Consider the following 57671-nt stretch of genomic DNA (forward strand, 5'->3'; position numbering starts at 1 on the left):
TGCGGCAAATAATCAGTCCTGATTATGACACCCACAAAAAAGCAGCCCATGAGGCTGCTTTTTTTATGTCATTTAGTAGATAACTCAGCAATTTTAGAGATTTATCGCTGCGGTTATCCATTCAATCATGCGCCCTTCCGCACTCGTCTTCAAGCATTTCCGGCTACTTTCCCGGCCTTTCTCACAATTAAGCGGCATTGACAAAAAGTGACATTTCAATGTGATTTAGATCACACATTTTCTTAATATCCGCGGTATGCTGGTCCTACCCAGACGGAAATGACAGAGAGGTTTAACTATGATTCTGAACATTACCAGCAAACAAATGGAAATCACCGAGGCCATCCGTAACCACGTTGAAGAGCGTCTCGCCAAGCTGGAAAAATGGCAAACACATCTGATAAACCCTCACATTGTGTTATCGAAAGAGCCGAAGGAGTTTGTGGCTGATGCCACCATTAATACCCCTAACGGAACGCTGGTTGCCAGTGCGAAACATGATGATATGTACACGGCCATCAATGACTTGATTGCCAAGCTGGAGCGACAACTTAATAAAGCGCAACATAAACCCGAAGCACGTCGCGCCAATAGTAGTGTGAAAGATTTTCTTCCTACGGAATAAACAAACATCTTTAGTAACGCGCCTTCGGGCGCGTTTTTTATTGACAGCTTTAAATCACTGCGGTTACTCTCAAGCCACTTCATTTATGGAAACAACCATGAAACATCTGCCGTTCTTCTTCGCATTCTTTTTTACCTTCCCCTGATTGGGAGGCGATTCGTCATGTGAAAATGAATGCGAAGACGAACAACAAAGCCTCCCAAATGGGAGGCTTTTTTATTGGACATTTACAGGTGAGCCCTATGAATCCCGAAAATCCGCTGCTGGCCTTACGCGATAAAATCAGCGCCGTTGATGAAAAACTGTTAGCGCTTTTGTCGGAGCGTCGCACACTGGCTGTTGAAGTTGCCCAAGCTAAACTGGCAACGCATCGCCCTATCCGAGATGTAGAACGTGAACGCGCACTGCTGGAAAACCTGATTTCTCTGGGTAAAAAGCATCAGCTTGATGCGCATTACATTACCCGCCTGTTCCAGCTGGTGATTGAAGATTCGGTTCTTACTCAGCAAGCCCTGCTGCAAAAGAATCTCAACCATCCGCATGATCACGCACCACGCATTGCATTCCTTGGCCCGAAAGGTTCTTACTCACATCTAGCGGCGCGTAAATATGCCACCCGACATTTTGATTCGATGGTGGAGATCGGCTGCCTGAAATTCCATGACATTATTCATCAGGTAGAGAGTGGCCAGGCGGATTACGCGGTAATGCCGATTGAAAACACCAGCTCTGGCTCGATCAACGACGTTTACGATCTGCTTCAGCAAACCACGCTATCAATTGTGGGTGAACTGACCATTCCGATTGAGCACTGTGTGTTGGTCAACGGCAGCACTGATCTACAGCAGATCGAAACGGTGTACAGCCATCCACAGCCATTCCAGCAGTGCAGCCAATTCATCAATCGCTTCCCGCAATGGAAAATCGAATACACCGAAAGCACCGCTGCAGCGATGGAGAAAGTGGCCGCGATGAATTCCCCGAAGGTTGCCGCATTGGGTAGTGAAGCGGGCGGTGAGCTGTATGGATTGCAGGTACTGGAGCGCAACCTAGCCAATCAGCAGCAGAACCATACGCGCTTCATCGTGCTGGCACGTAAAGCGATTGAGGTTTCCGGTCAGGTTCCGGCAAAAACTACGTTGATCATGGCGACTGGCCAACAAGCGGGCGCATTGGTTGAAGCGCTGATGGTATTGCGTAACCACGGCCTGATCATGAGCAAACTGGAAAACCGTCCAATCAACGGCAATCCATGGGAAGAGATGTTTTATATTGATGTGCAAGGCAATCTGCAATCAGAGAATATGCAGTTGGCGTTAACGGAGTTAAGCGGCTTGACCCGTTCATTAAAAGTTCTCGGCTGCTATCCAGGCGAGAATGTGGTGCCGGTTGAGCCGCGCCTCTAAGCAAAAAGGCATCCTCGCGGATGCCTTTTGCTTTTACTGCCGGCTGTCGTTCGCCGATCGCAGCATGCTTCTGCTTTCGACCAGGAAGCGTTTCGCGTAATCACCAAACCAGTGTTCAACCCGCTCGAAGCTATCGATGAAGGCTTGCTTATCGCCCTGCTCGAGCAGTTTGATCGCATCACCAAATCGTTGGTAATAACGTTTGATCAGCGCCAGATTACTCTCTGAAGACATAATAATGTCCGCGTAAAGCTGTGGATCCTGCGCAAACAGACGTCCAACCATCGCCAGCTCAAGGCGGTAGATTGGCGAAGACAACGCCAACAGCTGATCCAGATTAACGTTCTCTTCCGCCAGATGCAGACCATAAGCGAAAGTCGCAAAGTGACGCAGTGCCTGAATAAACGCCATATTCTGGTCGTGCTCAACGGCACTGATACGATGCAGGCGCGCGCCCCAAACCTGAATCTGCTCAAGGAACCACTGATAAGCTTCCGGCTGACGGCCATCGCACCACACCACAACCTGCTTCGCCAGGCTGCCGCTGTCTGGGCCAAACATCGGATGCAAGCCCAGAACCGGTCCGGTGTGCGCGGCTAGCATCGCTTGCAGCGGGCGATTCTTCACCGAGGCCAGATCGACCAAAATGCAGTCTTCTGGCAATTTCGGCAGCTCACCGATAATTTGCTCTGTGAGATGGATTGGCACACTGATGATCACCATGCCCGCATCTTTCAGCAGCTCGTCTGAACGTTCCCAATCGCCTTTATCCAGAATGCGGACCTGATAGCCAGAAAGTGTCAGCATCTTTTCAAACAGACGCCCCATCTGGCCGCGGCCACCCACAATCACCACCGGGCGCAGCGTCGGGCACAGCGTTTTGAAGCCTTTGTCATTTTCATGCGCATAAGATTCACGCATCAAGCGACGCAATACATCTTCAATCAAATCCGGCGAGACACCGAGCGCTTCAGCTTCCTGACGGCGAGAAGCCAACATGCTGGCCTCACGCTCGGGAACATAGATCGGCAAACCGTAGCGGCTTTTAACTTCCCCTACTTCGGCTACCAGCTCCAGTCGTTTTGCCAGTAACCCAAGTAGTGCTTTATCTACTTCATCGATTTGATCGCGTAGCGCGGTCAGTTCAGCCACCATGACTCATTACACCTCGTGTGACAGACGCGCCGACAGCACTCCCTGCAAATCCTGATGGATTTCACGCAGCAACGTTTCAGTGGTTTCCCAGTCGATGCAAGCATCAGTGACGGATACACCGTATTTCATTTCGCTACGTGGCTGTTCAGAAGACTGGTTGCCTTCATGAATGTTGCTTTCCAACATCAGGCCAATGATGGAACGGTTTCCATCTTTAATCTGCGCGATAGCCGATTCGGCTACGCCAGGCTGGCGGCGATAGTCTTTGTTAGAATTACCATGGCTGCAATCTATCATTAAGGCCGGACGCAGTCCCGCTTTCAGCATCTCTTTTTCACACTGAGCGACATCTTCTGGACCGTAGTTTGGTGCTTTACCGCCGCGCAGAATCACATGTCCATCTGGGTTGCCCTGGGTTTGCAGCAAGCAAACCTGACCAGCCTGATTGATACCTACAAAACGGTGCGGCATCGCAGCGGCGCGCATGGCGTTAATCGCGGTACCAAGGCTGCCATCCGTACCATTTTTAAAACCAACCGGCATGGAAAGGCCTGAAGCCATTTCACGGTGGGTTTGTGATTCAGTGGTACGCGCACCGATCGCTGACCAGCTAAACAGATCGCCAAGGTATTGTGGGCTATTGGGGTCCAGCGCTTCGGTCGCCAGCGGTAATCCCATCTCGACGAGATTCACCAGCAGCTGACGTGCGATATGCAGCCCGGCTTCCATATCAAACGAGTTGTTCATGTAAGGATCGTTGATTAACCCTTTCCAGCCGACGGTGGTTCGAGGTTTTTCAAAATAAACGCGCATAACGATGTACAGCTGATCCTTCAACTGTGCAGAGAGAGATTGCAACTGACGGGCATAGGTAAGTGCGGCTTCGGTATCGTGAATTGAACAAGGACCACAAACCACCAACAGGCGCGGATCGCGGCCCGCAATAATGTCGGCAATGGTCTGGCGAGAAGACGCAATTTGCGCTTCCTGCGCCGCAGTGAGCGGGAATTTGGCTTTCAGCTCTTGCGGGGTAATCAAAATTTGTTCGTCGGCGATATGCACATTGTTCAGCGCGTCTTTTTGCATGATTGCGATCCTTTTTACTCGTTTATGCGGTTTGGGATCCTCACTGAGGATGGCGCTTACTTTATCACATCATGTACATCTTGCAATCCACAAATGTACACTTTTATTACCAGCAAAATAAAAAACCACTTAAAATCTAACATAAAATATAAAAATCAAAAACTTATATGAACACACCAAAATACCACATTGTAAATAAATAATTACACCCTAATAAACCCCGTTAGTGATTTTTGCCAGCAGCCGAGCTAACATTCTGTTATTCATTATTTTTCAGGGATCGTGCGATGTCCATTTCGCTTGTCACACTGCGTCCTTTCACGTTGCAGGATATCGACGCTTTTGCCCAGGCCATCAACGAATCGCTAAGTACGCTAAAACCCTGGATGGCTTGGGCCCACGACGATTATCATCCTGATGAAGCTGCCAGCTGGATCGATTTTACGCGCATTCAACGCAGTAAACGCGAAGCGGAAGAGTTCGCTATTGTGGATGGCAACGATCGGTTGCTGGGAAGCGCCGGTATTCGTTTCGCAAAGAATCCGGGCGAAAGCAGTGCATTAGGATATTGGGTGCGCAGCGATGCTCAGCGGCAAGGCGTTGCGACGCGTGCGGTGGCGCAGTTGGTCGAATTTGGCTTCCAGTATCCACATATCAATCAGCTAGAGATTCTGGCAGCAGAAGAGAATTACGCCAGTCGCGCGGTTGCCTTACGCAGCGGCTTCACATTGGTTGATTATTGCTTTGGGCTGATCATTCTGGAGAGCGGAGCGGTGAACGGCGCGATCTATCATTTACAGCGCCCATAAAAAAGGGGCTGACCAAATGGTCAACCCCTTGTTTGCTATTAACTTTGAGAAGTCGCTTACGCGCCAAGACGCTCTTTGATACGAGCTGACTTACCGGTACGCTCACGCAGGTAATACAGTTTGGCTTTACGCACAGCACCACGACGTTTAACAGCAATGCTGTCAATTACTGGAGAGTGAGTCTGGAAGACACGCTCAACACCTTCGCCGTTAGAAATCTTACGAACAGTGAATGCAGAATGCAGACCGCGGTTACGAATAGCGATAACCACGCCCTCGAATGCCTGCAGACGCTTCTTAGAACCTTCTACGACCCATACTTTCACTTCCACGGAATCACCCGGACGGAATGAAGGTACGTCCTGCTTCATCTGCTCTTGTTCAAGTTGCTTGATAATGTTGCTCATAATTAAATCTCTTATCCTGGGTAAACTGATAGTGAGGGAAGATTACTCTCCCGCCTCATCGTTTTGTTGCTGCTGATGTTCACGCTGGAACTCATTTAGCAACCGTGCTTGCTCTTCAGTCAGAGCCAGGTTTTCCAGAAGTTCAGGTCTTCTTAGCCAGGTACGGCCTAACGACTGTTTCAGGCGCCAGCGGCGAATATCGGCATGGTTGCCCGACAGTAAAACTGGCGGAACTTCCATTCCTTCTAACACTTCAGGTCGGGTGTAGTGCGGGCAATCCAGCAAACCATCCGAGAACGAATCCTCATCGGCTGACGCCTGTTTCCCCAGTACGCCGGGAATAAACCGGGCGACCGAGTCAATCAACGTCATGGCTGGCAGCTCACCGCCACTGAGAACGTAATCACCGATTGACCATTCTTCATCAATCTCAGTGTGAATCACGCGCTCATCTATCCCTTCATAGCGACCACATACCAGAATCAACTTCTGATTAGTCGCCAGTTCGCAAACGCCCTGTTGGTCCAGTTTGCGTCCCTGAGGTGAAAGATAAATCACCTTAGCGCCTTCTCCCGCCGCCGCTTTCGCTGCGGAGATGGCATCCCGTAAGGGTTGCACCATCATCAACATTCCCGGTCCGCCGCCGTAAGGACGATCGTCCACGGTACGGTGCCGGTCATGCGTGAAGTCACGAGGACTCCAGCTTTGAATGTCGAGCAGGCCATTTTTTACTGCCCGGCCAGTTACCCCGTACTCGGTAATAGCGCGAAACATCTCTGGAAACAGGCTAATAACACCAATCCACATCGCGTTCGCCGTTACGTTACCGGATTGTCCGGAGATCAAAAACCAGGATCCCAATCTACTTCAATAAGGCCAGTAGAGAGATCGACTTTCTTGATAACCTGTTCATCAAGAAACGGAATTAACCGCTCTTGCGCACCGAATGCATCCTTCAGGTTTGCCTTAACGACGAGAACGTCGTTCGATCCGGTTTCCATCAAATCAATGACTTTGCCCATCTCGTAGCCTTCGAGGTTCACTACTTTCATACCCATAAGGTCTTTCCAGTAGTAATCACCTGCTTCCAGCGCTGGCAGCTGCGTGGAGTCGACCGTAATTTCGCAATTGGTCAACTGTGCCGCAGCGTCCCGATCGTCAATGCCTTTGACTTTGATGATCAGGTCCTGATTGTGGTGCTTCCAGCCCTCGAGTTCGACCTGCTGCCATTTACCGGCGCGCTGGATGAACCAAGGTTGGTAGTCGAAGATGCTTTCAGCGTCTTCAGTGGAGGAAAACACTTTGAGCCAACCCCGAATTCCGTAAGCCGCGCCCATTTTTCCCAATACAATCGGGTTAACGGGAGGCTGCCCGGCAGGTTTAATGCTCATGCTCACCACCGTGACAGATTAAGCTGCTTTCTTTGCTTCTTTGATCAGCGCGTTAACGCGATCAGAAAGCGTTGCGCCCTGGCCAACCCAGTGCTCAATACGGTCCAGATCCAGACGCAGACCTTCAGCCTGACCAGAAGCGATCGGGTTGAAGAAACCTACGCGCTCGATGAAACGACCGTTACGAGCATTGCGGCTGTCAGTTACGACGACCTGATAGAACGGACGCTTTTTAGCGCCGTGACGTGCCAAACGAATTGTTACCATAACATCCTCATTAGTTAATAAAGCGCTCGGGCCCCATCGAGGAACGGGGCCCGAGCGCGATATAAAAAGCCCGAAAATTTTACTCATTTTGGCGCAAAAAGCAACCTGAGTGTGTCAAATAACCGGCTTTCTGTGCGGCCGCCTTAGCGACCAGGGAATCCAGGCGGCATCATACCTTTCATGCCACGCATCATTTTGGCCATGCCGCCTTTCTTCATTTTCTTCATCATGCGCTGCATATCATCGAACTGTTTCAGCAGTCGGTTGACGTCCTGCACCTGCATGCCTGAGCCCAGCGCAATACGACGTTTGCGCGAACCCTTGATAATTTCTGGCTTTTCACGCTCTTTACGCGTCATCGAATTAATGATGGCTTCCATGCGAACCAGCACTTTGTCATCCATCTGCGATTTCACGTTGTCAGGCAGTTGTCCCATGCCCGGCAGTTTACCCATCAGGCTCGCCATGCCGCCCATGTTGCGCATCTGCTTCAACTGCTCAAGGAAGTCATTGAGATCAAAACCGTCGCCGGTTTTCAGTTTCTTCGCCAGTTTCTCCGCCTGATCGCGGTCAACTTTGCTCTCGATATCTTCGATCAGCGACAGAACATCGCCCATGCCAAGAATGCGCGACGCGATACGCTCTGGATAGAAAGCTTCCAGCGCTTCGGTCTTCTCGCCCATCCCCATAAATTTGATTGGCTTGCCGGTAATGTGACGAATCGACAGCGCCGCACCACCGCGCGCATCACCATCGACTTTCGTCAGGATCACACCGGTCAGCGGCAGCGCTTCGTTGAAGGCTTTCGCAGTGTTGGCTGCATCCTGACCGGTCATGGCATCGACCACAAACAGGGTTTCTACCGGATTGATCGCGGCGTGTACCTGTTTGATTTCGTCCATCATCGCTTCATCGACGTGTAAACGACCGGCGGTATCCACCAGCAGCACATCGTAGAATTGCACTTTGGCTTGTTTCAGCGCGTTCTGAACAATGTCGACCGGCTTTTGGCTCAGATCGGACGGACAGAAATCCACGCCGACCTGCTCAGCCAGGGTTTCCAGCTGTTTGATCGCCGCAGGGCGATAAACGTCAGCAGAAACCACCAACACTTTCTTCTTGTGCTTCTCGCGCAAGAATTTACCCAGTTTTGCCACGCTGGTAGTTTTACCGGCACCTTGCAAACCTGCCATCAGCACTACGGCTGGCGGCTGAGCATTCAAATTGAGCGCATTATTTTCAGCGCCCATCGCCGCAACCAGTTCGTTGCGCACGATTTTGATGAACTCCTGGCCTGGCGTCAGGCTTTTGTTCACATCGTGGCCAACGGCGGCCTCTTTGACGCGATTAATAAATTCACGCACCACCGGCAGCGCAACGTCGGCTTCCAGCAGCGCCATGCGAACTTCACGCAGCGTGTCTTTGATGTTGTCTTCGGTCAGCCTTCCGCGGCCGCTGATATTGCGCAGGGTTTGCGACAAACGATCGGTTAAATTATCAAACATGCTCTCTCACTTAGAACCGTAGCGAGGCCGCCATAGGCGACACAATGCGGCGGATTATAACACGAAGACGAAGCGATCTCTGCAATTGACCGTCAGATCGTTTGGAGCCTGCTGCTGCTGGCGCTATACTGCTTTTTTCCTTATCTGACCGATACCTGAAAGGATCTATGTTCGTTTTCGCGATCGTGGCGCTGTTCGCCTACTCCCTCAGCCTTGCATTGATCATTCCCAGCCTGCTTAAACGCAACGGTGGCTGGCGTCGTTTTGCTGTGCTTTCTGCCTGCGTGGCGCTGATTGCGCACGCCGTTGCCCTGCAGCAGCGCATTTTTGCTGTTGATAACGGGCAAAACCTCAGCCTGCTCAATATCGGCTCGCTGGTTAGCCTGCTGATCTGCGCCATCATGACGATTGTCGCCTCGCGTAATCGTGGTTGGCTGCTGCTACCCATTGTTTACAGCTTTGCGTTGATAAATCTGGCCTTTGCCACCTTTGTGCCGAATGCATTTATTACGCATCTGGAAACCACACCAGGCATGATGGTGCACATCGGCCTGTCGCTGTTTGCCTATGCCACGCTGATCATTGCGGCACTGTATGCGCTGCAGCTGGCGTGGATCGATTACCAGTTGAAAAATAAGAAACTGGCTTTCACTCAGGATATGCCGCCGCTGCTCAGCATTGAGCGCAAAATGTTCCACATTACGCAGATTGGTGTCGTGCTGTTGACGCTGGTGCTGTGCACCGGTTTGCTCTTCATGCATAACCTGTTTAGCGCTGAGAATGTGGATAAAGCGGTTCTCTCCATCATTGCCTGGTTTGTCTACATCGTTCTGCTTTGGGGACACTATCGTGAAGGCTGGCGCGGACGCCGCGTCGTGTGGTTTAACTGTGGCGGCGCATTGCTGCTAACCATGGCCTATTTCGGCAGCCGCGTTCTTCAGCACCTGCTCACCTCTCACTAAGGATTTTGTGTTGGAACACGTTTCAACCACCACGCTGATCATTACGCTGGTCATCATGGTGCTGGTCTCTGCGTATTTCTCCGGTTCAGAGACCGGCATGATGACGCTCAATCGTTACAAACTGCGCCATAAAGCCAAAAGCGGTAATCGCGGCGCGCGTCGGGTGGAAAAACTTCTGCGTCGTCCCGATCGCCTGATCAGCCTGGTTTTAATCGGCAACAACCTCGTTAATATCCTCGCCTCCGCTCTTGGCACCATTGTCGGTATGCGCCTGTATGGCGATGCCGGCGTGGCGATTGCTACCGGTATTCTGACTTTTGTGGTGCTGGTATTTGCTGAAGTGCTGCCGAAAACGGTCGCAGCGCTCTATCCAGAAAAAGTCGCCTATCCCAGCAGCGTTTTACTGGCTCCGCTGCAGTATGTGATGTTGCCGCTGGTGTGGCTGCTGAATACCATCACCCGCATTTTGATGCGCATGGTGGGCATTAAAACCGACGGTTCCATCAACTCGGCGTTAAGCAAAGAAGAGTTGCGCACCATCGTGCATGAGTCACGTTCACTGATGTCGCGCCGTAATCAGGACATGCTGCTGTCAGTGCTCGATCTGGAGAAAGTCAGCGTGGATGACATCATGGTGCCGCGCAATGAAATCGTCGGCATCAACGTCAATGATGACTGGAAATCCATTGAGCGCCAGCTAAGTCATTCGCCGCATGGACGCATCGTCCTGTTCCGCGATTCGCTGGACGATTGCGTTGGTATGCTGCGCGTGCGGGAAGCCTGGCGCATGATGACCGAGAAGAAAGAGTTCAACAAAGATCGCCTGCTGCGTGCTGCTGATGAAATTTACTATGTACCGGAAGGCACCCCGCTTAACGTGCAGCTGGTTAAATTTCAGCGTAATAAAAAGAAAGTCGGCATGGTGGTTGATGAATATGGCGATGTTAAAGGCTTAGTGACGATCGAAGATATTCTGGAAGAGATCGTCGGCGATTTCACCACCTCAATGTCGCCATCGCTGGCCGAAGAAGTGATGCCGCAAAACGATGGTTCGGTATTGATTGAAGGCAGCGCCAATGTGCGTGAAATCAACAAAGCCTTCAACTGGACGCTGCCGGAAGAGGATGCGCGCACCATTAACGGCATGCTGCTGGAAGCACTGGAAGAGATTCCGCTGGTTGATACCCGCGTTACCCTTGGTGCCTACGATATCGATATCCTCGATGTGCAGGACAACATGGTGAAGCAGGTGCGCATCACGCCGCACCACGCACTGAAATCCTCCATCGGCTCCTGAAGCCTGCAAACAAAAACGCCGCGATAATCGCGGCGTTTTTCATTGTGTCTCAACTAGATGTGCAGCTCTTTCAGCTTTTCAGCTGGCAGCTTCAAATCTTCATTGCGGTTCACGCCGATGTCGTGAGCCAGCACATTGCGCGCGATCTGCTGCGCTTCATCCAGTGAGTGCAGTTTGTAGCTGCCGCACTGATATTCGTTCAGCTCTGGAATCTGGCCCTGCTCTTTAACTTTCAGAACATCTTCCATCGCGCCTTTCCAGGCTTTCGCTACACGCTGCTCGTCAGGCGTACCAATCAAACTCATGTAGAAGCCAGTACGGCAACCCATCGGAGAGATGTCGACGATTTCAACGCCGTCACCATTCAGGTGATTACGCATGAAGCCAGCAAACAGGTGCTCCAGCGTATGAATGCCACGCTCAGTCAGAATTTCAATATTCGGACGGCAAAAACGCAGGTCGAAAACGGTGATGGTATCGCCATGCGGAGTTTTCATGGTTTTTGCTACGCGTACAGCCGGTGCGCCCATGATGGTGTGATCAACAGTAAAACTATCCAGTAGTGGCATACGTCACCTCCTGTTTTGAGATTTTTTTTAAAACGATGAAACTTTTCTTTTCGTCCAGCGTCTGAATATATGAAAGACGCGCATTTGTTATCATCATCCCTGACAACAGAGATGTTTATTTTGGCCACATTGATGTGGCCATTTTCTTTTCTAGCCTTCGCGACCCGCGAGGTAACTTTCGAAATCCAGCGTATCGCTCTGTTCCAGCTTCTCTTGTGCCTGCACCGACTCCAACGCCTGACGACTAAAGTCCTCTTCAGTCAGAATCTCTAACGACTCTTCACACAGCAGATGACGATATTGCTCTGCCAATGCTACGCCAGCGCCGGTCAAACCGTTTTCTTTGATCGCATGCAGAATGCGCGCCGAATAGGTTAGCTCAGGATCGTCGAAAGATGCCACCAGTTGATCGCAAACCTGTTGATATTGCGTGTTGCCGTGATTGCTGTCGAGCACTTCCGCCACGCGACGCAGATCGGCAAACAGCGCTTTACCCACTTCAACCAGCGTATGTTCGGTTTCGCTACAACCCACAGCAATGACCTGGCCGGGTTTACGCCCTTCCATCACTACGCGGTTCCAGTTTTTACGCGTACACAGCAGCTCATCCGCGCTCATTTCCGGCGCGTCAGCCAGCGTACACCAAATCAGGAACAGATCGAGGAAACGCGCCTGATCGGCATCCACGCCAATCGCGGAGAATGGGTTGATGTCCAGCGAACGCACTTCAATGTATTCAATCCCGCCGCGCAGCAGCGCATCAGATGGCGCTTCACCTGAACGCGTAACGCGTTTCGGACGAATCGGTGCATACAGCTCATTTTCAATCTGCAGCACGTTGGTGTTCAGCTGCAACCAGTTGCCATCGGCATCTTTGGTGCCCATGGCGGCATACTCTTCCGAAGGCGTTTTGATCGCCGCTTTCAGTGCCGCAACGTAGCCTTCAAGCGAGTTAAAGGTGATGCCCAACCCGCTCTGCGATTTATTGGTGTAACCGAGATCGCTCAGACGCAGCGAGGTGGCGTGAGGCAGCCACAGCGTGCCTTTGCCGTCAGTTTCAAACGGCAGATTGCTCTCACGTCCTTGCAGGAATGAGGAGCAGATCGCTGGCGATGCACCGAACAGATAAGGAATGACCCAGCCAAAACGATAGTAGTTGCGAATCAAACGCAGATAGCCGGCAGAGATGGTCTCTTTGCCACTTTCGGCATCTTTCACATCCGCCCACTCCTGCCAAAACGACAGCGGCAGCGAGAAGTTGTAGTGCACGCCAGAGATAATTTGCATCAGCGCGCTATAGCGATTCTTCAGCCCCTGACGATACAGCGTTTTCATTTTGCCGATGTTGGAGCTGCCATACTGCGCAAGCTCGATGCTATTAACATCATCAATGAAGCCAGGCATGCTGAAAGGCCACAAGCGCTCATCGCCCAATTCACGCGCCACATGGCGGTGAATATCGCGCAGAAACGCCAGTGAACGATCGATGCTCTGATCAACCGGTGTGATGAACTCCATCAGCGTTTCAGCGAAATCGGTGGTAATCCAATCATGCTTGAGCGCCGAACCGAGTGACTCAGGATGTCCTGTGGTTGCCAGGTGACCATCGGGTTTTACGCGTAACGATTCGCGCTCAATACCACGGCCGATACCCTTTAACGCGTCAGGGTGCGCTTCCAGCCAGGAAAGTGCCTTAGATACGTCCGGGATCACATTAACCTCCCGCTGTGTGAATAATTTATTTTTGTTCAGCATAATGTTAACCGTAGCCTCGAATCTGTGCGAATCAATGCCACCATTGCATTGTTTGTAATGTGGCGGTCGCGATAACGATATAACGCAGCGTTTTACCGATGGCGAGGAACAGCACCGAAGGCAGCCAGGCAAAGCGCAACCAACCTGCGAGCACGCAGAGTAAGTCGCCCACTACCGGCAGCCAGCTGAAAATCAGTGCTGCAGGTCCCAATCGGTGTAACCACGTCATTGCTGTGTCGTGCCATCGCCCTTGCCCTTTTGGTGGCATCAGGCGACCAAGAAGAATGTTGGTCAGGCCGCCCAGAGTGTTTCCCACTGATGCAGCCAATAACAATCCATAAACCGAACCCTTTTGGGCGATCAGCAGTGCAACCAGCACCGCTTCCGAGCTTCCCGGTAACAGAGTCGCACTCAGGAAGCTGCTGCCGAATAACGATCCATAGGTCAGAAATTCATTCACAGTAAACGGACATCAACCACGTCCATGCCTGCTGCTTTGGCAGCTTGTACGCCGAAGTCAGCATCCTCAAACACCACACAGCGCTCGGGCGCGATGCCCATCAATTCAGCGCAGCGTAAAAAGGTATCCGGCTGCGGTTTATGACGCTGTACGTCATCCGCTCCGACAACCGCATCAAACAGGTGGTAAACGCCTAGCTCTTCGAGCAGGGCTTTTGCCAGGCTGTGTTCACTGCCGGTGCCCACCGCCATCGGACGGCGACCATGATAGGCTTTGACCACGTCCATCAACGGCAGCGGACGCACGTCATCCAGCAACATCGCTTTCAGCGCAGCGGTTTTTTCCGCCGCCAGCAGATGTGGATCGTGCGTTGCATTGTTCTGCTCAAGAATGAACTGCGCCAGTTGCCAGGTTGGAGCGCCGTTGAAGCCCACCATTTTTTCTTCATCCATGGTGAAACCATAGCGGCCAAGCACCTGTTGCCAGGCTTTTCGATGTGTCGGCTCAGTATCCAGAATTGTGCCGTCCATATCGAAAATCAGGGCGTCATATTGGTCGTACATTGTCACTCCATCGAGCACCACAAAATGAGCCATTACTTTAGCGTAATGCGCTCAGGTTGTCGCCAGGCGCGCTTAACCGCAAATGCTTTGAAAGCATTAGTTTTTTTCGTTTTCGGAAAAAGGTCAGAGTGCAATACCGGGCATAAACGCCGGTTAATTCAGCAATTTTTTTGCAAGTGGGTTTGATTGGCGCAGGATTCAGAAACTGAGAGTCAAAAACAGAAAGGTAATGAAGAAGAGATGGTGCATCCAGGAGGATTCGAACCTCCGACCGCTCGGTTCGTAGCCGAGTACTCTATCCAGCTGAGCTATGGATGCATCGAGTTACTGCTGAAGTCAATTTTGAGAAGTTTGAAGAGGAATGGTGCATCCAGGAGGATTCGAACCTCCGACCGCTCGGTTCGTAGCCGAGTACTCTATCCAGCTGAGCTATGGATGCATTGAGGTTTTCTTACGATGGACTAACTGAAACAACCTGAGGATGATACGAAGAATGGTGCATCCAGGAGGATTCGAACCTCCGACCGCTCGGTTCGTAGCCGAGTACTCTATCCAGCTGAGCTATGGATGCATCGAGTTAATTCTTGTACAACGCAGGGTGCTAACAACTCACCATGAAAGGAACTGCTCGTTCACTCTTACTTCACCATTCCGAATGGTGCATCCAGGAGGATTCGAACCTCCGACCGCTCGGTTCGTAGCCGAGTACTCTATCCAGCTGAGCTATGGATGCATCGGAAATGGCGGTGAGGCGGGGATTCGAACCCCGGATGCAGCTTTTGACCGCATACTCCCTTAGCAGGGGAGCGCCTTCAGCCTCTCGGCCACCTCACCTTACGCGTTCTTCCGAACCGTGCTTCTGAACTTGTTTCTGCTCATCGGCACTGCGTGGCGCACATATTACTTTCCCGGACTTATAAGTCAAACATTTATTTCCAGCCTTTTGTTTGATTGCACAAATGACGCTCAATTCGGATGCTTTAACGACAAAAAGAGTGATTTATCAACAAAGAAACGCTGCTGGAGAACACAAATGGGCGTTAAAACAATTGAGGAATTGAGAAAGAAAAACGGGAGATGTGCGGGACTGGAGGGAAAAACCGGTAGCGCCTCGCTCAAGAGCGAGGCGCTGAATCCGTTAGTAACTCGAGGCTTGAGTTTTTTCGGCTTGAATACGCTGATAGATCTCTTCGCGATGAACCGAAACTTCTTTAGGCGCGTTAACACCAATGCGGACCTGGTTACCTTTAACACCCAGCACCGTTACAGTCACCTCATCGCCAATCATGAGGGTTTCACCAACTCGACGAGTTAGAATAAGCATTCTTTGCTCCTTGAAAGATTAAAAGAGTCGGGCTTGTTCGGTCTCCCGGCCGTATCCATCATATAACGCTGAACAATGCCTATGACAAATACACCATTGTGCTTCGCCATGCCAATACATTCTGCTGATAGTTAGTTTAGCCGAAATACACTACATCAACCGGACTTTGTCATTACCTGGTGTGCACCGCGTTAAAAAAGCGCCAGAAAACGGGCTTCTGGCGCTTATCACAATGCGAAGTTTTATACGTTACAGTCGGTTACTGACCCATTCCTGCACGCCAGCTAGCGCGCCAGCCAGCGCCTGCGGATTTGTACCGCCGGCCTGAGCCATATCTGGGCGACCACCGCCTTTACCGCCAACCTGAGAGGCAAGTTCGCCAATCAGCTCGCCAGCTTTTACGCGGTCAGTAAGATCTTTGGTCACACCAGCAATCAGTGAAACTTTTCCATCATCAACCGTTGCCAGCACGATGATGGCAGACGTTAATTGATTTTTCAGATCGTCAACCATGGTACGCAACATTTTCGGCTCAACGTTGCTCAGTTCACTGACCAGCAACTTCGTGCCTTTAACGTCAACCGCTTTGCTACTCAATGAAGCGCTTTCCTGCGCAGCTTGCTGATCGCGCAGTTGTTGCAACTCTTTTTCCAGCGCACGCACGTGATCAACCAGTCCGCGCACCTTCTCATTCAAATTACTGCTATTGGCTTTCACCAATTGCGCCACATCCAGTAGCTGTTGGCTCTGCGCATTTACTTGTGCCAACGCACCTTCGCCGGTTACGGCTTCAATGCGGCGTACACCTGCAGCAGTACCCGATTCAGACTGAATGCGGAACAGGCCAATATCACCGGTACGCAGTGCGTGGATACCACCACACAGCTCAGTAGAGAAATCGCCCATGGTCAGCACACGTACGCGCTGATCGTACTTCTCACCAAACAGCGCCATTGCGCCCTTCTGTTTTGCATCATCGAGATCCATGATTTCGGTCTCAACGGCAAGGTTGCGGCGAATCTGTGCGTTAACAATATCCTCAACCTGACGGATTTCCTGCGGCTTCATGGCTTCAAAATGAGAGAAGTCGAAACGCAGATACTTATCGTTAACCAGCGAGCCTTTCTGTCCTACGTGATCACCCAATACTTGACGCAGTGCGGCATGCAGCAAGTGCGTGGCGGAGTGATTCAAGCGGATGCGCGCGCGGCGAGTTTCATCAACCTGGGCATGCAAACGGTCGCCAACGCGTAACTGGCCGCTGCTCAGCTTACCGATATGACCAATCGCTTTACCATACTTCTGAGTGTCCTGAACGCTAAATTCAGCATTCTGCCCAGCCAACACGCCAGTATCGCCAACCTGTCCACCTGACTCGCCGTAGAACGGCGTTTCGTCAAGCACGACCACCGCGTCCTGACCTGCACTGATCTGCTCAACTTGCTGACCGTCGACGAACAGTGCTTCGACTGTCGCATTCAGTTCCAGATGGTCATAGCCTTTGAAGTCGGTTGCGGCATCAATGCGAATGACATTGTTATAGTCGGCACCAAAACCACTGGCCTCACGCGCACGCTGACGTTGCTGCTCCATCGCGGCTTCAAAACCGGCTTCATCAATCTTCAGATTGCGCTCGCGGCATACATCAGCAGTCAAATCCGCCGGGAAACCAAAGGTATCGTACAGACGGAACACCGTTTCGCCATCAAGCGTATCGCCCTGCAGCTTCGCCAGTTCTTCATCCAGCAGCGCAAGTCCACGCTCCAGCGTTTTAGCAAACTGCTCTTCTTCGTTCTTCAGCGCGTTTTCAACATGCTTCTGCTGACGCTTCAGGTCTTCACCTGCGGCACCCATCACCTCGATCAGTGGCGCAACCAGCTTGTAGAAGAATGCCTCTTTCGCGCCCAGCATATTGCCGTGACGCACCGCGCGACGAATGATACGACGCAACACATAGCCGCGGTTTTCGTTCGATGGGATTACGCCATCGGCGATCAGGAAGGCACAAGAACGAATATGGTCAGCGATAACGCGCAGCGACTTGTTATCCAGATCGGTTGCGCCAGTTACCTGCGCAACAGACTTGATCAATTTGGCAAACAGATCGATTTCATAGTTGGAGTTAACGTGCTGCAGCACGGCAGCAATTCGCTCCAGACCCATGCCGGTATCCACTGACGGTTTCGGCAGCGGCTCCATGGTTCCGTCGGCCTGACGGTTGAACTGCATGAAGACGATGTTCCAGATCTCGATGTAACGATCGCCATCTTCTTCCGGGCTGCCCGGCGGGCCACCCCAGATATGATCGCCGTGATCGAAGAAAATTTCGGTGCATGGACCGCAAGGACCAGTGTCGCCCATCTGCCAGAAGTTATCTGAAGCATAAGCGCTGCCTTTGTTGTCACCGATACGGATAATGCGCTCGCGCGGCACACCAATATCGTTAGCCCAGATTTCGAAGGCTTCATCGTCTGTTTCATAGACGGTCACCCACAGGCGCTCTTTAGGCAGCTTAAACCACTGCTCACCCGTCAGCAGTTCCCATGCATAAGCGATCGCTTCTTTCTTGAAGTAATCACCAAAGCTGAAGTTGCCCAACATTTCAAAGAAGGTGTGGTGACGTGCCGTGTAGCCCACGTTTTCGAGGTCGTTATGCTTGCCGCCGGCACGCACACAACGCTGAGACGTCGTTGCACGCGCATAGTCGCGCTTATCCTGACCGAGGAAAACGTCTTTAAACTGGACCATCCCGGCATTGGTAAACAGCAAAGTCGGGTCGTTGTTCGGTACGAGGGAGCTGCTGGCTACAACCTGATGTCCCTTGCTATGAAAAAAGTCGAGAAACGCTTGACGGATCTCAGCAGTGCTCTTGCTCATAAAATTCCTGGAATCACGCTAACGAACGTTCCCTTTCGCTGGCAAACCCTATCCATCCGGCCTGCCGCTGACTGAGGAACAAAAAGTGGGAATAAGATAAATTTTCTTCAGTGGGAAGTAAAATCACATCGCCTTTCAGTCGTCACTATTTCTGAAAACAGCCTGAATATCTTCCATCATAAAGCCTTTCGACATCAAAAAACGCTGAACCTTGCTTTTCTCGGCCCAGGTTTGCGGTAAGGGTTCGCCAAATTTGCGTTTGGCAAGGTCGGCTGCGCACTGGCGCCAGTCCACTTCGGTATCGAACAGCGCCTGATTGATTTCATCGCGGCCAATGCCTTTTTGCTGCAACTCCATACGCACGCGCTGCGGACCATATCCCTTACGCGCACGGCTTTGAATAAAGCGTTCGGTAAAGCGCTCATCGTTGAGCCAACCGCTCTCCTGACACCAGTCGAGCACTTTTTCCAGTAACTCGTCGGGAATCGGCGTGTTTTCCTGCTGCTGCAGGTAGGCCGCGCGTTGGGAAGAGAGCTGCAACTTACGCTTCAGCTCTGCGCGGCTGTGATCGCGCTGCGAGAGGATACGCATAGCACGGTCCAGCAAACGGGAATATGTTGGCACAGGTGCCGCAGATGGTGACGATGACATAGGATTTACCTTGTTCTAACAGTCGTGCAGGGACGCAGGGTAAAGCAAGAAGGCAGAGAGGAAAAGCACTGGCGGGGAAAAGCAAAACGGGAGCATCTCTGCTCCCGTTAATATTTTAGAAATCTTCGTTAGTTTCGCTGGCCTCTTCGCGATCATCAGCGGAGATTTTCGCGGTGTCTGCGGCGGCGACTTCACCACTTAGCAGCAAGTCACGCAGCTTCTTGTCGATCTCATTCGCAATCGCCGGGTTCTCTTTGAGGAAGTTGGTGGAGTTAGCTTTACCCTGACCAATCTTCTCACCGTTGTAGCTGTACCACGCACCGGCTTTCTCAACCAGCTTATGCTTCACGCCAAGATCCACCAGCTCGCCAAAGGTGTTGATACCTTCACCGTACATGATTTGGAATTCAGCCTGCTTAAACGGTGCCGCAATTTTGTTCTTCACGACTTTCACGCGGGTTTCGCTACCGACCACTTCGTCGCCCTCTTTAATCGCACCGATACGGCGGATATCCAGACGAACAGAAGCGTAGAATTTCAGCGCGTTACCGCCGGTTGTGGTTTCCGGGTTACCGAACATCACACCAATCTTCATACGAATCTGGTTGATGAAGATCAGCAGCGTGTTGGACTGCTTCAGGTTACCAGCCAGCTTACGCATTGCCTGGCTCATCATACGAGCGGCCAGACCCATGTGTGAATCGCCGATCTCGCCTTCGATTTCCGCTTTCGGCGTCAGCGCCGCCACGGAGTCGACGATGATGACGTCAACCGCGCCTGAACGCGCCAGCGCATCACAAATTTCCAGTGCTTGCTCACCGGTATCCGGCTGTGAACACAGCAGGTTATCGATATCAACGCCCAGTTTTTTCGCGTATACCGGATCCAGTGCGTGCTCGGCATCGATAAAGGCACAGGTTTTGCCTTTGCGCTGTGCAGAAGCAATAACCTGCAGCGTCAGCGTGGTTTTACCCGAAGATTCCGGTCCGTAAATCTCAACGATACGTCCCATCGGCAAGCCACCCGCGCCCAGCGCGATATCCAGTGACAGTGAGCCGGTAGAGATGGTTTCGACATCCATTGAGCGGTCTTCACCCAAGCGCATGATGGAGCCTTTACCAAATTGCTTCTCAATCTGGCCCAGTGCGGCAGCTAAAGCCTTCTGTTTGTTCTCGTCGATCGCCATTTCCACTCCTAATCATGCTGGGTGAGTCGACATCAAGTATGTCGCTCGTTCTGTTGCCGCTAATTATACTGTATGGTCATACAGTATCAAGTTTAATTTATCAGAAATTCATCAAGCAGCGTTTGCAGCGCCCAGACCACTGATTGACGGCGCACCGCATCACGGTCGCCAGCAAAGATCTGGCGCTGCGCTAGTACGCGCCCCTCTGGCCCCGCAATCGCAAACCACACGGTGCCCACCGGTTTATCGGGCGTGCCACCATCTGGACCGGCAATACCGCTTACGGCGATGGCGTATTCCGCCGCCGCAGCTTTAGCTGCACCGGTCGCCATCTCACGCACCGTCTGTTCACTTACGGCGCCATACTGCTGTAGCGTTGTGTCCTGTACGCCCACCATCTGCTGCTTAGCTTCATTGCTGTATGTGACGAAACCGCGCTCAAACCAGGCGGAGCTGCCGCTGATATCGGTAAAGACTTTCGCAATCCAGCCACCGGTGCAGGATTCCGCTGCGGTCACCGTTGCCTGACGTTTCTTCAGCTGCTCGCCAATGCGGCGACTTAGCTGCTGTAACTGTTCATCGTTCATCGCCTTCTCCCGTTGTGGCGCTTCACGTTAGCAGTAAATGGTGCGCTGAAAAGCCCTTTTCAACCTTCAGCCATCATTTCTGCGTAGTGGCTTCCAGATACCTCAGCCTGTTTTCACTGCAACCATAAAGAGACGCGGGAAGGCTAACAAAACCTGGCCGTTACTGCGTGCGGGGTAAGCCGGAATAAGTGCCTGGTGATAATCATGGAGAAATGCTGCCTGCTGGGTTTCATCAAGCCCCGCAAGGAAAGGACGCAACCCGGTGGCACGCAACCAGGTAATGATGCCCTGCGCATCTGCCATCGGGTGATAATAAGTGGTGCGCCAGATATCAACCTTGCAACCCGCATCGGTCAACAAGTCGTAATAATGATCGGTAGTCAGCAGACGTTTGCGATCCGCCGCCTGAGCTGAAATCAACGCCTGCCACTTTTCATTCGCCGCCACTTCACGCATCAAGCGGTGCGACGGTTCTTCAAGATTATCGGGCATCTGAATCGCTAACGCGCCACCGATGGCCAATTGATCAACCAGATGCGGCAGCAATGTGTGATGCTCGGTCAACCACTGCAGCGAGGCATTGGCATAGATAACCTGCTGCGGCTGTTCGGCCTGCCAGCGGCGAATATCAGCCTGCTGAAAATGGCAGGTGGGCAGACGTTCACGCGCCTGCTCTAACATTGCGGCAGAGCTGTCAATTCCGGTTATCTGCGCCTTCGGCCAGGCTTGTGCCAGTAGCTCGGTGCTGTTGCCGGGTCCGCAACCAAGATCAGTAGCAAAGCGCACATCATCGAGCGGAATGCGCTCCAATAGCTCACGTGCCGGGCGGGTTCGCTCTGATTCGAATTGGCGATACAGCTGTGGATTCCAGTCTTGCATGGCAATGCTCCTGTCTTGGCTAAGGGGCTAAACACTACCTGCTTTTCTCGCCTTTATAGAAAGAGAAAAGTGCGACATCTCACCTTTTTATCCTCGCTAGCTGGTTAGCCTGCGCAGATAGCATTAAGTTAAAACGATGTTTCATTTTACAACTAAGGAGCTTGTTATGTCTGCACAACCCGCATTGCCCGGCGTATGGTGTCCGTCAGTAACGCCCTTCGACAGCAACAACAATCTGGATATTGATGCGCTTGGCCGTCATTTTTCACGCCTAAATCAATCAGGTATTGATACCTTGCTGTTGATGGGCAGCATTGGCGAGTTTGCCTCACTCTCTCAGCAGGAGCGCCTGTTGCTGATTCGTGAGGCGCGCCAACTCTCGTCACTGACTATGGTGGCAAACGTCTCCAGCACCTGTATTGCGGATATGCTAAAACTGGCGGATGCGGCCTGGCAGAACGGATTTGATGCTGTGATGGTGCTGCCTCCCTACTATTACGGGCAGACACACAAACAGCTGCTGAGCTATTTCAAAGCACTGGATACACAGCTGGGCGGCAAATGGTTCGCCTACAATTTCCCCGCGCGTACCGGTTGCGAATTAACGCCTGCACTGGTCGCAGAGCTGGCCGCAGAGTTGCCCAACTTTGTTGGCATCAAAGACACCATGGATTGTTTGTCGCATAACCGCGCGATGATTGAAGAAACCAAGAAGGTACGCAGCGATTTCACCGTGCTTTCCGGTTATGACGAATATCTACTGCCCAATCTGCTGGCTGGCGGTTCAGGTGTGATTTCCGGCTTAAACAATATTGTGCCGGAGCTGTTTGCCCGAGCGATGCAGGCCTGGCGGGCGGGCGATTTAGCGCAGCTCAGTGAGATTCAGCAACGCATTGGTAAGTTGATGGCGATTTACACCATTGGTGATGATTTTGTTACCACCATAAAAACGGCCGTTGCACGCCGATTTGATTCAATGCGCAGCTACTCGCGCAATTATGGTGGCGAGCTAACAGCGGTACAGTGTGAGGAAGTGGATCGTTTGCTGAGTTGAAACAAGCAGGACGGCGCCGAGCCGTCCTGTGATTAGTTCTTTTTGACGAACTCAGATTTGAGTTTCATCTGACCAAAGCCATCAATCTTGCAATCAATGTTGTGATCGCCTTCGACCAGGCGAATGCTTTTGACTTTGGTACCAATTTTCAGCGTAGAAGAGCTGCCTTTAACCTTGAGATCTTTAACGACAGTTACGCTGTCGCCATCCGCTAGCAGGTTGCCGTTGGCATCACGTACCACTAAACCGTCAGCTGCATCATCGGCGCTTGCCGTCCAGATGTGGCCGCAAGATGGGCAATTCAGGTTCTCGCCATCTTGCCAGGTGTAATCGGCTTGGCATGCAGGACAGGCAGGTAAGGTACTCATAAGCGCTCCTCAGAAGTCGGATGCGGTGAAGATGGCACCGCAAAAGGGGCGCCATCTTATACCCTCACACTTTATATGGACAGCATTAAAACATGCTGCCCTGACGTGCTTTAGCCACGGCTTCACCCAACTGCCACACCGCCATTGCATAGTGGGTGCTGTGGTTGTAGCGCGTAATGGCGTAGAAGTTGGGCAGTCCGTACCAATATTGATAACTGGTGCCGAGATCCAAACGCAGCAAGCTTACCTGAGAGTTACCATCCAGCGATCCCTGTGGCGTTAAACCACTCGCGGCTAAGGTGCTTACCGGGTACTTGGTTTTAAAGCCATTCTCCAACGCTGGAGCCTGACCGCTGGCTGGCACTGCAACGTTTTCGCCCGCACGCCAGCCGTGTTCTTTAAAGTAGTTGGCTACGCTGCCAATCGCATCAACCGGATCCCAAAGGTTGATATGACCATCGCCATTAAAATCGACCGCATATTGCTTATATGAGGATGGCATGAACTGTCCATAACCCATCGCACCGGCAAAGGAGCCACGCAGATCCAGCGGATCGTCTTGCTCTGTACGCGCCATCAGCAGGAAGGTCTCCAGCTCACCGCTGAAGTAAGCTGCGCGACGCGGGTAGCTAAATGACAAGGTTGCCAACGCATCCAGCAAGCGCGTTTTGCCCATTACCCTGCCCCAGCGCGTTTCAACGCCGATAATGCCAACAATGATTTCCGGCGGCACACCGTAAACTTGCTGCGCACGTTGCAGCGCATCCTGATACTGATTCCAGAATGCCACGCCATTCTGCACGTTATCCGGCGTAATGAACTTATTGCGATAGCGAATCCATGCACCGTTCGGTCCGGTTGGCGGCGTATAGCTCGGCGCTTGCTGGTCCATCAGGCGCAGTACGTAATCCAGACGCTTCGCCTGGCCAATCACCGCGTGCAACTGTTCACGGTTAAAACCGTGTTTGGCCACCATTTGATCGATGAACTGTTCAGCGGCAGGGTTACCCGCAAAATCGCCAAACATCGGTTGAACCGCGTGTGAAGGTTCCAGCAAAAAACCGCCTTTAGGTGCAGGCACAACGGCGGGCTGCTGGTGGGATGCAGGCTTACTGCTGCAGGCAGCAAGCAGAGTAATAAGCGGAAGAAGAGCAACCTTAAAACGCATTGGATATCCATAAGCCAGGTGAAACCGGAAGCACTCATGGTAATCGTTCATCGGAGTGACATACAGAGCAATATCTTAGAATTTAACCGTTTCTCGCCAGTTTCAGCCGGTTACAACGTGAATTTGCGAAACGGCTCCACACTTTACCTTTTTCATTAAATTTTGCTTTTTACCGTTTGCAGCAATTTGTTATGGTCGGCAGCCATAAAGCCCTGCTGGCGGATGAAGGTCCGGTGGCAAAAATGGTAATATCCCGCTTTCGTTATCCGTCCACACGATAACGACACTTCCGGGCTGCATTGACCCAGCCTCAGGTAATTAAAAGAATGAACGTTGAGTGAGAATGAGATGAAAGGAGCAGAGCAAATGGACTTTAGTGGCCATACGCCGATGATGCAGCAATACCTGCGCCTGAAGGCCGATCATCCTGACATCCTGCTGTTTTATCGCATGGGCGATTTTTACGAGCTGTTTTACGATGACGCGAAACGCGCCTCGCAACTGCTGGAGATCTCCCTAACCAAACGCGGTGCCTCTGCCGGTGAACCGATTCCGATGGCGGGCGTCCCTTACCATGCGGTTGAAGGCTATCTGGCGAAACTGGTGCAACTCGGCGAATCGGTGGCGATCTGTGAGCAGATTGGCGATCCTGCCCTGAGCAAAGGCCCGGTTGAGCGAAAAGTGGTGCGTATCGTTACACCCGGCACCATCAGCGATGAAGCCCTGCTGCAAGAGCGCCAGGATAACTTGCTCGCCGCCATCTTCCAGAGCCAGCGCGGTTTTGGTTATGCAACGCTGGACATCAGTTCTGGCCGCTTCCGCCTGAGTGAACCCGGCGATCTGGAGACGATGGCAGCAGAACTGCAGCGCACCAATCCGGCTGAACTGCTCTATCCCGAAGATTTCCAGGCCATGACGTTGATCGATCAACGCCGTGGCCTGCGTCGCCGTCCGCTGTGGGAATATGAAATCGATACGGCACGCCAGCAGCTGAACCTGCAATTTGGCACCCGCGACTTAAGTGGTTTTGGCGTTGAGCAGGCGCATCTGGCACTGCGTGCAGCGGGATGCCTGCTGCAATATGTCAAAGACACGCAACGTACCTCGCTGCCGCATATTCGCTCGCTGAGCATGGAGCGCCAGCAGGATAGCGTGATCATGGATGCTGCAACGCGCCGCAACCTGGAAATTACGCAGAATCTGGCTGGCGGCATTGAAAACACGCTGGCGGCGATACTGGATAAAACCGTTACGCCTATGGGCAGCCGTATGCTGAAACGCTGGCTTCACATGCCGCTGCGTGATGTTACGACCATCGCGCGTCGTCAGGAGTCTATTGCCGAACTGCAATCGCTCAGTCAGGAGCTGCAGCCGGTACTGCGTCAGGTGGGCGATCTTGAGCGTATTCTGGCGCGACTGGCACTGCGCACCGCGCGCCCACGCGATTTGGCACGTATGCGCCATGCCTTCCAGCAGTTGCCAGAGTTGAACCAGCAACTGGAAGGCGTTGAGGCAACGCAATTAATCAATCTGCGATCGCAAATGGGCGAATTCAACGAACTGCGTGAGTTGCTGGAACACGCGATCATTGAATCGCCGCCGGTGCTGGTACGTGACGGTGGTGTGATCGCTCCGGGATACAACGCTGAACTCGACGAATGGCGTGCGCTGGCTGATGGCGCCACCGATTATCTTGATCGTCTGGAAATCCGTGAACGCGAGAAACTCGGGCTGGATACGCTGAAAGTCGGTTTTAACGCGATTCACGGCTACTACATTCAGGTCAGTCGTGGTCAAAGTCATCTGGTGCCGATTCACTATGTTCGCCGCCAGACGCTAAAGAATGCTGAACGCTATATCATTCCTGAACTGAAAGAGTATGAAGACAAGGTTCTGACGTCGAAAGGCAAAGCGCTGGCGCTGGAGAAAGGTCTTTACGATGAGCTGTTTGACCGCCTGCTACCGCATCTTGAAGCCCTGCAAATCAGTGCGGCAGCACTCTCTGAACTGGACGTGTTAGCGAACCTGGCCGAACGCGCCTGGACGCTGAACTATTGCCGTCCTGTGCTGCAAGAAAAATCGGGCATCCGTATTACTGCGGGCCGCCATCCGGTGGTCGAACAGGTATTGAAAGAGCCGTTTATCGCTAACCCGCTTTCACTTTCACCGCAGCGGCGCATGCTGATTATCACTGGCCCCAATATGGGCGGTAAAAGTACCTATATGCGTCAGACAGCGTTGATTGCACTGATGGCGTGGATTGGCAGCTATGTACCAGCGGAAGAGACCGTCATTGGCCCAATTGATCGCATCTTCACGCGCGTCGGTGCCGCTGATGATCTGGCTTCCGGACGCTCAACCTTTATGGTGGAGATGACGGAAACCGCCAACATCCTGCATAACGCCACCGAAAACAGTCTGGTACTGATGGATGAAATCGGGCGCGGCACCTCAACTTATGATGGTTTGTCGCTGGCATGGGCCTGCGCTGAAAGTCTGGCGAATCGCATTAAAGCCATGACGCTGTTCGCCACCCACTATTTCGAGCTGACCACGCTGCCGGAAAAAATGGAAGGCGTGGTGAATGTGCATTTGGATGCGGTCGAACACGGAGACACCATCGCCTTTATGCACAGCGTGCAGGATGGCGCTGCAAGCAAGAGCTATGGTCTCGCGGTGGCGGCACTGGCGGGCGTGCCGAAGGACGTGATTAAGCGCGCGCGTAATAAACTGAAGGAACTTGAAGCGTTATCTGGCAGCTCTGCCGCATCCACGGTGGAAGGTTCGCAAATGCAGTTGCTGGTGGCGGAAACCTCACCGGCGGTTGATGCTCTCGAGGCTCTGGACCCAGATAGCTTAACGCCTAAACAAGCGCTGGAGTGGATCTATCGCTTGAAAACGCTGGTGTAGTTAATCGCCCGCCCAGACTTCAAATTCTGGGCGGGCGATTTTTCTATATTACAATTCCCCGGTGTTGAGCAATATCAGCAGGCTAAACACAATAAAATCGCCCGGCTTTAAATCACGCTATATCCCCCATCGATCACTAAATTCTCGCCATTGACCATGGCCGTTTCATTGCTGCTGAGATACAGCACCGTGCTCGCGACTTCGTCTGGCGTGGCAAAACGTCGCGAAGGGATTTTCGATTTCATCTGCTCGGCTCGCTCCCCATGCCAGTAACGCTTACCTAATTCCGTCTCAACTACCGTAGGTGAAATAGCATTGGCGGTAATGCCAAACGGCCCCAATTCTGCTGCCAACACGCGCGTAAAAGAAACCATGCCTGATTTGCTGGTGCAGTATGCCGCGTGCTCATTGAGCGCAATGACGCTGGCCTGTGAGGAGATATTAATCAAACGGCCAAAACCTTGTTCCTTCATATAGCGGGCACAATGCTGAGCAAGGAAGAATGGTGCGGTCATGTTAATCAACATCGTGGTATTCCAACTGGCGAGTTGCACTTCGCCGACGGCTTCCAGCATGCCAATACCGGCGTTATTGACCAGAATATCGATACGGCCAAAATCCTGATGGATTTGCTCTACCAGCTCGCCAAGCGCCTCGACGTTAGCCAGATCGAAAACGTAACCTCGCGCAGGATTGTCCATCTTGTTGGCAACCGATTTGACCTCTTCTGCGCGATCAACCATCGCGACTTGCGCGCCCGCAGCACTTAAACAGCGAACAATAGCGTAGCCAATTCCCGATGCGGCGCCGGTGACAATGGCGACTTTATTTTGCAGTGAAAATAGTGTTGTCATGTTGCTATCCTTTTCATTGAGGGTATTTATTCGGATTCGGTAGCGGTTGTCTTTAATGCCGCGTTACGCTCTAACTTTGGTTGGGGATTACGAATAAAGAATGTCATCACGCCGCCGGCAAAATAGAGCAGAGAGAAAGTAATAATCACGTGCTCTATTTCAAATGACAGACCGAACATCAGTGCGGCAACCGCCGGGCCAATAAGATTACCGAAACCACCGCCCAGATTTTGTACCGAGACAGCCGCGCCTTTATGTTGCGGCGCCAGCATCGGAAATATTGCTCCCATCGGCACAAAGGAAGTGAGTGTTAAAGCTAATAACAGCGCGCAGACGATGGCCAACGCCAGATTGCCAGGGAAAAGCGAGGGTAAATAATAGAAAGCAGCAGTGGTAATCGTGCATCCAAAGAAACCAAACCAGCGCATTTGAAAAATCCAGCCAATGCGATCGCCAATAATGCCCCAAAGTACATTGGTTATCGGTTGCACAAGGAAGAATACGCCCCAGATAGTCGCCCACTCTTTAGTAGAGAAACCTAACTCACGGGTAAAATATATCGGCATAAAAACCGGCAAGCCAAATAATGCCACATTACATAGGATGCGCGTTATCAACGCAAAGAACATACTGCGGTCTTCAAAGATCAAGGTTATTCCACGCGATACTTCACGTAATTTTTCTTTGCGACTGACGCCTTCACTATTTAGATTCTCTTCACTCTGATTCTTAACCGAGAGGAATATAATCACGCCGCCCACCGCAGCAAACAACAGTGATAGCCAAAGCGTATTAATGAAGCCAATCTCCGGAACCAGAAGGCCGGAAAGGAAGGAAGCCGTGATGCCATAACCAATGGTAAACATCGACCATATCCAGCCGGTAGCAGAGGCAAGTCGATGCTCAGGCGTGCGCTGCACCACTAATACATAGAAGCCATAAAAGAACAGCGGATAAGCGAAGCCACGCAGCGTATAACTGACCAGCATCCAGATAAAGTTATTTTCACTCACGCCAAAGTAAACAAATACGGCATGTAGCACCATCCACCAAATAGCGCCGGTGAGCATGATTTTCTTAGGACCATAAATTTCACTGACCGCACCAGACAGCCAACTTGAGACCGCAGCAGTTAATGCATAAACGGTGAAAACTAATGAAACCTGTTTTTCTCCATAGCCGAGATCGTAGAGATATCGTGAAAGATGAGCCAGTTCAATGCCATCGCCGGTCATAAAGATGGCCATCGCAATATATCCCCATAGCAGAGATATTGGCATACCGAACACAACTCTGGAGTATGGTGAATTTGTACTACTGTTTTGCACACTCATTTTTCTTCTCACTCCCTTTTAATTATTCATTACCTGAATATCCTGGTGATACAGCGAGCAAGAAAATGGCATAGCATCGAGCTAAAAACTTTTATGGGAGTGACACAGTTAAAGGAATAATGGCAATATCGCAAAGAAAGTCGTGCGCAGCATTACAATTTATTAAATGTGAGCAAGATAAAAAGCGCATTTATTAGATGTTTAATTAACATCTACTGCGTTTAGTTTACGTTTATCTTTATATTACGTAGGAAAGGGATTACGTGATGGCGTTAAAATTTTTCATAATGAGATAACAGAATCAGTGTGTTTATTTTTATCCAATAAAAAAGCGGTGGTTTTCACCACCGCTTCTTGTGTTACCCACGTATTCTGTTATTCGCGAAACAGTGCTTCGATGTTCAAACCTTGCGTCTGCAGAATCTCACGCAGACGACGCAGTCCTTCCACCTGGATCTGACGTACGCGTTCACGGGTTAACCCGATTTCACGACCTACATCTTCCAGCGTTGCCGCTTCATAGCCTAACAGGCCGAAACGACGTGCCAGCACTTCACGCTGCTTGGCATTCAGTTCAAACAACCACTTAACGATGCTCTGTTTCATATCATCGTCTTGCGTGGTGTCTTCCGGACCGTTGTCTTTCTCATCGGCCAGGATATCCAGCAGCGCTTTTTCGGAATCGCCACCCAAAGGTGTGTCGACCGAGGTAATGCGCTCATTGAGACGCAGCATACGGCTCACGTCATCAACAGGCTTGTCTAGCTGCTCGGCAATCTCTTCGGCACTTGGCTCATGATCGAGCTTGTGCGAAAGTTCACGCGCGGTGCGCAGGTAAACATTCAACTCTTTAACGATGTGGATGGGCAGACGGATGGTACGGGTTTGATTCATGATCGCCCGTTCAATTGTCTGACGAATCCACCACGTGGCGTAAGTTGAGAAACGGAACCCACGTTCTGGGTCAAACTTCTCTACGGCGCGAATCAAGCCGAGATTACCCTCTTCAATCAGATCCAGCAGCGCCAGACCACGATTGCTATAACGACGGGCAATCTTTACTACCAAGCGTAAGTTACTTTCAATCATGCGGCGACGAGAAGGAATGTCACCCCGCAGTGCACGGCGCGCAAAGAAGACTTCTTCTTCTGCCGTCAGCAGCGGTGAATAACCAATCTCGCCGAGGTAAAGCTGCGTCGCATCCAAAACGCGTTGCGTCGCACCCTGTGACAACAGCTCTTCTTCCGCTACGTCGTTGTTATCACCAGGTTCGTTCTCAACGAGAGCCTTCTCATCAAAAACCTCAGCTCCGTTGTTTTCCTCGAATTCCGCATCTTCATGTAAATCGTTAACTTTCAGCGTATTCTGGTTCATTAGCGGCTCCTACCCGTGATCCAAGGGCAGAACCAAGGTTCTGCCGGATTATCGCTGCGGTAAATAACGCAACGGGTTTACGGATTTCCCCTTGTAACGAATTTCAAAGTGCAATCGTACTGAACTGGTACCGGTGCTACCCATGGTAGCGATTTTTTGCCCCGCCTTAACTTCCTGTTGTTCCCGGACCAGCATAGAGTCGTTGTGGGCGTAGGCGCTCAGGTAGTCATCATTGTGTTTGATGATGATTAAATTACCGTACCCACGGAGCGCGTTGCCTGCGTACACCACTCTTCCCGAAGCTGTGGCGACAACAGGTTGTCCACGCGAACCGGCGATATCGATCCCTTTGTTTCCGCCTTCCGCAGCGGAGAAGTTATCGATGATCTTCCCATCAGTCGGCCAACGCCAGCTTCCCACTGGAGTTGTGCTGTTAGTCGTGCTGCTGACTGTAGGTGGTGCGACAACCGGAGCTGTGGTCGTTGCCACATTATTTGCTCCTTTCGACGGCAGCAATTTGCTACCCGACGAATTACCCGAATCATCAGAATACGTAATAACAGGTTGCTGTGCAACAGGGGTGGATTTAATTTGCGTCTGGCTCGGGGTAACTGGCACGCCGCCCTGAGTTGCATCAGCTACCGTGATAGCGTTGCCACCGGTGATGGTTTGGCCGTTGCCGTTGCCCACCTGCAGCGTTTGCCCGGCGTTCAAGCCATACGGGGCTGCGATGTTGTTGCGCTGTGCCAAATCGCGGAAATCGTTGCCGGTAATCCAGGCAATATAGAACAAGGTATCGCCACGTTTGACGGTATAGGTTTCGCCGCCGTAGCTACCTTTAGGAATATTCCCATAATTGCGATTGTACACAATGCGACCATTTTCTGTGGCCACATTATTATTGTCACTTACCATTCCACCCGTTGGTTGCGCCGATGGTGTGCCGCCGCTTAACATTCCGCCATGCGGCATCGCTGGAACAGTGCTGTTTTGCGAAGAGATCATGCCGCCACTTGGGGCTGAAGCCATACCGCTATCACCGCTGTTACCACCAATCTGGCTAATAGGTGCCTGTGTATTATCGCCAGAACTACAGCCCGCCAGCCAAAAACCTACCAAAGAAAGTGCCGCCAAACGGCGTAATTGAAATGCTGTGCTTCCCATGCTCACTGATCCCCCGTGATGGCAACCCTGAATATAAATGTGTAACGGCGTTAACCGCATTATCCACTGCGCGTAACGTTAAAAACGGTTTTTAGCATTGATAAACAAGGATAGTAACAATATCAACTGTGCCGTGCCATGTAACAGTTGTGAAGAATTGCGTAAGGGTGGCCTAGGCCAGATCGCCCTGAACCAACGGCACAAAGCGTACGGGCTCGATGATTTCTTCAATTAATTCATCGCCCTGACGACGCAAACGCTTCAACACCTGCTGATCCTCGCCAACCGGCAGCACCATTTTGCCGCCGTCACCTAATTGCGCTATCAGCAAAGTCGGAATTTCAGGTGGTGCGGCGGTCACGATAATGGCATCAAACGGGCCACGCGTCGCCCAGCCCTGCCAGCCATCGCCATGTCGGGTAGAAATATTATGCAGATCGAGTTGCTTGAGGCGGCGCTTCGCCTGCCACTGCAAGCCTTTGATGCGTTCAACGGAATAAACATGATTAACCAGATGCGCCAGAATAGCGGTCTGATAGCCAGAACCGGTGCCGATTTCCAGCACGCGCGATTCCGGCGTCAGCTCTAACAAGGCGGTCATGCGCGCCACCATGTAAGGCTGAGAGATGGTCTGGCCGTTGCCAATTGGCAGCGCAACGTTTTCCCAGGCTTTATGTTCAAACGCCTCATCGATAAAACGCTCGCGCGGCACATCAGCAATGGCTTTCAGCAGGTGTTCATCATGAATGCCCTGCGCGCGCAGTTGCTCCAAAAGCGTTTCGATGCGGCGATTCACCATGCGAGTTTTACCTCTGCCTGGATCAGCCAGTCACTTAATACCTCTTGTGCTGCATGCGCGGTCAAGTCCACATGCAGCGCGGTCAGCGAAACATAGCCCGCATCCACCGCAGCGAAATCGGTATCCGGGCCTGCATCCAGCTTTTGCCCCGGCGGGCCAATCCAGTAGAGCGGCTGGCCGCGCGGATCTTCGGTGCAGATAACCTGATCGGCGGGATGACGGCTGCCGCAGCGGGTAACGCGGAAACCTTTGATCTCCGCTAACGGCAAATCAGGCACATTGATATTGAGAATGCGGCCAGTACGCAGCGGAGCACGCGACAGCGCGCGTAACAGCGTACAGGTGATGGATGCGGCGGTGTCGTAATGCTGATGTCCGTTGAGCGAAACGGCAAGCGCAGGCAAGCCCAGATGGCGCCCTTCCATCGCCGCAGCGACGGTACCGGAGTAAATCACATCATCGCCAAGGTTTGGACCGGCATTGATGCCGGACACCACGATGTCGGGACGCGGCTGCATCAGCTTGTTAACGCCGAGGAACACGCAGTCAGTTGGCGTGCCCATTTGCACCGCGATATCACCGTTTTCGTGCGTAAAAGTACGCAGCGGCGTTTCCAGCGTTAACGAATTTGATGCGCCGCTACGATTGCGATCGGGCGCGACAACCTGCACCTCGGCAAACTCACGTAAAGCACGCGCCAGCGTCTGAATACCCGGCGCATGAATTCCATCATCGTTACTCAGCAATATCCGCATCGTTACCTTCTTGTTGGAGAAGCTCACGCACCACGCTGGTGGCAAAACTGCCGGCGGGCAGCCAGAACTGCATCTCCAGCGTCACATCATCCCACCATTCCCAGCGCAGATCCTTTGGCACCACCAGCATTGCACGGCGTGAGGGATCAACGCGCTCGCGCTCAAGCAGTGTAATCAATTCTTCTGCGCCTGCCAGGCTCTGCTGCTCAAAAAGCAGCGCATCGCCTTGCGGACCCGGATCGCCGCGACCCGGCAGCGGCGCAGTGATGCGCAGCTGATGATTATCAACGCGCTGCTGTACGTCAGGCAACTCTTCCGCCTGCGCCACAAACCAGCTTCCGCGACCGGCCAGCTGCACCGCATCGCCTACCTGCACCACATCCAGAGTGCCATCACGCTGCAAACGCGCGCTGGTCACCTGATTAAACAGATGGCTGCGGGTCGCTGACAACAGCAAACCTTTCATATTGCGATCGCGCGGACGAAATGTCTCTTTCGCCCACTGTTTCGCCTGCGTCAGGTTGTTGCCGCCGCGACCAAAGCGCTGCTCACCAAAGTAGTTCGGCACGCCGCGCTGTTGAATCTGCTGCAAACGTGCGTCGACTTCACGGCGATTGGAAATCTGACGCACCACTAAGCGGAACGCATTGCCCGCCAGCGCGCCGGTACGCAGTTTACGCTTGTGGCGAATTACCTGCAGGATCTCAACGCCTTCCAGCTGGAATCCCGCCAGATTCGGCATGCCATTGCCTGGCACGCGGAAACAGAGCGTTTGCTCGGTGACTGCATGACGATCTTTCATGCCGGCATAGCTGAGATCGCGCACCGGCACGCCGAGAAACTTGGCGATGGCTTCGGCGACAAAGCGCGTATTGCAGCCAATTTTACGGATGCGCACCAACAGCTGCTCGCCTTCGCCATCATAGGGATAGCCGAGATCTTCAATCACCACAAAATCTTCGGGATTGGCTTTGATAACGCCGGTGGCTGCGGGCACGCCGTGCAGGTAATGCAGCTCACTCATGCCTGATCGGCCTTTATCAGCAACGCGACCGCTTCACAGGCAATGCCTTCGCCACGACCGGTAAAGCCAAGCTTTTCGGTGGTGGTGGCTTTGACGTTGACGTCGTCCATATGGCATCCGAGATCTTCGGCGATATTGACGCGCATCTGCGGCACATGCGGCAACATTTTCGGTGCCTGCGCAATGATGGTCACATCGACGTTACCGATGCGATAGCCTTTCAGCTGGATTCGACGCCAGGCTTCACGCAGTAAACCACGGCTGTCAGCGCCTTTAAACGCCGGATCGGTATCCGGGAATAATTTGCCGATATCGCCCATCGCCACCGCGCCGAGTAAGGCATCGGTCAACGCATGCAGCGCCACGTCACCATCAGAATGGGCAATAAAACCGTGTTCGAAGGGAATACGCACCCCGCCAATCACTAACGGACCTTCGCCGCCAAAAGCGTGAACGTCAAAACCGTGACCGATACGCATCATGCGCTCTCCTGTAACTGAATCTGGGTAAGATAGAAGGCCGCCAGCGCCAGATCTTCTGGCCGCGTCACCTTAATATTGTCGCTACGTCCGCTCACCAACACCGGGTGATAACCGCAATACTCCAGCGCCGACGCTTCATCGGTAATGGTAGCGCCTTCATGGAGTGCGCGCGTCAGGCAAGCAGTGAGCAGTTGATGCGGGAAAAATTGCGGCGTTAACGCGTGCCATAAATCCTCGCGTTCAACGGTGTGGGCAATGGCGGTTTTGCCGGGTTCGGCGCGCTTCATGGTGTCGCGCACCGGCGCGGCCAGAATCCCGCCAACCTTGCTGTATTCACGTACCGCTAACAGGCGCGCTAAATCGTCCGGATGCAAGCAAGGACGCGCGGCGTCATGCACCAGCACCCATTCGCTGTGTTGAATGGCATTTAAGCCCGCCAGCACTGATTCGGCGCGCGTGTCGCCACCGGTCACTCTGAGAATGCGGGAATCCTGCGCCAGCGGCAGCGAGTCGAACCAGCCATCGTCATTGCTGACCGGCACAATCACCTGTTTTACCGCAGGATGTGCCAGCAGACGTGCGACGCTGTGTTCAAGAAGGGTGAATTGACCAATGGTCAGATACTGTTTTGGGCAGGCAGCCTGCATACGGCTGCCCACACCTGCGGCGGGCACCACGGCAATCACATCCGCAAGGATCGGGCGCTTGTTCATGGCTTATCGTTGTTGATTTTGCGCAGCTTGTTGCGCGTTACGTTTGTTCTGGTCTGGCACCAGACGATAGAAAGTCTCACCGGGCTTAATCATGCCCAGTTCATTACGTGCGCGTTCTTCGATCGCTTCAGAGCCGCCATTGAGATCGTCAATTTCGGCGAATAGCTGATCGTTACGCGCTTTAAGCTTGGCGTTATTCGCCTGTTGTGACGCGACGTCTTCGTTGACGCGCGTATAGTCATGAATACCGTTCTTACCCAGCCACAGGGAATATTGAAGCCATCCCAGCAGCACGAGTAGCAGTAACGTCAGTTTTCCCATCCCCGCCCCCTGAAAAACGGCCCAATCATCCCATAACTTGACGCTGGACTCCACAGCGGCGGCGAAAATGCCGCGCATGGGCGTTTAGCCGGACAAATAATGCCAGAGTAGGAGGCGAGACGGCAGGTAAAGTTTTGTAACCTGCCGATGCGTTTGCACATCAGCTGGGCGTTACCAACCGGAGAGAAATGAGAACAGCAGCCAGAACAGGCATATCACCGCTATCGCCGTGGCGATACCGCTCCAGAATAAGTGAGTGCGGATCATCAGGCTGAGCACGATGCCAATCAGCACCGAAACCGGCAGCAGCGCGAGGAAGAATGGCCAGGTGTAGAGGAAGAAGAACAGCGTGTTGGAGCCGTAGAGCATGAACGGAATCGCCAGCGCGCACCAGTACGAGAGAAAGCCAAACACGCCGCCCGGCAGTGACGAGCGAGGCTCATCCGGGGTGCGTTCATCTTTACGGGCTAGCATGGGCGTTACGTTCTGCATAGAGGTCCTGTTGACGCTAAGCGCGGCAAACCCAGAGGGATTTGCCGCTGTCGGTTCAGGATCTGATGATATCGCGGTGACGCAGCAGGTCTAACAATTGGCCGGCGAGTTTTGTAACCAATTGTTCGCCATCAAGGTGGATTTCCGGGGCGTCTGGCGCCTCGTAAACGCTATCGATGCCGGTGAAATTACGCAGCTCACCGGCGCGGGCTTTTTTGTACAAACCTTTGGGATCGCGCGCTTCGCACACCGCCAACGGCGTATCGACAAACACTTCGATAAACTGCCCTTCCGCGAGCAGATCGCGCACCATGTTACGTTCAGCGCGATGCGGCGAGATAAAGGCGGTCAACACCACTAAACCGGCATCGACCATCAGCTTCGCCACTTCGCCGACGCGGCGAATGTTCTCTTTACGATCGTCATCGCTGAAGCCGAGGTCACGGCACAGGCCGTGACGCACGTTGTCGCCATCCAGCAGATAGGTATTCACCCCCGCCCGATGCAGCGCCTGCTCCAGCGCGCCGGCCACGGTAGATTTCCCCGAGCCGGACAGCCCGGTGAACCACAGCACCACGCCTTGATGGCCGTGCTGCTGTTCGCGCTCCTCGCGCGTTACCGGATGATCGTGCCACACCACGTTTTCATCGTGCTGCGCCATTACTTACCACCCAGCAGATCGCGCGCGTTCCAGTGTGGGAAGTGACGACGCACTAGCGCGTTCAGTTCCAGCTCGAAATCGCTGAACTGGCCCGCTTGCGCACGCACATCGGTCAGCGGCTGATTGATCATGCCCGCGCCAACCGTCACGTTGCTTAGGCGATCGATAAAGATCATGCCACCGGTTACCGGATTCTGGCGATAAGCATCCAGCACCATCGGTTCGTCAAAGGTCAGTTCCACCAGGCCAATGCCGTTAAGCGGCAGGCTGTCCACCGTGCGCTTCTCCAGCGAATTGATCTCCACCTGATGGATCACTTTCTCAACGCGTGCGCGGGTTTTCTTACCGGCGATCTTCACTTCATAACTTTGCCCCGGCTGCAGCGGCTGTTCCGCCATCCACACCACGTCAACGTTGGCGGATTGCACAGCCTGCAGTTCGGCTTCCGCATCCACCAGCAGATCGCCACGGCTGATGTCGATCTCATCTTTCAGCACCAGCGTAATCGCTTCACCGGCGCCCGCTTCAGGCAGGTCGCCATCAAAGGTGACGATGCGCGAAACGGTGGATTCCACGCCTGAAGGCAGTACTTTCACGCGCTGGCCGACTTTCACCACGCCCGAAGCCAGCGTACCGGCATAACCACGGAAATCGAGATTCGGACGGTTTACATACTGCACCGGGAAACGCATCGGCTGATGATCCGCCACGCGGTTCAGTTCAACGGTTTCTAATACGTCGAGCAGCGTTGGGCCGCTGTACCACGGCATGGTAACGCTTGGCGTTGCCACGTTATCGCCTTCCAGCGCCGACATCGGCACAAAGCGAATATCGAGGTCTTCCGGCAGTTGCGCAGCGAAATCGAGGTAATCCTGTTTGATCTGCTCGAAGGTTTCTTGCTTGTACTCCACCAGATCCATCTTATTGATGGCGACCACCAGATGCTTGATGCCGAGCAGCGTGGAGATAAAGCTGTGACGACGCGTCTGATCCAGCACGCCTTTACGCGCATCGATCAGCAGGATCGCCAAATCGCAGGTCGATGCACCGGTCGCCATGTTGCGGGTGTACTGCTCGTGTCCCGGCGTGTCGGCAATAATAAATTTGCGCTTTTCGGTAGAGAAGTAGCGATACGCCACATCAATAGTGATGCCCTGCTCGCGCTCGGCCTGCAAGCCATCGACCAGCAACGCCAGATCCAGCTTCTCGCCCTGGGTGCCGTGACGTTTGCTGTCGTTGTGCAGTGAGGAGAGCTGATCTTCATAAATTTGACGCGTGTCGTGCAGCAAGCGACCAATCAAGGTACTTTTGCCGTCGTCGACGCTACCGCAGGTAAGGAAACGCAGCAGGCTTTTATGTTGTTGCGCGGTCAGCCAAGCTTCTACGCCGCCCTGATCGGCAATCTGTTGTGCAATAACGGTATTCATCTGCGTCTCCTTAGAAATAACCCTGACGTTTCTTCATTTCCATCGAACCAGCCTGGTCACGGTCAATCACGCGGCCCTGGCGTTCACTGGTGGTGGAGACCAGCATCTCTTCAATAATTTCCGGCAGCGTCTGCGCTTCTGATTCCACCGCGCCGGTCAGCGGCCAGCAGCCGAGGGTACGGAAACGCACCATGCGCTGTTTGATCACTTCGCCTGGCTGCAGATCGATACGGTCGTCATCGATCATCATCAGCATGCCATCACGCTCCAGCACCGGACGCGGCGCCGCGAGATACAGCGGCACGATCTCGATATTCTCGAGGAAGATGTACTGCCAGATATCCAGCTCGGTCCAGTTGGAGAGCGGGAACACGCGAATGCTTTCGCCTTTGTTAATCTGGCCGTTGTAGTTGTGCCACAGCTCAGGACGCTGATTTTTTGGGTCCCAGCGGTGGAAGCGATCGCGGAAGGAGTAGATACGCTCTTTCGCGCGCGACTTCTCTTCATCACGACGCGCGCCGCCAAAGGCCGCATCAAAGCCGTATTTGTTCAGCGCCTGCTTCAGGCCTTCGGTTTTCATGATGTCGGTGTGCTTGGCGCTGCCGTGTACGAACGGGTTGATGCCCATCGCCACGCCTTCCGGGTTGCGATGCACCAGCAGCTCCGCGCCCATCGCTTTCACGGTGCGATCGCGGAACTCGTACATTTCACGGAATTTCCAGCCGGTATCAACATGCAGCAGCGGAAACGGCAGCGTGCCCGGATAGAAGGCTTTGCGCGCCAGATGCAGCATGACCGAGGAGTCTTTACCGATGGAGTACATCATCACCGGATTGCTGAACTCGGCCGCCACCTCGCGGATGATATGGATACTCTCTGCCTCCAGCTGGCGCAGATGAGTAAGTCGATTTTGGTCCATAATTTTTCCTCAAGCCAAATTGACAACGGCGGACTCGCGAGCCCCCTGCTGTGCCGAATGTTGGAACCAGGCCAATTGCCCGTGCAAATTCACTACTTCGCCAATCACTAATAGTGCTGGCGTGGGCGCGGCGGCTGCCAGCGCTTCCAGTTGATCTAAGGTTCCGGTCAGCACCTGCTGATCCTGACGCGTGCCGCGCCCAATCACCGCCACCGGTGTGGAGGCGGCGCGGCCATGTTCGATAAGCCCGGCAGCGATTTCCGCCGCTTTCACCGTGCCCATATAAATCGCTAAGGTTTGACGTGCGCGCGCCAGCGACGGCCAATCAATGCCGTCGCCATCAGCGCGGCAGTGACCGGTAATAAACAGCACGCTCTGCGCGTGGTCGCGATGGGTCAGCGGGATACCGGCATAGGCGGTTGCGCCGGCTGCTGCGGTAATGCCCGGCACCACCTGGAACGGAATGCCTGCCGCCTGCGCCGCCTGCAACTCTTCGCCACCGCGGCCAAAGATAAACGGATCGCCGCCTTTCAAGCGCACCACGCGTTTGCCCTGTTTAGCCAGCGTCACCAGCATCTGATTGGTCTCTTCCTGCGGCACCGAATGCGCACCGGCGCGTTTGCCGACGCAGATGCGGTCGGCATCACGGCGCACCAGCTCAAGCACTTCGTCGCTGACCAGATGGTCATACAGCACCACATCGGCCAACTGCATCACCTGCAAGCCACGTAGCGTCAGCAAACCGCTGTCGCCCGGACCGGCGCCTACCAGTGTGATTTCACCCTGATTGTCGCTGTCGTTCTCCAGTTCGTGATCCAGCGTGCGCCGCGCTTCATTGACGTTGCCCGCCGCCATCTGGCTGGCGAACCGACCATTAAAGGCGCGTTCCCAGAAACGACGGCGTTCAGACATGCGGTGATAGCGCTGCTTCACCTTATCGCGCCACTGGCCAGCCACTTCCGCCATCTGTCCGAGATTGGCCGGCAGTAAAGCTTCAATTTTTTCACGTAGCAAACGCGCTAATACCGGCGCGGTGCCGCTGGAGGAGATCGCCACCACCAGCGGTGAACGGTCAACAATCGACGGGAAGATAAAGCTGCATTTCGGCTGATCGTCCACCACGTTCACCAGCTTGTGGCGCGCGTTGGCGGCATCGAACACCTGCGCGTTCAGCGCGTTGTCATCGGTAGCGGCAATCACAAGGAACACGCCATCCAGCTGCGCCGGATCGAAGCTGTGGGCGATCCATTCAATCGCCTCAATTTCCAGCAGCGCCTGCAGCTCATGGCCGAGTTCGCGCGCGGCGACCAGCACACGCGCGCCGGCACGCCGCAGCAGTTCTATTTTGCGCGCAGCGATTTCGCCACCGCCGACAACCAGCACCGGACGGCTTTTGAGATCGGCAAAGAGAGGCAGATAATCCACGTTAACCTTGCTAGTTTTACAATAAGTTAACGCGACTATACGTCCCGCCCTTCGGACAGATGAAATTACGAATTGGAATGAGTAGTTACCGAATGGAATAACGACCCAGGATTGCTGATAACATTTTGTGCTTAACAAATGATATTGCTGGTGTTTCGGAGCAATTCAAATTGTGCAAGCGTCATCACAGTTTCATACTATCTCGGAATTTTTTTAGCATCACTGGATGTCAGAAAAGGACTATCACTATGTTTGCCATTTTCCGCCGCTGCGTGCTGACAGCACTGCTTGCGGGCGGTTTGCCTTTCTTAGCTCAGGCTGCGAGCACTTCCACCGCGCCGGGGCATTTTGCCGAACAGCAATTACGCCATATCGCCACCTATTTCCCCGGCCGCATGAGCGGCAGCCCGGCCGAGTTGTTGACTGCTGATTATCTGCAGCAGCAGTTCAGCCAGTTGGGATATCAGAGTAATACCCGCCAGTTCAAAACCAGCTATAACTGGCTGGAGAAAAAGGGCGAGATCCGCCCGCACAAAGTCACTGCCACCTCGGTGATTGCCGCGCGTGCCGGTGAGGTACCGCAGGAGATCCTGATCGTTACGCATCTGGATACCTGGACACCGCTCAGCCGCCATGAAGCGGATAACAATCTCGGCGGCCTGCGTTTGCAGGGCGTGGATGACAATGCCTCCGGGCTGGGCGTGATGCTGGAGCTGGCGCAGGCACTGAGTAAGACGCCGCTGCATTACGGCGTGCGCTTTGTGGCGCTGAGCGCCGGTGAAGCCGGTTTGCACGGCATGGATGATTATCTGGCGCGCATGAGCGTGCAGGAGAAGAAAAACACGCTGCTGGTGATCGATCTGAATAGCCTGATCGTTGGCGATCATCTCTACTTTAATAGCGGCATCAATACGCCATCGGCGGTACGCAAGCAGACCAGCGCGCGCGCCGTGCAGCTGGCGCACCGCTACGGCATCTCAGCGGCCAGCCACGCGATGACTGCACGCGATTATCCCGGCGTGAACCCGTTCGATAAAGCCGGCATGCCATTGCTGGATGTCACCGCCGCCAACTGGGCGCTGGGCAACAAAGATGGGCAGCAACAGCGCACGCGCTCCAGCCACTTCCCGGCAGGCAACGTGCGCCATCAAACCGAGCGCGATAACCTCAACTATCTCGATCACTGGCTGCCAGGCCGCATCACGCAACGCACGCGTGACAGCGTGAAGATTCTGCTGCCGCTGCTAACCGAGCTCGCTAATCCGACAACCTAAGGATTCACTATGTACGTGGTATACCTGAACTATTTTCGTCCGGTAGAAGAAGTGGAAGCGTTACTCGACCCACATGTTGCGTGGCTTAATCGCTATTTTGACAGCGGCATATTTATTGCGGCGGGACGTAAAGATCCGCGCACCGGCGGCGTGTTGCTGGTGAAGGATATTGATCGTGCGCGGCTGGATACCATTCTGGCGGAAGATCCGTTTGTGGCAGTGGCACATTATGAAGTGACGAAAGTGAATGTGACGCGTGCGGCGGAAGAGTTTGCGGTGTTGAAAGGGATTTGATCAAAAAGGAGCGCATGAATGCGCTCCCTACGTTGTAGGGTCGGCATTTATGCCGACCTGGTCAATCAACCCTCATGCAACCCGCATTCGCGCTTCAGGCCGAAGAAGCGCGTCTCTTCTTCTGCCATGCCCGGCTCCCACTTTTTGGTGGTATGCGTATCGCCCACTGACAGATAACCTTCATCCCACAGCGGATGGTATTTCAATCCGTGCTTGGTCAGATATTGATGCACCTGACGGTTATCCCAATCAATGATCGGCAGAATCTTGAACACGCCGCGCTGCACCGCCAGCACCGGCAAGCTGGCGCGACTGCCAGATTGATCGCGGCGCAGGCCAGCAAACCAGGTTTGCGCGCCCAGCGTTTCCAGCGCGCGGTTCATCGGTTCCACTTTGTTGATCTGGTTGTACTGCTCAATCCCTTCGACGCCCTGCTCCCACAGTTTGCCGTAACGTGCTTCCTGCCATGCCGCTGAGGTATCAGCACGGAAAATCTGCAGGTTGAGATTGAGCTTATCGGTCAGCTCATCAATAAAGCGATAGGTTTCCGGGAACAGATAACCGGTATCGGTCAGGATCACCGGAATGTCCGGCTTCTGCTGCGTCACCATATGCAGCAAAACCGCCGCCTGAATACCAAAGCTGGATGACAGCACAAATGCGCCTGGCAGCTGTTCTAATGCCCAGCCCACACGTTGTTCAGCGGAGAGTTTCTCCAGCTGCACGTTGCTTTCAGCCAACGCCATAATGCGGTCAACTTTTGATGAACCGTTCAGTGCTGCGAGATCGAGTACCGTCATACTGCCTCCGAGTCCCAGAAATCACGGGCGGGATCAACCACGGCTTTAATGATGCCGGTGCGAATCACGAAGTCGCCAAAGCCTTCATCGGCCTGACGCTCGGTTGCCCAGCGCGCCACTAGCTCATCGATGCTGGCAAGGATTTCGCCTTCGTTGATGTTCTCGCGGTACATGCGTGGGATGCGCGTACCTTCGCGGTTGCCGCCAATGTGTAAGTTGTAACGACCCGGCGCTTTACCCACCAGACCTAACTCCGCCAGCAAAGCACGGCCACAACCATTTGGGCAACCGGTAACGCGTAACACTATGTGCTCTTCGCCGACGCCGTGCTTGTGCATGATCTCTTCCACTTTGGTGACGAACGACGGCAGGAAGCGCTCGGCTTCGGCCATCGCCAGCGGACAAGTCGGGAACGCCACACACGCCATGGAGTTTTCACGCTGCGGCGTGACCGCTTCCATCAAACCGTGTTCACGGGCGATGGCTTCGATCTGCGCTTTTTGCTTCTCCGGCACGCCAGCCACAATCAGGTTCTGGTTGGCGGTCAGGCGGAAATCGCCCTGATGCACTTTCGCGATTTCAGCGATGCCGCGTTTCAGCGGACGGCCAGGATAATCCAGCAGACGGCCGTTCTCGATAAACAGCGTCAGGTGCCACTTCTTATCGATGCCTTTCACCCAGCCAATACGGTCGCCGCGCGAAGTGAACGCATACGGACGAATCGGTTCGAATGTCAGACCGGCACGCTTTTCCACTTCCGCTTTGAAGGTCTCAACGCCGACGCGTTCCAGCGTGTACTTGGTCTTGGCATTTTTACGATCGGTACGGTTACCCCAATCGCGCTGCGTAGTGACGACAGCGGCCGCCACGTCGAGGATCTTCTCAACCGGCAGGAAACCAAACTCGCTCGCGGTGCGCGCGTAGGTCGCTTTGTTGCCGTGATCAATCGACAAGCCGCCGCCAACCAGCAGGTTAAAGCCAATCAGCTTGCCCTTCTCGGCGATGGCGATGAAGTTCAGGTCATTGGCGTGCAGATCGACATCGTTATGCGGCGGCACCACAACGGTGGTTTTGAATTTACGCGGCAGATAGGTTTCGCCAAGAATCGGCTCTTTATCTGTGGTCGCGACCTTCTCTTTGTCCCACCAGATTTCAGCGTAAGCGCGGGTTTGCGGCAGCAGATGCTCTGACAGCTTTTTCGCCCATTCGTACGCTTCCTGATGCAGCTCTGATTCCACCGGATTCGAGGTGCACAGCACGTTACGGTTAACGTCGTTGGCGGTCGCCAGCGCATCCAGCCCGACTTCGTGCAGCATCTGGTGCGTCGGCTTCACGTTCTTCTTCAGAATGCCGTGAAACTGGAAAGTCTGACGGTTAGTCAAACGGATGCTGCCGTAAATGGTTTTATCGGTGGCGAATTTATCAATCGCCAGCCACTGCGTTGGCGTGATAATTCCGCCCGGCAGACGGCAGCGCAGCATCATGGCATGACGCGGTTCGAGTTTCTGCGCTGCACGCTCGGCACGAATATCGCGGTCATCCTGCTGGTACATGCCGTGGAAACGGATCAGCAGGAAGTTGTCGCCGGTGAAGCCGCCGGTCAGACCATCGTCGAGATCGTCGAGGATGGTGCCGCGCAGGTAGTTGCTCTGTTTTTTCAGACGCTCAGCGTCGACCAACTTGCCTTCAACGACCAGCGGTCCAGGATGTTTTTCGCTCATTAGTAAACGTCTCGCTGATAACGGCGCTCAATGCGCAGCTCACTTAAAAATTCGTCAGCCGTTTCACGATCCATGCCGCCGTGTTCGACCACCACATCCAGTAATGCCTGCTCAACGTCTTTCGCCATACGATTGGCGTCGCCGCAGACGTAAAGGTGCGCGCCTTCCTGTAACCAGCTCCACACCTCCGCACCTTTGGCGCGGATTTTATCTTGTACGTAAACTTTCTCGGCCTGATCGCGTGACCATGCCAGATCGATATTGGTCAGCAGGCCATCTTTGACGTACTTCTGCCACTCCACCTGATAGAGGAAATCATCGGTGAAGTGCGGGTTGCCGAAGAACAGCCAGTTTTTGCCGCCTGCGCCATCGTTGTCACGCTGCTGCATAAAGGAGCGGAACGGCGCGATGCCGGTGCCCGGACCAATCATGATCACTGGCGTTTCCGGATTAGCCGGTAAGCGGAAGTTATCGTTGTGCTCGATGAAGACGCGAATTTCGCCATCCTCTTCGATACGATCCGCTAACCAGGTTGAGGCGCCGCCCCCGCGCTGGCGACCGTCGATTTCAAAGCGCACCGCACCCACGGTGATGTGCACTTCGGTTTCGTTCTCCGCCTGTGATGAGGCAATGGAATACAGGCGCGGCGTCAGCGGACGCAGCAGGCCAGCTAATTGTTCGGCATTCAGTTCTGTCGGTGCCTGACGCACCATATCGACAATCGGGAAGCTCTGCGCATAGCTCTGCAGCTTCGGCTTGTCACCGGCCAGCGCCAGCAACGCGTCATTGCGGGACAGCGCCGCATACTGCTCAACGATTTGTGGCGTGTTGACCGTCAGCTCGAAATGCGTTTTCAGCGCTTCAGCCAGCGGCAGAGTTTTGCCCTGCACCTCTACCGGCTCGTCACCTTTCAGCCACACCAGCTGCAGCAGTTCCTGCACCAGCTCGTCATCGTTTTCAAACCACACGCCCAGCGCATCGCCCGGCTGGTAGCGCAGGCCAGAATCGCCAAGGTCGATCTCAATGTGACGTACATCTTTATCCGAATCGCGTCCGGTGATCTTCTGGTTAGCCGCAAAGCTGGCCACCAGCGGCTCTTCTTTGGTGTACGGACTGCTGTCGACCAGATTGACGCTGCCCGCCGCCGTGATGGCGGCCTGTGCTGGCGATTCGCTCGGCACTCGCGCTTTCAGAATTTCAGTGATCTGCTGACGCCAGGCGTTCGCCTGCTCTTTGTATTCAACATCAGCATCCACACGATCCAGCAGACGTTCTGCACCCAGCTCAGCCAGACGCTCATCAAAGTCTTTACCGGCTTTGCTGAAAAACTCATAAGAGGTATCGCCAAGACCGAACACCGCAAACGCGGTGCCCTCAAACTTCGGCGCTTTCTTCGACAGCAGGAACTTGTGCAGCGCCACGGCTTCTTCCGGTGGCTCGCCCTCGCCTTGCGTGGAGGTGACAACCACCAGCAACTTTTCCTGACCGATCTGCTTGAATTTATAATCGCCGGCATTAACCAGATTGACGCTCAGCTTGGCAGCCAGCAGGTCGTCACGCAGCTGCTCAGCCAGGCGACGCGCGTTACCGGTCTGCGAGGCGGAGATCAGCGTGATGGTCGGGGTTTCTGCCTGAACCGGCGCTGGCGCGGCAACCGCACCCGGCGTCTGGTTGACCATGCCCCAGAAATAGCCGGAGAGCCAGGCCATCTGAGTGGTGTTGAAATCCGTGGTCGCCGCCTGTAAGCGCGCGAGTTGCTCCGGTGATAACGGAAGCAGTGAACCTGGTGCCTGAGTCGTCATTGCGTTAAAAATTCCAGTGTCAGAAGTCCGGATCAATATGTTGCGAAAGAATGCGTAGGTTACCGGGCTGTATATTAACGATTAAATACGCCTTCGACATATTAAATAACCAAAATGACTAAGTGGTTTTTCGGGTAAAGTTAACCAGCAAAAGTGGTAAATGAAGGCGATATGATTCAATGAGTTAATTAAGCGTTTGCCGTTGAGAAGGCGCAAAATGCCCTTTTCGTTGCCAGCGGGTGCGAAAAATCTGCAATTCAGGTAGACTTCAGCGGTTTTTAAGTCTGAGAGCCATTATGTCTACCACGTTATTTAAAGAGTTCCAGTTCGAATCTGCCCACCGCTTACCTCACGTGCCGGAAGGCCACAAATGCGGGCGTTTGCACGGCCATTCGTTCCTGGTGCGATTAGAAATTACCGGCGAAGTGGATGCGCATACCGGTTGGGTAATGGATTTTGCCGAACTGAAGGCGAAGTTTAAGCCACTGTATGAACGCCTTGATCATCACTATCTGAATGACATTCCGGGTTTAGAAAACCCTACCAGTGAAGTGCTGGCAAAATGGATTTGGGATCAGATGAAGCCGATTCTGCCGGAATTAAGCGCGGTGATGATTAAAGAGACCTGCACCGCCGGTTGTATCTACAAAGGTTAATTGTGTTTTCGGGCTGCGTTAGTGCAGCCTGACTTTCCTGCTATACGCTTCTTTACTTACCTTTCATCCCACTGTCATCTGTCGCCTCTACGTTGTTGTCTCCTTCATTAAAGATCAAGAGAATCAACAATGAACCTGGTAAAACGCCTTTCCCTGATTGCAGTTTTTGTTTCCGCCTCTGCCGCCGTTCAGGCGCAAAATATTCTCGATTTTCCACAACCGGATAAAGTGCCGGATGAGTTCTTTGCCGTAACCGAAATTCCAGCGGGTGGCATGATCAAATATGAAACCGATGCCAAAACCGGCTTCATCTTTGCTGACCGCTTCCAGTCAATGCCGGTTGCCTATCCTGCAAACTATGGCTCGCTGACGCAGTCGCTGGCGGGAGATGGTGATCCGCTGGATGTGATTTTCTATACCCGCGCGCCGCTACAACCGGGCACGTTGATCAAACTCCGTCCGATTGGCGTGCTGAAAATGATTGATGGCGGCGAAAAGGACGACAAAATCGTCGCCGTGCCAACCAGCAAAATCGACCCGACCTACGACGACATTAAAGAGATGAGCGACCTGCCGAAGATCGAGCAAGAGCGTTTGCAGGCATTCTTCCGCGTGTATAAACAGTTGCCGGATGGCCGGAAGAAAGTGGAGCTGAACGGTTTTGAAGATGCGGCGAAAGCCAAAACTGAAATCAAACAGGCGTTTGATGCCTATAAAGCGAAGCAGTAAAGTTTGCGGTCGCCATGAATGGCGACCCTACATGTAGGGTGCGCATTTATGCGCACCAGGCCGAATTAGGCGATATTCAAATATTTGTGCGTCTGCATCGAAAGCCGCCAGTTGCGAGCGATGCAGGTTTCGATGCAGAGTTTAGTAGCCGCATCGCCACGACTGATGGGTTGCAGCGCCACAATGCGCTTTTTATCGTCGTGCAATCCCGCCAGCAATTCATCTAACGCTTCCACATCACGCTCACGCGCCACCGGATGCTTGATTTCATCTGCGCGCTGCAATGCCTGCGGCAATACGTCGTAGCCACCACGCATATTCACCTTGGGTGAAACCGTCACCCAGGTTGCGTCAGAACACTGCACTTCGTGCGTGCCGCTGGTTTCGATCTGGCAGGCAAAACCCGCCGCTTCTAATTGTTCCGTCAAAGGGCGCAGATCAAAAATCGCCGGTTCGCCGCCGGTGATCACCACATGACGTGCGGTCCAGCCCTGACGTTGAATGGTGTCGATCAGCATCGCCGCATCGGCGCTGCCCCACGCATCGCTCTCCACGGTTTTGACCAGAATATCGCCGAGCGAGGTCTCCCGATCCGCCCGCTTTTCCCAGGTATGTTTGGTATCACACCAGCTACAGCCCACCGGACATCCTTGTAAGCGGATGAACAGCGCCGGAACACCGGTGTAAAAACCTTCGCCCTGCAGCGTCTGGAACATTTCGTTAATCGGGTAGAACATTTTTCACTCACGTCTAAAATTTGAGGCGCAGATTATGGCAGATCTTGCGCGCTGAGTAACAGCTGCTTCGTGCCAAATAAAAGCAAAAGCCCCGCACAAGGCGGGGCTCTATTCAGACGATGCTGCCCGCAGGCAGCATACTCAGACGATTACGCCTGGCCTTTAACTTCTTTCAGACCGTTGAACGGTGCTTTGCTGCCCAGCGCTTCTTCGATACGAATCAGCTGGTTGTACTTAGCAACACGGTCAGAACGGCTCATAGAACCGGTTTTGATCTGGCCAGCTGCAGTACCTACCGCCAGGTCAGCGATGGTTGCATCTTCGGTTTCACCTGAACGGTGTGAAATCACCGCAGTGTAACCCGCATCTTTCGCCATCTTGATTGCAGCCAGAGTTTCGGTCAGTGAACCGATCTGGTTGAATTTGATCAGGATGGAGTTAGCGATGCCTTTATCGATACCTTCTTTCAGGATCTTGGTGTTGGTTACGAACAGGTCGTCACCTACCAGCTGGAGTTTGTCGCCCAGCACTTTGGTCTGGTATGCGAAACCAGCCCAGTCAGATTCGTCCAGACCATCTTCGATAGAAACGATTGGATACTGATTAGCCAGATCTTCCAGGAAGTGCGTGAACTCTTCAGAAGTGAAGGCTTTGTTGCCTTCGCCAGCCAGCACATATTTGCCGTCTTTGTAGAATTCAGATGCTGCGCAGTCCATCGCCAGGGTGATGTCTTTGCCCAGCTCGTAGCCTGCTGCTTTTACCGCTTCAGCGATAACAGCCAGTGCTTCGGCGTTAGAACCCAGGTTTGGCGCGTAGCCACCTTCGTCACCAACAGCGGTGCTCATGCCTTTCGACTTCAGCACTTTCGCCAGGTGATGGAAGACTTCAGAACCCATGCGAATCGCTTCTTTCAGGGTTGGCGCGCCAACTGGCTGAATCATGAATTCCTGGATGTCGACGTTGTTGTCGGCGTGCTCACCACCGTTGATGATGTTCATCATTGGCAGCGGCATAGAGTATTTGCCTGGGGTGCCATTCAGTTCAGCGATATGTGCGTACAGCGGCAGGCCTTTTGAGGCAGCAGCAGCTTTAGCAGCAGCCAGTGAAACCGCCAGAATGGCGTTAGCACCGAAGTTAGATTTGTTCTCAGTACCGTCCAGCTCGATCATGATCTTATCGATGTTCGCCTGGTCTTTGGCATCTTTACCGGTTACCGCGTTAGCGATTGGACCGTTAACAGCCGCAACCGCTTTGGTTACGCCTTTGCCCAGGAAACGAGATTTGTCACCGTCACGCAGCTCCAGTGCTTCGCGAGAACCGGTTGATGCACCTGATGGCGCAGCAGCCAGACCAACGAAACCGCCTTCCAGATGCACTTCTGCTTCTACAGTTGGGTTGCCACGGGAGTCGATGATTTCGCGACCGATGACTTTTACGATTTTGGACATTCGATTTTCCTCAGTACAAGTTAGTCAATCCTAAGACAAACAACGCGCGAAAAGTTCGCGCGCTGTTCGTGAAACTTACTTCGCTAAACGCTTCTGGTGTTCCTGCGCGGCTTTCACAAAGCCAGCGAACAGCGGATGACCATCGCGTGGGGTCGACGTGAATTCCGGGTGGAACTGACAGGCAACAAACCACGGATGGTTCGGGATCTCGATGATCTCAACCAGCTGATCGTCGCCAGAACGACCGGCAATATGCAGACCCGCCGCTTCAATCGGCTTCAGCAACATATTGTTTACTTCGTAACGATGACGGTGGCGCTCGGTAATGATTTCAGAACCGTACAACTGACGCACTTTGCTTTCCGGCGTCAACTGGCACTGCTGGCTGCCCAGACGCATGGTGCCGCCCAGATCGCTCTGCTCAGTACGCTGCTCAACGTTGCCCTCTTCGTCACGCCATTCGGTGATAAGCGCAACCACCGGATACTTACAGTCTGGCACAAATTCCGTAGAGTTCGCGCCTTCCATACCGGCAACGTTGCGGGCAAATTCCATCAGCGCAACCTGCATGCCCAGGCAAATCCCCAGGTAAGGCACGTTGTTCTCACGAGCGTATTGCGCCGTCATCATTTTGCCTTCCACACCACGGTAGCCGAAGCCGCCAGGGATCAGAATAGCATCCAGATCTTTCAGTAATTCGACACCGCGCGTTTCAACATCCTGCGAGTCGATCAGTTTGATGTTCACGGTAACGCGATTTTTCAGGCCGCCGTGTTTCAGCGCTTCAATCACTGACTTGTACGCATCTGGCAGTTCGACATATTTGCCGACCATACCGATGGTCACTTCGCCGCCCGGATTGGCTTCTTCGTAAATTACCTGTTCCCATTCGGCCAGGTTCGCTTCCGGTGCGTTCAGATTGAAACGCTTGCAGATGTAATCATCCAGACCTTGCGATTTCAGCATGCCTGGAATCTTGTAGATGGAATCCACATCTTTCAGGGAAATAACCGCTTTTTCTGGCACGTTACAGAACAGCGCGATTTTAGCGCGTTCGTTCGCAGGCACAGCGCGGTCAGAACGGCAGATCAGCACGTCTGGCTGAATCCCGATCGACAGCAGCTCTTTCACTGAATGCTGGGTTGGCTTGGTTTTCACTTCGCCTGCGGCCGCCATATACGGCACCAGCGTCAGGTGCATATACATGGTGTGTTCACGACCGACATCGACCGCCATCTGGCGAATCGCTTCGAGGAACGGCAGAGATTCGATATCACCCACGGTACCGCCGATCTCGACCAGAACGACGTCATGACCTTCGCCGCCTTCAATGATGCGCTCTTTGATGGCGTTGGTGATGTGTGGGATAACCTGAATCGTGGCGCCCAGATAGTCACCGCGACGCTCTTTGCGCAGCACTTCTGAGTAGATACGACCGGTAGTAAAGTTGTTGCGGCGCGACATTTTAGTGCGGATGAAGCGCTCGTAGTGACCTAAATCCAGATCGGTTTCGGCCCCATCATCGGTAACAAATACTTCACCGTGCTGCGTTGGGCTCATGGTACCCGGATCGACGTTGATGTACGGATCGAGTTTCATGATGGTCACATTCAGACCACGTGCTTCAAGGATAGCTGCGAGGGAGGCTGCGGCAATGCCTTTGCCCAGAGAGGAAACGACCCCGCCGGTCACAAAAATATAATTCGTTGTCATGCTGAACCTGAGAGTTTAGGTTTAAAGACGGTGGAATAACCAAGACGGGAAAATAGTATACTTGAAGTCGTCTTAAGCCACAATTGATGAATCACACCATCATCCTCCACAGGTAAGCCGGTAACATAGCGGATAGCATGGTGTGAAATGTTGATGTACGTCACAAAGTCGCCGCAAGGCTGAATCGAGTAAGCTCAAGCGGCGAATTTATGCGCAGTGATGGAATAATCGTCAGATTTGCTTACTGCTTGTTCTCCAACACTTTCACCTGCTGCCAGGCCTCTTCCATTTGATCCAGGGTGGCATCGCTCATCGCTAAACCTTGTGAGGCGATAATGGCTTCAACCTGACGGAAGCGGCGCTCAAACTTATCGTTGGCTTTCTGTAACGCGACTTCCGCTTTGCTGCCCAAATGGCGTGATAAATTGACGGTCGCGAACAACAAATCACCAATCTCCTCTTCCAGCTTGTCGTTATCCACCACCGCTTGCTGCGCTTCGTGCATCACTTCGTCGATCTCTTCATGCACTTTATCCAGCACCGGACCGAGATTATTCCAGTCAAAGCCCACCGTGCTGCAACGTTTCTGAATTTTGTGCGCGCGCATCAATGCTGGCAGCGCTTTGGGGATGTCATCTAACGCAGAGTGCTGCGATTTTTCCGCGCGTTCGCTGTGTTTGATCGCTTCCCAGTTTTTCAGCACTTCTTCGCTGGTTTCGGCCTGAACATCACCAAAAATATGTGGATGACGGCGCTCAAGTTTGTCGCTGATGGCGTTGCAGACGTCGTCAAAATTGAAGCGCTGCTGCTCATCGGCCATCTGTGCGTAGAACACCACCTGAAACAGCAGATCGCCAAGTTCACCGCGCAGATCGGCAAAATCTTCGCGCTGAATGGCATCGATCACTTCGTAGGTTTCTTCTAGCGTGTAGGGCGCGATCGAGGCGAAGGTTTGCTGACGATCCCACGGGCAGCCGCGCTCCGGGTCGCGCAAGGTTTGCATGATGGTGAGCAGGCGGTTTAAGGGCGTCATGAGAGGATCCTTTGGGGCTGATATGTAAAAAGGTCGCCATGAATGGCGACCCTACGGCGTAATTTGTCGGGTCGGCATTTATGCCGACCTGGAAATCAGTGCAAACGACGCGCGTCGATAATGTCCGGCACCTGATTAAGGCGTGCCAGCACGCGGCCAAGCACTTGCTGGTTGTAGATCTCAATATCCATATCAATGGTCGCCAGCTGTTTTTTGGTGTCGCTGCGGCTAGAGACGCCGAGCACGTTGACCTTTTCGTTAGCCAGAATGGTGGTGATATCGCGCAGCAGACCGCTACGATCGTTGGCGGTGACACGCACCACCAGCGAGTAACCGCTGGAGTAATCCTCGCCCCACACCGCATCAACGATTCGTTCCGGTGCGTGCGAAATCAGCTCGGTTAACTGGTCGCAGTCGGCGCGGTGAATCGAGATACCGCGTCCCTGGGTGATAAAGCCCACGATATCGTCGCCAGGAATCGGCTGGCAGCAACGGGCGATGTGGTGCAGCAGATTGCCCACGCCTTCCACTACCACGCGACCGCTCTCTTTACGCGCCGACGGTGCATGTGACTTTTGCGTCAGCAGGCGCAGCGCCTCGCGATCTTCCTCTTCAGCGCTCGGCTTGTTGAGCTTGCCTTGCAGGAAATTGACCATCTGATTGAGGCGAATATCGCCGCCGCCAATCATCGCCAGCAGCTCATCCTGCGAACTGACGTTATAGCGCGGCAGCAGCAGTTTCTCCGCTTCGCGCATGCTGATATCCATTTGATTCAGCTCGTTTTCGAGGATCTGACGGCCAGCAATAATATTTTTGTCACGATCCTGCTTACGGAACCAGGCGTGAATTTTCGAGCGTCCGCGGCTGGTGGTGATATAGCCGAGGTTCGGGTTCAGCCAATCGCGGCTTGGATTCGGCTGCTTCTGGGTGATCACTTCGATCTGATCGCCCATCTGCAACTGATAGGTAAACGGCACGATGCGCCCGCTGATTTTGGCGCCAATGCAGCGGTGGCCGATATCGCTGTGAATGTGGTAAGCGAAGTCGAGCGGCGTTGAACCTGCCGGCAGATCGACCACGTCGCCTTTCGGGGTAAACACATACACGCGGTCATCAAAGACCTGGCTGCGCACCTCTTCCAGCATCTCGCCGGAATCGGCCATCTCTTCCTGCCAGGTAATCAGCTTACGCAGCCAGGCGATGCGTCCTTCATGTCCTGCCGCGCCACGCGCATTGCTGGAGGTTGGACCTTCTTTGTACTTCCAGTGTGCGGCGACGCCCAGCTCGGCGTCTTCGTGCATCTGGCGCGTACGAATCTGGATTTCCACCGTTTTGCCCTGCGGCCCCAGCACCACGGTATGAATCGATTGATAGCCGTTGGGCTTGGGATTGGCAACGTAGTCGTCAAACTCACTCGGCAGATGGCGAAACAGCGTATGTACCGTTCCGAGCGCGCCGTAGCAATCCTGCAGACGTTCAGCCACGATGCGCACCGCGCGCACGTCAAACAGCTCATCGAACGCTAAAGACTTCTTCTGCATCTTGCGCCAGATGCTGTAGATGTGTTTTGGGCGGCCATAGACTTCGGCACGCACGCCCTCTTTCTGCATCTCGGCGCGCAGGTTGGCGACGAAGCTTTCGATGTAGCCTTCGCGATCGATACGGCGTTCGTGCAGCAGCTTAGCAATACGTTTGTATTCATCGGGATGCAGATAGCGGAAGCAGTAATCTTCCAGCTCCCATTTGAGCTGGCCGATACCAAGACGGTTGGCCAGCGGCGCGTAAATATTGGTGCTCTCTTTCGCCGCGAGCACGCGCTCATCTTCTGGCGCGTCTTTCATTTCACGCAGATGGGCGATACGTTCCGCCAGCTTGATGACCACGCAGCGGAAATCTTCCACCATCGCCAGCAGCATGCGGCGCACGTTATCCACCTGCTCGGAAGCCATCGAATCGTTGTGAATCGCTTTCAGCTGGCGAATGGCATCCATGTCGCGCACGCCATGCACCAGCATCACAATCTCTTTGCCAAAGGCTTTTTCGAGATCCTCTTCGCTCACCACATCGGCGTTGGCGAGCGGGAACAGCAGCGCCGCGCGCAGGCTGTCGATGTCCATGCTGAGCATGGTGAGAATTTCCACCATCTCAATACCGCGCCACAGCAGCAGAGCTTGATCAGGATGGTTGTGCGTTTCGGCTTCACAGTAGCGCCACGCATCCGCCAGTCGCTGACAGGATTGCGGATTGTTGATACTTAAACTGGCGATCCACTGGTCGAGGGCAAATTCGCCCGCCGTATTTAAATGCGCACTTCTAACCGCAACCATATCCTCTCCTGCCACAGCGATGTGGACATCGCTTATGCTTTGCTAAACAGCACCATGGATTCGAGATGACTGGTATGAGGGAACATATCCAGCATCGCGACCCTTTCCAAATGGTAGCCCGCTGACAGCAATGTCTGACTGTCACGCGCCAGCGTTGTAGGGTTACAGGAAACATAGACCACACGTTCTGGCGCAAGTTTAACCACATGCGTCATCACGCCCGCGGCCCCAGCACGCGCTGGATCCAGTAACACCTTGTTAAATCCCTGCGTCGCCCACGGCTGACGCGATACATCTTCCTCCAGGTTATGCTGGAAGAAGCGAACATTCTCAAGATTATTCTGGGCTGCATTATACGCTGCCTGCTGCACTAATGCTGCAACGCCCTCCACACCTACAGCATTTTGTACGAACTTTCCTAGAGGCAAAGTAAAGTTTCCCATGCCACAGAACAAATCCAGCACACGATCCTCTGGCTGCAAATCCAGCCATTCGATGGCTTTGGCCACCATCTGCTGATTCACACCATCGTTGACCTGAATAAAATTCTGCGGGCTAAAGGTTAGCGGCAAATTCAACGAGTGATAAAAAGGTTCACGCGCATTCAGCGCCTGCAAACTTTCACTGCCATCAGCCAGATAGAGTGACAGTTGCTGCTCATGCGAAAAACGTTCCAGTTTTGCGTGATCGCCTGCAGAGAGTGCATCAAGATGGCGCAGCACCATCAGCGGGCCATTATCTGCCAGCACCAACTCAACGTGGCCCAAGCGTTTGACCGCCTGTAAATCGCTGAGACACTGGTGCAACGGTTGCAGTAACGCTTCAAGTTCGGGCACCAAAACCGGGCATTGCTTCAGCTCAACCAGATCGTTGCTGGCGGCCTGGCGGAAACCCATTTGCAGACGCTGCTGTTTTGGCTGCCACTGCAACCCTAAACGCGCACGACGACGATAGCCCCACGCGTTGCCGCTGATGATCTCATCGACCTTCACCGGCAGCGGCGCTTCGCGACTTAGCATGCGGCTTAAGGCGCGCGCTTTACTCTCCTGCTGCAAAGCCACCGACGCATGCTGCTGCTGGCAGCCGCCGCACACGCCGAAATGGACGCAGCACGGTTTTTCCCGCTGTGGGCTAGGATTGAGGATCTTGTTGGCTTTGGCGCGCGCGTATTTGCTTTTATCCTCGAACACCGTCACTTCCGCCTGTTCACCGGGCAGCGCGCCGCTGACAAACATCGCCTTGCCTTTATGGCGCGCAACACCTTGTCCAAAAGGATCGAGGTCTTCAATGGTGACGGATATGCGAGCCTTAGTCGTCACACGCTGTTTTGCGGAGTAAAATTGCGCCATAGTATTGTGAAATCTCTACTTTAATTGGGTGTGCAGCCATTAACCGCGCTTGCACAGGGATAAAAATGCCAGGAATCGCCAGGCCACAATTATGACCAAATACAGCCTGCGGGCGCGAATGATGATTTTGATACTGGCGCCAACGCTGATGATTGGCCTGCTGCTCAGTACCTTCTTTGTGGTGCACCGCTACAACGAATTACAGCATCAGGTGCACGACGCGGGGGCGAACATCATCGAACCGCTGGCGGTCTCCAGTGAATACGGCATGACGTGGCACAACCGCGATGCGATTCGCGAATTAGTCAGCCTGCTGCATCGCCGCCACTCCAATATTGTCCGTGCCATCACCATTTTCGACAACAACAATCACGTCTACGTCACCTCGAATAACAACCAAAACCTCTCGTTATTACAGAAAGAGGACATCTCAACGCTGGAAGATGGCGTCTCGGTGGAGCGGCAAGGCAATGTGATGATTCTGCGCACGCCAATCATCTCCGAACGCTATTCGGTGGATGAGCTGCCGGGCGAAGATGCCAAACCGGCCGGGAATCCGCTGGGTTATGTGGCAATCGAACTGGATCTGCAATCGGTGCGGCTAGAGCAGTACAAAGAGGTGTTTGTTGCCACGCTGCTGCTGCTGTTCTGCCTGTGCATCGCCATGCTGTTTGCCTATCGCCTGATGCGCGACGTCACCGGCCCGATTCGCAACATGGTCACCACCGTGGACCGCATTCGCCGCGGCCAGCTGGACAGTCGCGTGGATGGCTACATGCTGGG

General features: G+C 53.5%; 57 protein-coding genes, 5 tRNA genes and 1 other annotated feature (2 of these 63 only partly in view). Of the genes, 14 read left to right on the top strand and 48 right to left on the bottom strand.

What is annotated here, in order from left to right:
• From bamD to pheA, 4 genes are all read left to right on the top strand, one after another.
• Positions 1-22, top strand: partial view of an outer membrane protein assembly factor BamD gene (gene bamD, locus NR302_RS14690; RefSeq protein ID WP_008109011.1) — the 3' end only. 719 nt of this gene lie to the left of the window's left edge; only the last 22 of its 741 coding nucleotides appear in the window; the start codon falls outside the window, past its left edge; it ends in the stop codon at positions 20-22.
• Positions 23-298: 276 nt separating this feature from the next.
• Entirely contained in the window at positions 299-625 is a 327-nt protein-coding gene (gene raiA, locus NR302_RS14695; RefSeq protein ID WP_008109009.1) for a ribosome-associated translation inhibitor RaiA, read from the top strand.
• A gap of 96 nt (positions 626-721) precedes the next feature.
• Positions 722-846: a sequence feature (Phe leader region), on the top strand.
• Entirely contained in the window at positions 723-770 is a 48-nt protein-coding gene (gene pheL, locus NR302_RS14700; protein ID WP_100703679.1) for a pheA operon leader peptide PheL, read from the top strand. Its footprint overlaps the feature before it by 48 nt.
• A gap of 21 nt (positions 847-867) precedes the next feature.
• Complete coding sequence (gene pheA / locus NR302_RS14705) at positions 868-2031, top strand: bifunctional chorismate mutase/prephenate dehydratase (protein WP_258143801.1); 1164 nt, start codon at positions 868-870, stop codon at positions 2029-2031.
• A 33-nt stretch (positions 2032-2064) separates the two neighbouring features.
• Here pheA and tyrA read toward each other — a convergent pair whose 3' ends face one another.
• Together tyrA and NR302_RS14715 are read right to left on the bottom strand one after the other, a co-directional pair.
• Positions 2065-3186: a bifunctional chorismate mutase/prephenate dehydrogenase gene (tyrA, locus tag NR302_RS14710; protein ID WP_061719956.1), complete on the bottom strand. Its 1122-nt coding sequence runs from the start codon at positions 3184-3186 to the stop codon at positions 2065-2067.
• 6 nt (positions 3187-3192) lie between these two features.
• Complete coding sequence (locus NR302_RS14715; RefSeq protein ID WP_258143802.1) at positions 3193-4272, bottom strand: 3-deoxy-7-phosphoheptulonate synthase; 1080 nt, start codon at positions 4270-4272, stop codon at positions 3193-3195.
• A gap of 287 nt (positions 4273-4559) precedes the next feature.
• Here NR302_RS14715 and NR302_RS14720 point away from each other — a divergent pair, with 287 nt between their 5' ends.
• Entirely contained in the window at positions 4560-5081 is a 522-nt protein-coding gene (locus NR302_RS14720; RefSeq protein WP_258143803.1) for a GNAT family N-acetyltransferase, read from the top strand.
• Positions 5082-5137: 56 nt separating this feature from the next.
• On the opposite strand, the gene rplS is transcribed toward NR302_RS14720, so the two are convergent.
• The 5 genes from rplS to ffh form a co-directional block, all read right to left on the bottom strand.
• Positions 5138-5488, bottom strand: coding sequence for a 50S ribosomal protein L19 (rplS, locus tag NR302_RS14725; RefSeq protein ID WP_007893316.1), 351 nt, complete (start codon positions 5486-5488; stop codon positions 5138-5140).
• 42 nt (positions 5489-5530) lie between these two features.
• Entirely contained in the window at positions 5531-6295 is a 765-nt protein-coding gene (trmD, locus tag NR302_RS14730; RefSeq protein ID WP_036649673.1) for a tRNA (guanosine(37)-N1)-methyltransferase TrmD, read from the bottom strand.
• A gap of 35 nt (positions 6296-6330) precedes the next feature.
• On the bottom strand, positions 6331-6879 hold the full coding sequence (gene rimM, locus NR302_RS14735; RefSeq protein WP_008108998.1) for a ribosome maturation factor RimM: 549 nt from the start codon (positions 6877-6879) through the stop codon (positions 6331-6333).
• Positions 6880-6897: 18 nt separating this feature from the next.
• Positions 6898-7146: a 30S ribosomal protein S16 gene (rpsP, locus tag NR302_RS14740; protein WP_007893313.1), complete on the bottom strand. Its 249-nt coding sequence runs from the start codon at positions 7144-7146 to the stop codon at positions 6898-6900.
• Between the two features lie 143 nt (positions 7147-7289).
• Complete coding sequence (gene ffh / locus NR302_RS14745; protein WP_008108995.1) at positions 7290-8651, bottom strand: signal recognition particle protein; 1362 nt, start codon at positions 8649-8651, stop codon at positions 7290-7292.
• Positions 8652-8818: 167 nt separating this feature from the next.
• On the opposite strand from ffh, the gene NR302_RS14750 reads away from it, so the two are divergent.
• Entirely contained in the window at positions 8819-9613 is a 795-nt protein-coding gene (locus NR302_RS14750) for an inner membrane protein YpjD (protein WP_008108993.1), read from the top strand.
• A 10-nt stretch (positions 9614-9623) separates the two neighbouring features.
• Positions 9624-10910, top strand: a complete 1287-nt coding sequence (locus NR302_RS14755; protein WP_008108991.1) for an HlyC/CorC family transporter — start codon at positions 9624-9626, stop codon at positions 10908-10910.
• Positions 10911-10963: 53 nt separating this feature from the next.
• On the opposite strand, the gene luxS is transcribed toward NR302_RS14755, so the two are convergent.
• From luxS to tam, 15 genes are all read right to left on the bottom strand, one after another.
• The gene (luxS, locus tag NR302_RS14760) at positions 10964-11479 is read right to left on the bottom strand and encodes an S-ribosylhomocysteine lyase (protein WP_007893307.1); all 516 of its coding nucleotides are present in this window, start codon (positions 11477-11479) and stop codon (positions 10964-10966) included.
• A 150-nt stretch (positions 11480-11629) separates the two neighbouring features.
• The gene (gshA, locus tag NR302_RS14765) at positions 11630-13234 is read right to left on the bottom strand and encodes a glutamate--cysteine ligase (protein ID WP_008108989.1); all 1605 of its coding nucleotides are present in this window, start codon (positions 13232-13234) and stop codon (positions 11630-11632) included.
• Between the two features lie 31 nt (positions 13235-13265).
• On the bottom strand, positions 13266-13694 hold the full coding sequence (locus tag NR302_RS14770) for a YqaA family protein (protein ID WP_061719953.1): 429 nt from the start codon (positions 13692-13694) through the stop codon (positions 13266-13268).
• Positions 13691-14257: a fructose-1-phosphate/6-phosphogluconate phosphatase gene (yqaB, locus tag NR302_RS14775; RefSeq protein ID WP_008108985.1), complete on the bottom strand. Its 567-nt coding sequence runs from the start codon at positions 14255-14257 to the stop codon at positions 13691-13693. The genes NR302_RS14770 and yqaB overlap by 4 nt, the downstream gene beginning before the upstream one ends.
• A gap of 241 nt (positions 14258-14498) precedes the next feature.
• Positions 14499-14575 (bottom strand) — tRNA-Arg (locus tag NR302_RS14780).
• Positions 14576-14619: 44 nt separating this feature from the next.
• Positions 14620-14696, bottom strand: a tRNA-Arg gene (locus NR302_RS14785).
• Between the two features lie 55 nt (positions 14697-14751).
• A tRNA-Arg gene (locus NR302_RS14790) sits at positions 14752-14828 on the bottom strand.
• 85 nt (positions 14829-14913) lie between these two features.
• A tRNA-Arg gene (locus NR302_RS14795) sits at positions 14914-14990 on the bottom strand.
• Between the two features lie 8 nt (positions 14991-14998).
• Positions 14999-15091, bottom strand: a tRNA-Ser gene (locus tag NR302_RS14800).
• Between the two features lie 304 nt (positions 15092-15395).
• Positions 15396-15581, bottom strand: a complete 186-nt coding sequence (csrA, locus tag NR302_RS14805) for a carbon storage regulator CsrA (protein WP_008104508.1) — start codon at positions 15579-15581, stop codon at positions 15396-15398.
• Positions 15582-15830: 249 nt separating this feature from the next.
• A complete protein-coding gene (gene alaS, locus NR302_RS14810; RefSeq protein ID WP_258143805.1) occupies positions 15831-18458 on the bottom strand; it encodes an alanine--tRNA ligase in 2628 nt (875 codons plus the stop codon).
• Positions 18459-18593: 135 nt separating this feature from the next.
• Positions 18594-19049, bottom strand: a complete 456-nt coding sequence (locus NR302_RS14815) for a regulatory protein RecX (protein ID WP_258143806.1) — start codon at positions 19047-19049, stop codon at positions 18594-18596.
• 175 nt (positions 19050-19224) lie between these two features.
• Positions 19225-20295, bottom strand: a complete 1071-nt coding sequence (gene recA / locus NR302_RS14820) for a recombinase RecA (RefSeq protein ID WP_008104515.1) — start codon at positions 20293-20295, stop codon at positions 19225-19227.
• A 92-nt stretch (positions 20296-20387) separates the two neighbouring features.
• On the bottom strand, positions 20388-20882 hold the full coding sequence (gene pncC / locus NR302_RS14825; protein ID WP_008104517.1) for a nicotinamide-nucleotide amidase: 495 nt from the start codon (positions 20880-20882) through the stop codon (positions 20388-20390).
• A 102-nt stretch (positions 20883-20984) separates the two neighbouring features.
• The gene (gene tam, locus NR302_RS14830) at positions 20985-21761 is read right to left on the bottom strand and encodes a trans-aconitate 2-methyltransferase (RefSeq protein WP_258143807.1); all 777 of its coding nucleotides are present in this window, start codon (positions 21759-21761) and stop codon (positions 20985-20987) included.
• Positions 21762-21927: 166 nt separating this feature from the next.
• Here tam and NR302_RS14835 point away from each other — a divergent pair, with 166 nt between their 5' ends.
• Positions 21928-22815, top strand: a complete 888-nt coding sequence (locus tag NR302_RS14835) for a dihydrodipicolinate synthase family protein (RefSeq protein WP_258143808.1) — start codon at positions 21928-21930, stop codon at positions 22813-22815.
• Positions 22816-22847: 32 nt separating this feature from the next.
• On the opposite strand, the gene NR302_RS14840 is transcribed toward NR302_RS14835, so the two are convergent.
• A complete protein-coding gene (locus tag NR302_RS14840; RefSeq protein WP_258143809.1) occupies positions 22848-23183 on the bottom strand; it encodes a zinc ribbon domain-containing protein YjdM in 336 nt (111 codons plus the stop codon).
• Between the two features lie 85 nt (positions 23184-23268).
• A complete protein-coding gene (mltB, locus tag NR302_RS14845) occupies positions 23269-24351 on the bottom strand; it encodes a lytic murein transglycosylase B (RefSeq protein WP_061719945.1) in 1083 nt (360 codons plus the stop codon).
• Positions 24352-24717: 366 nt separating this feature from the next.
• Between mltB and mutS the strand changes: the two genes are divergently transcribed.
• Complete coding sequence (mutS, locus tag NR302_RS14850) at positions 24718-27261, top strand: DNA mismatch repair protein MutS (RefSeq protein ID WP_258143810.1); 2544 nt, start codon at positions 24718-24720, stop codon at positions 27259-27261.
• Positions 27262-27368: 107 nt separating this feature from the next.
• Here the strand turns inward: mutS and NR302_RS14855 are convergent, their stop codons facing one another.
• From NR302_RS14855 to cysG, 15 genes are all read right to left on the bottom strand, one after another.
• A complete protein-coding gene (locus NR302_RS14855) occupies positions 27369-28115 on the bottom strand; it encodes a GolD/DthD family dehydrogenase (protein WP_154155455.1) in 747 nt (248 codons plus the stop codon).
• 26 nt (positions 28116-28141) lie between these two features.
• On the bottom strand, positions 28142-29449 hold the full coding sequence (locus NR302_RS14860; RefSeq protein ID WP_258143811.1) for an MFS transporter: 1308 nt from the start codon (positions 29447-29449) through the stop codon (positions 28142-28144).
• Positions 29450-29824: 375 nt separating this feature from the next.
• Positions 29825-30823, bottom strand: a complete 999-nt coding sequence (rpoS, locus tag NR302_RS14865; RefSeq protein ID WP_007893257.1) for an RNA polymerase sigma factor RpoS — start codon at positions 30821-30823, stop codon at positions 29825-29827.
• Between the two features lie 48 nt (positions 30824-30871).
• Entirely contained in the window at positions 30872-31993 is a 1122-nt protein-coding gene (nlpD, locus tag NR302_RS14870) for a murein hydrolase activator NlpD (RefSeq protein WP_374990629.1), read from the bottom strand.
• Between the two features lie 166 nt (positions 31994-32159).
• A complete protein-coding gene (locus tag NR302_RS14875; RefSeq protein WP_008104533.1) occupies positions 32160-32786 on the bottom strand; it encodes a protein-L-isoaspartate(D-aspartate) O-methyltransferase in 627 nt (208 codons plus the stop codon).
• Entirely contained in the window at positions 32780-33541 is a 762-nt protein-coding gene (surE, locus tag NR302_RS14880; protein WP_154155446.1) for a 5'/3'-nucleotidase SurE, read from the bottom strand. The genes NR302_RS14875 and surE overlap by 7 nt, the downstream gene beginning before the upstream one ends.
• Positions 33522-34565 (bottom strand): tRNA pseudouridine(13) synthase TruD, encoded by a 1044-nt coding sequence (truD, locus tag NR302_RS14885; RefSeq protein WP_154181820.1) that lies wholly within the window; start codon positions 34563-34565, stop codon positions 33522-33524. Before truD ends, surE begins: the two co-directional genes overlap by 20 nt.
• Entirely contained in the window at positions 34562-35044 is a 483-nt protein-coding gene (gene ispF, locus NR302_RS14890; protein ID WP_061719965.1) for a 2-C-methyl-D-erythritol 2,4-cyclodiphosphate synthase, read from the bottom strand. The genes truD and ispF overlap by 4 nt, the downstream gene beginning before the upstream one ends.
• Complete coding sequence (gene ispD, locus NR302_RS14895) at positions 35044-35760, bottom strand: 2-C-methyl-D-erythritol 4-phosphate cytidylyltransferase (RefSeq protein ID WP_154155442.1); 717 nt, start codon at positions 35758-35760, stop codon at positions 35044-35046. Before ispD ends, ispF begins: the two co-directional genes overlap by 1 nt.
• A gap of 3 nt (positions 35761-35763) precedes the next feature.
• Positions 35764-36081, bottom strand: a complete 318-nt coding sequence (ftsB, locus tag NR302_RS14900; RefSeq protein WP_007893240.1) for a cell division protein FtsB — start codon at positions 36079-36081, stop codon at positions 35764-35766.
• 171 nt (positions 36082-36252) lie between these two features.
• A complete protein-coding gene (locus tag NR302_RS14905) occupies positions 36253-36573 on the bottom strand; it encodes a DUF3561 family protein (protein WP_258143812.1) in 321 nt (106 codons plus the stop codon).
• Positions 36574-36628: 55 nt separating this feature from the next.
• Positions 36629-37234 carry an adenylyl-sulfate kinase gene (cysC, locus tag NR302_RS14910; RefSeq protein ID WP_008104549.1) on the bottom strand — a complete coding sequence of 202 codons (606 nt, stop codon included), beginning with the start codon at positions 37232-37234 and terminating at the stop codon, positions 36629-36631.
• Positions 37234-38661 (bottom strand): sulfate adenylyltransferase subunit CysN, encoded by a 1428-nt coding sequence (gene cysN / locus NR302_RS14915; RefSeq protein ID WP_258143814.1) that lies wholly within the window; start codon positions 38659-38661, stop codon positions 37234-37236. Before cysN ends, cysC begins: the two co-directional genes overlap by 1 nt.
• Before the next feature lie 10 nt (positions 38662-38671).
• Positions 38672-39580 carry a sulfate adenylyltransferase subunit CysD gene (gene cysD, locus NR302_RS14920; RefSeq protein ID WP_007893231.1) on the bottom strand — a complete coding sequence of 303 codons (909 nt, stop codon included), beginning with the start codon at positions 39578-39580 and terminating at the stop codon, positions 38672-38674.
• 9 nt (positions 39581-39589) lie between these two features.
• Positions 39590-41005, bottom strand: coding sequence for a siroheme synthase CysG (gene cysG / locus NR302_RS14925; protein ID WP_061719929.1), 1416 nt, complete (start codon positions 41003-41005; stop codon positions 39590-39592).
• A 248-nt stretch (positions 41006-41253) separates the two neighbouring features.
• Between cysG and NR302_RS14930 the strand changes: the two genes are divergently transcribed.
• Positions 41254-42279: an aminopeptidase gene (locus tag NR302_RS14930; RefSeq protein WP_258143815.1), complete on the top strand. Its 1026-nt coding sequence runs from the start codon at positions 41254-41256 to the stop codon at positions 42277-42279.
• A gap of 9 nt (positions 42280-42288) precedes the next feature.
• Positions 42289-42573, top strand: coding sequence for a YciI family protein (locus NR302_RS14935; protein ID WP_258143816.1), 285 nt, complete (start codon positions 42289-42291; stop codon positions 42571-42573).
• A 65-nt stretch (positions 42574-42638) separates the two neighbouring features.
• Here NR302_RS14935 and NR302_RS14940 read toward each other — a convergent pair whose 3' ends face one another.
• The 3 genes from NR302_RS14940 to cysJ are packed head-to-tail and all read right to left on the bottom strand — an operon-like array spanning position 42639 to position 46896.
• On the bottom strand, positions 42639-43373 hold the full coding sequence (locus NR302_RS14940) for a phosphoadenylyl-sulfate reductase (protein ID WP_154155438.1): 735 nt from the start codon (positions 43371-43373) through the stop codon (positions 42639-42641).
• Positions 43370-45094: an assimilatory sulfite reductase (NADPH) hemoprotein subunit gene (cysI, locus tag NR302_RS14945; protein WP_008104561.1), complete on the bottom strand. Its 1725-nt coding sequence runs from the start codon at positions 45092-45094 to the stop codon at positions 43370-43372. The genes NR302_RS14940 and cysI overlap by 4 nt, the downstream gene beginning before the upstream one ends.
• On the bottom strand, positions 45094-46896 hold the full coding sequence (cysJ, locus tag NR302_RS14950; RefSeq protein ID WP_258143817.1) for an NADPH-dependent assimilatory sulfite reductase flavoprotein subunit: 1803 nt from the start codon (positions 46894-46896) through the stop codon (positions 45094-45096). Before cysJ ends, cysI begins: the two co-directional genes overlap by 1 nt.
• A 293-nt stretch (positions 46897-47189) precedes the next feature.
• On the opposite strand from cysJ, the gene queD reads away from it, so the two are divergent.
• Positions 47190-47552, top strand: coding sequence for a 6-carboxytetrahydropterin synthase QueD (gene queD, locus NR302_RS14955; RefSeq protein WP_155726973.1), 363 nt, complete (start codon positions 47190-47192; stop codon positions 47550-47552).
• Positions 47553-47681: 129 nt separating this feature from the next.
• On the top strand, positions 47682-48281 hold the full coding sequence (locus NR302_RS14960; protein WP_008104567.1) for an inorganic diphosphatase: 600 nt from the start codon (positions 47682-47684) through the stop codon (positions 48279-48281).
• Between the two features lie 65 nt (positions 48282-48346).
• On the opposite strand, the gene queE is transcribed toward NR302_RS14960, so the two are convergent.
• The 6 genes from queE to rlmD form a co-directional block, all read right to left on the bottom strand.
• On the bottom strand, positions 48347-49018 hold the full coding sequence (gene queE / locus NR302_RS14965; protein WP_008104569.1) for a 7-carboxy-7-deazaguanine synthase QueE: 672 nt from the start codon (positions 49016-49018) through the stop codon (positions 48347-48349).
• A gap of 149 nt (positions 49019-49167) precedes the next feature.
• Positions 49168-50466, bottom strand: coding sequence for a phosphopyruvate hydratase (gene eno, locus NR302_RS14970; protein ID WP_008104571.1), 1299 nt, complete (start codon positions 50464-50466; stop codon positions 49168-49170).
• Between the two features lie 75 nt (positions 50467-50541).
• Complete coding sequence (gene pyrG / locus NR302_RS14975; protein ID WP_007891723.1) at positions 50542-52179, bottom strand: glutamine hydrolyzing CTP synthase; 1638 nt, start codon at positions 52177-52179, stop codon at positions 50542-50544.
• Positions 52180-52420: 241 nt separating this feature from the next.
• Positions 52421-53212, bottom strand: a complete 792-nt coding sequence (gene mazG / locus NR302_RS14980; RefSeq protein ID WP_154155432.1) for a nucleoside triphosphate pyrophosphohydrolase — start codon at positions 53210-53212, stop codon at positions 52421-52423.
• Between the two features lie 95 nt (positions 53213-53307).
• On the bottom strand, positions 53308-55539 hold the full coding sequence (gene relA / locus NR302_RS14985; RefSeq protein ID WP_008104575.1) for a GTP diphosphokinase: 2232 nt from the start codon (positions 55537-55539) through the stop codon (positions 53308-53310).
• 32 nt (positions 55540-55571) lie between these two features.
• A complete protein-coding gene (gene rlmD, locus NR302_RS14990; RefSeq protein ID WP_258143818.1) occupies positions 55572-56888 on the bottom strand; it encodes a 23S rRNA (uracil(1939)-C(5))-methyltransferase RlmD in 1317 nt (438 codons plus the stop codon).
• A gap of 91 nt (positions 56889-56979) precedes the next feature.
• Between rlmD and barA the strand changes: the two genes are divergently transcribed.
• A protein-coding gene (barA, locus tag NR302_RS14995) for a two-component sensor histidine kinase BarA (RefSeq protein WP_258143819.1) crosses the window boundary here: on the top strand, positions 56980-57671 show its start. The gene runs 2038 nt beyond the window's last position; the window shows 692 of its 2730 coding nt (coding positions 1-692); it begins with the start codon at positions 56980-56982; its stop codon lies off the right edge, out of view.

The sequence above is a fragment of the Pantoea sp. SOD02 genome, assembly GCF_024707505.1.
In the GTDB taxonomy this organism is placed as follows: domain Bacteria; phylum Pseudomonadota; class Gammaproteobacteria; order Enterobacterales; family Enterobacteriaceae; genus Pantoea; species Pantoea symbiotica.

Coding starts and splice junctions, on each gene's coding strand:
- mutS (WP_258143810.1), top strand. CDS start 24,718: ATGGACTTTAGTGGCCATACGCCGATGATGCAGCAATACCTGCGCCTG.
- pyrG (WP_007891723.1), bottom strand. CDS start 52,179: ATGACAACGAATTATATTTTTGTGACCGGCGGGGTCGTTTCCTCTCTG.
- NR302_RS14720 (WP_258143803.1), top strand. CDS start 4,560: ATGTCCATTTCGCTTGTCACACTGCGTCCTTTCACGTTGCAGGATATC.
- ispD (WP_154155442.1), bottom strand. CDS start 35,760: ATGAACAAGCGCCCGATCCTTGCGGATGTGATTGCCGTGGTGCCCGCC.
- ffh (WP_008108995.1), bottom strand. CDS start 8,651: ATGTTTGATAATTTAACCGATCGTTTGTCGCAAACCCTGCGCAATATC.
- rpoS (WP_007893257.1), bottom strand. CDS start 30,823: ATGAACCAGAATACGCTGAAAGTTAACGATTTACATGAAGATGCGGAA.
- truD (WP_154181820.1), bottom strand. CDS start 34,565: ATGAGTGAGCTGCATTACCTGCACGGCGTGCCCGCAGCCACCGGCGTT.
- alaS (WP_258143805.1), bottom strand. CDS start 18,458: ATGAGCAAGAGCACTGCTGAGATCCGTCAAGCGTTTCTCGACTTTTTT.
- eno (WP_008104571.1), bottom strand. CDS start 50,466: ATGTCCAAAATCGTAAAAGTCATCGGTCGCGAAATCATCGACTCCCGT.
- NR302_RS14930 (WP_258143815.1), top strand. CDS start 41,254: ATGTTTGCCATTTTCCGCCGCTGCGTGCTGACAGCACTGCTTGCGGGC.
- NR302_RS14815 (WP_258143806.1), bottom strand. CDS start 19,049: ATGCGTATCCTCTCGCAGCGCGATCACAGCCGCGCAGAGCTGAAGCGT.
- cysC (WP_008104549.1), bottom strand. CDS start 37,234: ATGGCGCAGCACGATGAAAACGTGGTGTGGCACGATCATCCGGTAACG.
- NR302_RS14935 (WP_258143816.1), top strand. CDS start 42,289: ATGTACGTGGTATACCTGAACTATTTTCGTCCGGTAGAAGAAGTGGAA.
- cysJ (WP_258143817.1), bottom strand. CDS start 46,896: ATGACGACTCAGGCACCAGGTTCACTGCTTCCGTTATCACCGGAGCAA.
- tam (WP_258143807.1), bottom strand. CDS start 21,761: ATGCAAGACTGGAATCCACAGCTGTATCGCCAATTCGAATCAGAGCGA.
- relA (WP_008104575.1), bottom strand. CDS start 55,539: ATGGTTGCGGTTAGAAGTGCGCATTTAAATACGGCGGGCGAATTTGCC.
- luxS (WP_007893307.1), bottom strand. CDS start 11,479: ATGCCACTACTGGATAGTTTTACTGTTGATCACACCATCATGGGCGCA.
- yqaB (WP_008108985.1), bottom strand. CDS start 14,257: ATGTACGACCAATATGACGCCCTGATTTTCGATATGGACGGCACAATT.
- NR302_RS14905 (WP_258143812.1), bottom strand. CDS start 36,573: ATGCAGAACGTAACGCCCATGCTAGCCCGTAAAGATGAACGCACCCCG.
- pheA (WP_258143801.1), top strand. CDS start 868: ATGAATCCCGAAAATCCGCTGCTGGCCTTACGCGATAAAATCAGCGCC.
- ispF (WP_061719965.1), bottom strand. CDS start 35,044: ATGCGTATCGGTCACGGTTTTGACGTTCACGCTTTTGGCGGCGAAGGT.
- cysI (WP_008104561.1), bottom strand. CDS start 45,094: ATGAGCGAAAAACATCCTGGACCGCTGGTCGTTGAAGGCAAGTTGGTC.
- cysN (WP_258143814.1), bottom strand. CDS start 38,661: ATGAATACCGTTATTGCACAACAGATTGCCGATCAGGGCGGCGTAGAA.
- surE (WP_154155446.1), bottom strand. CDS start 33,541: ATGCGGATATTGCTGAGTAACGATGATGGAATTCATGCGCCGGGTATT.
- raiA (WP_008109009.1), top strand. CDS start 299: ATGATTCTGAACATTACCAGCAAACAAATGGAAATCACCGAGGCCATC.
- gshA (WP_008108989.1), bottom strand. CDS start 13,234: ATGCTGAACAAAAATAAATTATTCACACAGCGGGAGGTTAATGTGATC.
- trmD (WP_036649673.1), bottom strand. CDS start 6,295: ATGTGGATTGGTGTTATTAGCCTGTTTCCAGAGATGTTTCGCGCTATT.
- NR302_RS14940 (WP_154155438.1), bottom strand. CDS start 43,373: ATGACGGTACTCGATCTCGCAGCACTGAACGGTTCATCAAAAGTTGAC.
- mltB (WP_061719945.1), bottom strand. CDS start 24,351: ATGCGTTTTAAGGTTGCTCTTCTTCCGCTTATTACTCTGCTTGCTGCC.
- pncC (WP_008104517.1), bottom strand. CDS start 20,882: ATGAACGATGAACAGTTACAGCAGCTAAGTCGCCGCATTGGCGAGCAG.
- rimM (WP_008108998.1), bottom strand. CDS start 6,879: ATGAGCATTAAACCTGCCGGGCAGCCTCCCGTTAACCCGATTGTATTG.
- NR302_RS14960 (WP_008104567.1), top strand. CDS start 47,682: ATGAACCTGGTAAAACGCCTTTCCCTGATTGCAGTTTTTGTTTCCGCC.
- recA (WP_008104515.1), bottom strand. CDS start 20,295: ATGGCGATCGACGAGAACAAACAGAAGGCTTTAGCTGCCGCACTGGGC.
- rlmD (WP_258143818.1), bottom strand. CDS start 56,888: ATGGCGCAATTTTACTCCGCAAAACAGCGTGTGACGACTAAGGCTCGC.
- NR302_RS14715 (WP_258143802.1), bottom strand. CDS start 4,272: ATGCAAAAAGACGCGCTGAACAATGTGCATATCGCCGACGAACAAATT.
- NR302_RS14875 (WP_008104533.1), bottom strand. CDS start 32,786: ATGGTGAATCGCCGCATCGAAACGCTTTTGGAGCAACTGCGCGCGCAG.
- rpsP (WP_007893313.1), bottom strand. CDS start 7,146: ATGGTAACAATTCGTTTGGCACGTCACGGCGCTAAAAAGCGTCCGTTC.
- queE (WP_008104569.1), bottom strand. CDS start 49,018: ATGTTCTACCCGATTAACGAAATGTTCCAGACGCTGCAGGGCGAAGGT.
- NR302_RS14860 (WP_258143811.1), bottom strand. CDS start 29,449: ATGAGTGTGCAAAACAGTAGTACAAATTCACCATACTCCAGAGTTGTG.
- NR302_RS14835 (WP_258143808.1), top strand. CDS start 21,928: ATGTCTGCACAACCCGCATTGCCCGGCGTATGGTGTCCGTCAGTAACG.
- NR302_RS14840 (WP_258143809.1), bottom strand. CDS start 23,183: ATGAGTACCTTACCTGCCTGTCCTGCATGCCAAGCCGATTACACCTGG.
- NR302_RS14855 (WP_154155455.1), bottom strand. CDS start 28,115: ATGACAACACTATTTTCACTGCAAAATAAAGTCGCCATTGTCACCGGC.
- ftsB (WP_007893240.1), bottom strand. CDS start 36,081: ATGGGAAAACTGACGTTACTGCTACTCGTGCTGCTGGGATGGCTTCAA.
- cysD (WP_007893231.1), bottom strand. CDS start 39,580: ATGGACCAAAATCGACTTACTCATCTGCGCCAGCTGGAGGCAGAGAGT.
- rplS (WP_007893316.1), bottom strand. CDS start 5,488: ATGAGCAACATTATCAAGCAACTTGAACAAGAGCAGATGAAGCAGGAC.
- mazG (WP_154155432.1), bottom strand. CDS start 53,212: ATGACGCCCTTAAACCGCCTGCTCACCATCATGCAAACCTTGCGCGAC.
- tyrA (WP_061719956.1), bottom strand. CDS start 3,186: ATGGTGGCTGAACTGACCGCGCTACGCGATCAAATCGATGAAGTAGAT.
- NR302_RS14750 (WP_008108993.1), top strand. CDS start 8,819: ATGTTCGTTTTCGCGATCGTGGCGCTGTTCGCCTACTCCCTCAGCCTT.
- csrA (WP_008104508.1), bottom strand. CDS start 15,581: ATGCTTATTCTAACTCGTCGAGTTGGTGAAACCCTCATGATTGGCGAT.